Source organism: Streptomyces sp. NPDC097981, from assembly GCF_040302565.1.
Taxonomy (GTDB): domain Bacteria; phylum Actinomycetota; class Actinomycetes; order Streptomycetales; family Streptomycetaceae; genus Streptomyces.
On record NZ_JBEORW010000012.1, the window covers coordinates 1 to 56,464 of the forward strand.

48 protein-coding genes and 1 tRNA gene are annotated in these 56,464 nt (G+C 71.4%); 27 read left to right on the forward strand and 22 right to left on the reverse strand.

Going from position 1 to position 56,464, the window contains the following annotated elements; genetic code table 11:
- Positions 1 to 875 precede the first annotated feature (875 nt).
- Positions 876 to 2,849, reverse strand: a complete 1,974-nt coding sequence (locus ABTY04_RS14015) for a type I restriction-modification system subunit M/S (RefSeq protein WP_352213618.1) — start codon at positions 2,847 to 2,849, stop codon at positions 876 to 878.
- 698 nt (positions 2,850 to 3,547) lie between these two features.
- Here ABTY04_RS14015 and ABTY04_RS14020 point away from each other — a divergent pair.
- Positions 3,548 to 4,390, forward strand: a complete 843-nt coding sequence (locus tag ABTY04_RS14020; protein ID WP_352213619.1) for a PE-PGRS family protein — start codon at positions 3,548 to 3,550, stop codon at positions 4,388 to 4,390.
- Here the strand turns inward: ABTY04_RS14020 and ABTY04_RS14025 are convergent.
- The 4 genes from ABTY04_RS14025 to ABTY04_RS14040 form a co-directional block, all read right to left on the reverse strand.
- Positions 4,320 to 5,594 (reverse strand): hypothetical protein, encoded by a 1,275-nt coding sequence (locus ABTY04_RS14025; RefSeq protein WP_352213620.1) that lies wholly within the window; start codon positions 5,592 to 5,594, stop codon positions 4,320 to 4,322. The genes ABTY04_RS14020 and ABTY04_RS14025 overlap by 71 nt on opposite strands.
- A gap of 437 nt (positions 5,595 to 6,031) precedes the next feature.
- The gene (locus ABTY04_RS14030; RefSeq protein ID WP_352213621.1) at positions 6,032 to 7,432 is read right to left on the reverse strand and encodes a DNA-binding protein; all 1,401 of its coding nucleotides are present in this window, start codon (positions 7,430 to 7,432) and stop codon (positions 6,032 to 6,034) included.
- A 232-nt stretch (positions 7,433 to 7,664) separates the two neighbouring features.
- A tRNA-Pro gene (locus tag ABTY04_RS14035) sits at positions 7,665 to 7,738 on the reverse strand.
- A 151-nt stretch (positions 7,739 to 7,889) separates the two neighbouring features.
- Positions 7,890 to 8,828, reverse strand: coding sequence for a metallophosphoesterase (locus tag ABTY04_RS14040; protein WP_352213622.1), 939 nt, complete (start codon positions 8,826 to 8,828; stop codon positions 7,890 to 7,892).
- A 67-nt stretch (positions 8,829 to 8,895) separates the two neighbouring features.
- Between ABTY04_RS14040 and ABTY04_RS14045 the strand changes: the two genes are divergently transcribed.
- Positions 8,896 to 9,357: a GatB/YqeY domain-containing protein gene (locus ABTY04_RS14045; RefSeq protein ID WP_352213623.1), complete on the forward strand. Its 462-nt coding sequence runs from the start codon at positions 8,896 to 8,898 to the stop codon at positions 9,355 to 9,357.
- A gap of 205 nt (positions 9,358 to 9,562) precedes the next feature.
- On the opposite strand, the gene ABTY04_RS14050 is transcribed toward ABTY04_RS14045, so the two are convergent.
- Positions 9,563 to 10,693: an FAD-dependent oxidoreductase gene (locus ABTY04_RS14050; protein ID WP_352213624.1), complete on the reverse strand. Its 1,131-nt coding sequence runs from the start codon at positions 10,691 to 10,693 to the stop codon at positions 9,563 to 9,565.
- 194 nt (positions 10,694 to 10,887) lie between these two features.
- Positions 10,888 to 13,173, reverse strand: coding sequence for a transglycosylase domain-containing protein (locus ABTY04_RS14055; RefSeq protein ID WP_352213625.1), 2,286 nt, complete (start codon positions 13,171 to 13,173; stop codon positions 10,888 to 10,890).
- 397 nt (positions 13,174 to 13,570) lie between these two features.
- Between ABTY04_RS14055 and ABTY04_RS14060 the strand changes: the two genes are divergently transcribed.
- On the forward strand, positions 13,571 to 13,921 hold the full coding sequence (locus tag ABTY04_RS14060; RefSeq protein ID WP_030228569.1) for a WhiB family transcriptional regulator: 351 nt from the start codon (positions 13,571 to 13,573) through the stop codon (positions 13,919 to 13,921).
- 65 nt (positions 13,922 to 13,986) lie between these two features.
- On the opposite strand, the gene bagB is transcribed toward ABTY04_RS14060, so the two are convergent.
- Together bagB and bagA are read right to left on the reverse strand one after the other, a co-directional pair.
- Positions 13,987 to 15,267: an ATPase BagB gene (gene bagB, locus ABTY04_RS14065; protein WP_352213786.1), complete on the reverse strand. Its 1,281-nt coding sequence runs from the start codon at positions 15,265 to 15,267 to the stop codon at positions 13,987 to 13,989.
- Between the two features lie 41 nt (positions 15,268 to 15,308).
- Positions 15,309 to 16,289, reverse strand: coding sequence for an ATPase BagA (gene bagA / locus ABTY04_RS14070; RefSeq protein WP_352213626.1), 981 nt, complete (start codon positions 16,287 to 16,289; stop codon positions 15,309 to 15,311).
- Between the two features lie 127 nt (positions 16,290 to 16,416).
- On the opposite strand from bagA, the gene sp36 reads away from it, so the two are divergent.
- The 5 genes from sp36 (at position 16,417) to ABTY04_RS14095 (ending at position 19,285) form a co-directional block, all read left to right on the forward strand.
- Positions 16,417 to 16,578 carry a Sp36 family protein gene (gene sp36, locus ABTY04_RS14075; RefSeq protein WP_007264966.1) on the forward strand — a complete coding sequence of 54 codons (162 nt, stop codon included), beginning with the start codon at positions 16,417 to 16,419 and terminating at the stop codon, positions 16,576 to 16,578.
- Positions 16,575 to 17,048, forward strand: a complete 474-nt coding sequence (locus ABTY04_RS14080; RefSeq protein ID WP_352213627.1) for a RidA family protein — start codon at positions 16,575 to 16,577, stop codon at positions 17,046 to 17,048. Before sp36 ends, ABTY04_RS14080 begins: the two co-directional genes overlap by 4 nt.
- A 187-nt stretch (positions 17,049 to 17,235) precedes the next feature.
- A complete protein-coding gene (locus tag ABTY04_RS14085) occupies positions 17,236 to 18,156 on the forward strand; it encodes an NUDIX hydrolase (RefSeq protein WP_502996633.1) in 921 nt (306 codons plus the stop codon).
- Positions 18,153 to 18,998 carry an MBL fold metallo-hydrolase gene (locus tag ABTY04_RS14090; protein ID WP_352213628.1) on the forward strand — a complete coding sequence of 282 codons (846 nt, stop codon included), beginning with the start codon at positions 18,153 to 18,155 and terminating at the stop codon, positions 18,996 to 18,998. Before ABTY04_RS14085 ends, ABTY04_RS14090 begins: the two co-directional genes overlap by 4 nt.
- Complete coding sequence (locus ABTY04_RS14095; protein ID WP_352213629.1) at positions 18,995 to 19,285, forward strand: hypothetical protein; 291 nt, start codon at positions 18,995 to 18,997, stop codon at positions 19,283 to 19,285. Before ABTY04_RS14090 ends, ABTY04_RS14095 begins: the two co-directional genes overlap by 4 nt.
- 18 nt (positions 19,286 to 19,303) lie before the next feature.
- Here ABTY04_RS14095 and ABTY04_RS14100 read toward each other — a convergent pair whose 3' ends face one another.
- From ABTY04_RS14100 to ABTY04_RS14120, 5 genes are all read right to left on the reverse strand, one after another.
- Entirely contained in the window at positions 19,304 to 20,104 is an 801-nt protein-coding gene (locus ABTY04_RS14100; RefSeq protein WP_352213630.1) for a nucleotidyltransferase domain-containing protein, read from the reverse strand.
- Positions 20,105 to 20,289: 185 nt separating this feature from the next.
- Entirely contained in the window at positions 20,290 to 20,964 is a 675-nt protein-coding gene (locus tag ABTY04_RS14105) for a Crp/Fnr family transcriptional regulator (protein WP_003981529.1), read from the reverse strand.
- A 349-nt stretch (positions 20,965 to 21,313) separates the two neighbouring features.
- Entirely contained in the window at positions 21,314 to 21,589 is a 276-nt protein-coding gene (locus tag ABTY04_RS14110) for a hypothetical protein (protein ID WP_352213631.1), read from the reverse strand.
- Between the two features lie 43 nt (positions 21,590 to 21,632).
- Positions 21,633 to 24,017 (reverse strand): ATP-binding protein, encoded by a 2,385-nt coding sequence (locus ABTY04_RS14115; protein ID WP_352213632.1) that lies wholly within the window; start codon positions 24,015 to 24,017, stop codon positions 21,633 to 21,635.
- Positions 24,018 to 24,133: 116 nt separating this feature from the next.
- On the reverse strand, positions 24,134 to 24,868 hold the full coding sequence (locus ABTY04_RS14120; RefSeq protein WP_352213633.1) for a Crp/Fnr family transcriptional regulator: 735 nt from the start codon (positions 24,866 to 24,868) through the stop codon (positions 24,134 to 24,136).
- A gap of 186 nt (positions 24,869 to 25,054) precedes the next feature.
- Here ABTY04_RS14120 and ABTY04_RS14125 point away from each other — a divergent pair, with 186 nt between their 5' ends.
- The 5 genes from ABTY04_RS14125 (at position 25,055) to ABTY04_RS14145 (ending at position 29,252) form a co-directional block, all read left to right on the forward strand.
- On the forward strand, positions 25,055 to 25,804 hold the full coding sequence (locus ABTY04_RS14125; RefSeq protein WP_352213634.1) for a nucleotidyl cyclase domain-containing protein: 750 nt from the start codon (positions 25,055 to 25,057) through the stop codon (positions 25,802 to 25,804).
- A 10-nt stretch (positions 25,805 to 25,814) separates the two neighbouring features.
- Positions 25,815 to 26,258 carry a hypothetical protein gene (locus ABTY04_RS14130; protein ID WP_352213635.1) on the forward strand — a complete coding sequence of 148 codons (444 nt, stop codon included), beginning with the start codon at positions 25,815 to 25,817 and terminating at the stop codon, positions 26,256 to 26,258.
- A 73-nt stretch (positions 26,259 to 26,331) separates the two neighbouring features.
- Positions 26,332 to 27,159: an endonuclease III gene (gene nth / locus ABTY04_RS14135; RefSeq protein ID WP_352213636.1), complete on the forward strand. Its 828-nt coding sequence runs from the start codon at positions 26,332 to 26,334 to the stop codon at positions 27,157 to 27,159.
- Positions 27,160 to 27,274: 115 nt separating this feature from the next.
- Positions 27,275 to 28,036, forward strand: coding sequence for an NUDIX hydrolase (locus tag ABTY04_RS14140; RefSeq protein WP_352213637.1), 762 nt, complete (start codon positions 27,275 to 27,277; stop codon positions 28,034 to 28,036).
- 13 nt (positions 28,037 to 28,049) lie between these two features.
- Positions 28,050 to 29,252 (forward strand): MarP family serine protease, encoded by a 1,203-nt coding sequence (locus ABTY04_RS14145; RefSeq protein WP_352213788.1) that lies wholly within the window; start codon positions 28,050 to 28,052, stop codon positions 29,250 to 29,252.
- 348 nt (positions 29,253 to 29,600) lie between these two features.
- Here the strand turns inward: ABTY04_RS14145 and ABTY04_RS14150 are convergent, their stop codons facing one another.
- The 5 genes from ABTY04_RS14150 to ABTY04_RS14170 form a co-directional block, all read right to left on the reverse strand.
- Complete coding sequence (locus ABTY04_RS14150) at positions 29,601 to 30,560, reverse strand: alpha/beta fold hydrolase (RefSeq protein WP_352213638.1); 960 nt, start codon at positions 30,558 to 30,560, stop codon at positions 29,601 to 29,603.
- Positions 30,557 to 31,015 (reverse strand): phage holin family protein, encoded by a 459-nt coding sequence (locus ABTY04_RS14155; RefSeq protein WP_352213639.1) that lies wholly within the window; start codon positions 31,013 to 31,015, stop codon positions 30,557 to 30,559. Before ABTY04_RS14155 ends, ABTY04_RS14150 begins: the two co-directional genes overlap by 4 nt.
- An 86-nt stretch (positions 31,016 to 31,101) precedes the next feature.
- The gene (nhaA, locus tag ABTY04_RS14160) at positions 31,102 to 32,535 is read right to left on the reverse strand and encodes a Na+/H+ antiporter NhaA (protein WP_352213640.1); all 1,434 of its coding nucleotides are present in this window, start codon (positions 32,533 to 32,535) and stop codon (positions 31,102 to 31,104) included.
- A 219-nt stretch (positions 32,536 to 32,754) separates the two neighbouring features.
- Complete coding sequence (gene acs / locus ABTY04_RS14165; protein WP_352213641.1) at positions 32,755 to 34,752, reverse strand: acetate--CoA ligase; 1,998 nt, start codon at positions 34,750 to 34,752, stop codon at positions 32,755 to 32,757.
- Positions 34,753 to 34,953: 201 nt separating this feature from the next.
- Positions 34,954 to 37,347 carry a SulP family inorganic anion transporter gene (locus tag ABTY04_RS14170; RefSeq protein WP_352213642.1) on the reverse strand — a complete coding sequence of 798 codons (2,394 nt, stop codon included), beginning with the start codon at positions 37,345 to 37,347 and terminating at the stop codon, positions 34,954 to 34,956.
- Positions 37,348 to 37,579: 232 nt separating this feature from the next.
- Between ABTY04_RS14170 and ABTY04_RS14175 the strand changes: the two genes are divergently transcribed.
- Entirely contained in the window at positions 37,580 to 38,941 is a 1,362-nt protein-coding gene (locus tag ABTY04_RS14175; RefSeq protein WP_352213643.1) for a polysaccharide deacetylase family protein, read from the forward strand.
- On the opposite strand, the gene ABTY04_RS14180 is transcribed toward ABTY04_RS14175, so the two are convergent.
- The gene (locus tag ABTY04_RS14180; protein ID WP_352213644.1) at positions 38,847 to 39,938 is read right to left on the reverse strand and encodes an ATP-binding protein; all 1,092 of its coding nucleotides are present in this window, start codon (positions 39,936 to 39,938) and stop codon (positions 38,847 to 38,849) included. The genes ABTY04_RS14175 and ABTY04_RS14180 overlap by 95 nt on opposite strands.
- Before the next feature lie 109 nt (positions 39,939 to 40,047).
- Between ABTY04_RS14180 and ABTY04_RS14185 the strand changes: the two genes are divergently transcribed.
- Positions 40,048 to 40,869, forward strand: a complete 822-nt coding sequence (locus ABTY04_RS14185) for a Fic family protein (RefSeq protein ID WP_352213645.1) — start codon at positions 40,048 to 40,050, stop codon at positions 40,867 to 40,869.
- A gap of 426 nt (positions 40,870 to 41,295) precedes the next feature.
- Here ABTY04_RS14185 and ABTY04_RS14190 read toward each other — a convergent pair whose 3' ends face one another.
- A complete protein-coding gene (locus tag ABTY04_RS14190; protein WP_502996634.1) occupies positions 41,296 to 42,168 on the reverse strand; it encodes an HAD family hydrolase in 873 nt (290 codons plus the stop codon).
- A gap of 504 nt (positions 42,169 to 42,672) precedes the next feature.
- Here ABTY04_RS14190 and ssd point away from each other — a divergent pair.
- The 7 genes from ssd (at position 42,673) to ABTY04_RS14225 (ending at position 47,640) form a co-directional block, all read left to right on the forward strand.
- On the forward strand, positions 42,673 to 43,845 hold the full coding sequence (gene ssd, locus ABTY04_RS14195; protein ID WP_352213790.1) for a septum site-determining protein Ssd: 1,173 nt from the start codon (positions 42,673 to 42,675) through the stop codon (positions 43,843 to 43,845).
- A complete protein-coding gene (locus ABTY04_RS14200) occupies positions 43,842 to 44,990 on the forward strand; it encodes a TadA family conjugal transfer-associated ATPase (RefSeq protein ID WP_352213646.1) in 1,149 nt (382 codons plus the stop codon). Before ssd ends, ABTY04_RS14200 begins: the two co-directional genes overlap by 4 nt.
- The gene (locus ABTY04_RS14205) at positions 44,987 to 45,877 is read left to right on the forward strand and encodes a type II secretion system F family protein (RefSeq protein WP_502996635.1); all 891 of its coding nucleotides are present in this window, start codon (positions 44,987 to 44,989) and stop codon (positions 45,875 to 45,877) included. The genes ABTY04_RS14200 and ABTY04_RS14205 overlap by 4 nt, the downstream gene beginning before the upstream one ends.
- Positions 45,877 to 46,653: a type II secretion system F family protein gene (locus ABTY04_RS14210; RefSeq protein WP_352213647.1), complete on the forward strand. Its 777-nt coding sequence runs from the start codon at positions 45,877 to 45,879 to the stop codon at positions 46,651 to 46,653. The genes ABTY04_RS14205 and ABTY04_RS14210 overlap by 1 nt, the downstream gene beginning before the upstream one ends.
- Before the next feature lie 87 nt (positions 46,654 to 46,740).
- Positions 46,741 to 46,938 carry a DUF4244 domain-containing protein gene (locus ABTY04_RS14215; protein ID WP_352213648.1) on the forward strand — a complete coding sequence of 66 codons (198 nt, stop codon included), beginning with the start codon at positions 46,741 to 46,743 and terminating at the stop codon, positions 46,936 to 46,938.
- 16 nt (positions 46,939 to 46,954) lie between these two features.
- Positions 46,955 to 47,302 (forward strand): TadE family type IV pilus minor pilin, encoded by a 348-nt coding sequence (locus tag ABTY04_RS14220; protein ID WP_502996636.1) that lies wholly within the window; start codon positions 46,955 to 46,957, stop codon positions 47,300 to 47,302.
- Entirely contained in the window at positions 47,299 to 47,640 is a 342-nt protein-coding gene (locus tag ABTY04_RS14225; RefSeq protein ID WP_352213650.1) for an Rv3654c family TadE-like protein, read from the forward strand. Before ABTY04_RS14220 ends, ABTY04_RS14225 begins: the two co-directional genes overlap by 4 nt.
- 60 nt (positions 47,641 to 47,700) lie before the next feature.
- Here ABTY04_RS14225 and ABTY04_RS14230 read toward each other — a convergent pair whose 3' ends face one another.
- The gene (locus ABTY04_RS14230) at positions 47,701 to 50,187 is read right to left on the reverse strand and encodes a DEAD/DEAH box helicase (protein WP_352213651.1); all 2,487 of its coding nucleotides are present in this window, start codon (positions 50,185 to 50,187) and stop codon (positions 47,701 to 47,703) included.
- 81 nt (positions 50,188 to 50,268) lie between these two features.
- Between ABTY04_RS14230 and bldG the strand changes: the two genes are divergently transcribed.
- From bldG to ABTY04_RS14255, 5 genes are all read left to right on the forward strand, one after another.
- Complete coding sequence (gene bldG / locus ABTY04_RS14235) at positions 50,269 to 50,610, forward strand: anti-sigma factor antagonist BldG (protein WP_007264942.1); 342 nt, start codon at positions 50,269 to 50,271, stop codon at positions 50,608 to 50,610.
- Between the two features lie 116 nt (positions 50,611 to 50,726).
- Positions 50,727 to 51,167 (forward strand): ATP-binding protein, encoded by a 441-nt coding sequence (locus ABTY04_RS14240; protein WP_352213652.1) that lies wholly within the window; start codon positions 50,727 to 50,729, stop codon positions 51,165 to 51,167.
- A 371-nt stretch (positions 51,168 to 51,538) separates the two neighbouring features.
- Entirely contained in the window at positions 51,539 to 53,944 is a 2,406-nt protein-coding gene (locus ABTY04_RS14245) for a sodium-translocating pyrophosphatase (protein WP_352213653.1), read from the forward strand.
- Positions 53,945 to 54,140: 196 nt separating this feature from the next.
- Positions 54,141 to 54,704 (forward strand): small secreted protein, encoded by a 564-nt coding sequence (locus tag ABTY04_RS14250; protein ID WP_352213654.1) that lies wholly within the window; start codon positions 54,141 to 54,143, stop codon positions 54,702 to 54,704.
- A 190-nt stretch (positions 54,705 to 54,894) separates the two neighbouring features.
- On the forward strand, positions 54,895 to 56,415 hold the full coding sequence (locus ABTY04_RS14255; RefSeq protein ID WP_352213655.1) for a DUF7059 domain-containing protein: 1,521 nt from the start codon (positions 54,895 to 54,897) through the stop codon (positions 56,413 to 56,415).
- Positions 56,416 to 56,464: the final 49 nt, after the last annotated feature.

Consider the following 56,464-nt stretch of genomic DNA (forward strand, 5'->3'; position numbering starts at 1 on the left):
ACTGATTTCTCGCGTGCACCTTCCTGTCTCGCTAGCCGGACCCGGGTCGTCTGGCAGTACCAACCCGTCCCGGCGTTGTCGGGGCTGCTTACCGCTCGGCTCGGCATCCCCCGAACCGAACTGCCCCCAGCTTCAACCGGATTGCTACGACAACCCGGTGGTGAAGGTCTCTCACCTCACTCGATTCCATGGCGCCTCGTGGCGCACCCATACGATGCGACAAACTCGCCATCGCCTACCAGGCCGCCCTCCACCTCGCCGCCATCCTCATTTGGGCACGACGATGACCACGCTAAAGGCCCAAGGCATCGGCGAAGGCCGAGAACGTGGGCGTGACCAAGCGCCACTCGCACTGGCGGGGGTTCGTCCAGAAGTCGCTGCCCACCACGCGGGGATCGGAGGGATTTGTGCGGTAGTCCAGAGCTAGGGGCCACGTCGTCCCCGGCGTGGCGGTTGACGGCGACGAGGACTGCCTGCTCGACATCCAGCCAGGGCAGTTCGACCGCGGTCTGTTGACTGCTGCCTCGTATCTCGCGGAACAGCGCAGAGGAACGCGGATCGTCCGCGAAGCGGTCCATGGACCGGGATTCCCTCGTCATCTGCTCCGTGTTTGCAAGGAAGTCGAGGGGATCCTCGAACCACGGGATCAGCCTTGCCATCTCCCTGTCCCCGGGATGGCGCCACCGGCTTTGGCAGAGCAGCGACGTCAGCTGAACAGGCAAGATCAGCCCGCGGACCATGGTGTTTTCCATAGCGACCAGCGTGTCACGCTCGCTGTCACTCATCTGGTCAAGCCAGGTTCTTCCTCGCCAACCAGCGGTCTAGAGCACCAAGGAGACACCCCCTAGGGGCAGCCTGGCCCCCATGACCGGGTCTTAGCTCGACAGGATCCCGTTCAGTGCGTCACTGCGCATCTTCTGCGTTAGCGCGAGCTGCTTTCGCAGCAACAGCTCATGTTCGTCCAGTCGCGCCATCGCGTCAGCGATCGTCTGCTGTGTCCCAAGATCAGGCAGCATAACCGGCAACTCACCCAATACGTTGAGAGAGATGGTCTTCATGGTCATGCTCCCGGTGGCGTGGGACTCGAGCCACTTGCGTGCCTCCGGACTGCGGAGGTACGCCGCGAAATAATCGGCGTTGAGCTCGGCGGGGGGCCGAAGCACGAAGCAGCCGGTGCCGCAGACCCAGCCCTGCTGCTCCTCACGGACGACAGCACATCGCCCCAGCTCTCCACGGCGTGCCATCACGACGTCGCCACGGTGGAGGCGAAAGCGTTCCAGACTTTCGGCTTGATGTCCGGTGATATGTCTGATGCTCGCCACACTGAAACCGCTGCCTGTGAGGTCCTTGGGCATCACGACGGGGACGCCCGCATCCACGTAGTCTTCGGCGCGGATGAGGCTTCCTGAAGGGCCCGCGAGGAGCAGACCCGGCATTGAGTCCTCGAACCCGCCGTCTACGGTGCCGCTCACAATGCTCTGGAGCGGTACCCGCGGAGGCTCGATCCCGCTGCGGGTCAACCGCTCGCACCTGCTGAAACTTCGCCGGAGGCCGACGCTGGAACCGGTCGTTGCCTCCTCATGCCGATCCAGCTCATCGAGCATGAGACTCATGTCCGGAGCCGTCGTCGGTCGCTCCCGCTTGACGTCGACGTACAGCCGGGGGTCAAGACTGCCGTCATTCTCGAGGATCTCTTCGTGCGCGACCGAACGAGAGAACCCTGGTTCATCGGGCGTTGCACGAGGAGTCCGCCGCCACGCGTGAAACCGACTGCTGATGCGCTCTGTGTCCTCTGCGGTCAAGGCGCGGGGTTGCCGCGGCACTTGCGTACCGAGCCGACTGGCATCGATGAAGAGGACGGCATTCTCGTCGCCGACCGGCACGTGGCGGGACTTGTCGCGGGCGAGTATCCAGATGTGCACGGGGATGGATGTGTGAGTGAAGAGATTCGGTGGCAACGCGATGATGGCGAGGAGTGCGCCGCCGGCGATCATCCTCCTCCGGATCTCCGCTTCACGACCGTTGGACCAGGCGGCACGCGGCGGCATAATCACCGCCGCGAGGCCGTTCTCGCTCAGCCGGGTCCACGCGAGCTGAAGCCAGGCGAAGTTCGCATTGGATTCGGCGGGCTGGCCGAAAGGCCAGTCGACGATGTGGACGTCCTTGATCCGCTGGTTGAACGGCGGATTGCTCAGCACCCGGTCGACAAGGCCGTTGCCGCGCCGCTGAAACTGTGTCACTGGGTCGGAGACACCTACGACCGGCTGATCCACCCCGTGGATGGCGAGGTTCATCATTGCCAGCCGCGGGTTACTGCGATCCGTGGCGTATGCCTCGAAAGAAGCTCCGTCGACGCGGCCGAGTTCGGCGATTCGCTGCGCTGCGGCCGCGAGAAGACCGCCGGACCCACAGGCCGGATCAAGGATCCGGTCTCCAGGCTGCGGAGACGCGGACTCGATGAGTAGGCGCGCGACCGCACGCGGGGTGTAGAACTCCCCCGCCGAAAGCCTGCTCTCCTGAACGTGGCGCTCGAGGAGCAGTCCGCAAACTTCCGGCAATCCGACATCAGCCAGCGTCGGTCGCTGCGTCAGCGCGGAGAGGAAGGCGGCTGCCCACGGTACGTCGTCTGACGCTTCGTCACCGTCAAGAAGCCCGACATTAAGGTTGTGGATGTCGGGAACAGGGAAGCCCGTATGCCTGCTGGCGCTCCTCATCGCACCGCGCAGGTCCATCAGCGGCGAGATGCCGATTCGTGCCTCCGCAACAGCTCGAGCCCACCGCTTGACGAACTCGTCCTCCGGTTCACCCGCCGACTCAACGAATCCTGCAAGCATCAGGATTGCGAGCATGGACGTAAGGTCGCTGAACGTGTTCCGGCCCCGCTGGAAGGGGGCGTACGCCCGCCAAAGCCGGTCGACTGCGTCCGCGGCGTGGCTCCCCGTCTGCATGGTCTCCACGTGTAGGTCTCCTCGCTCTAGGCCGGCTACTTCAGTTGGCTGATGACATACGCCGATGCGGCAACAAGCATCAGCAGACACAGGCGCAGCGTCGTGCCCGTGCTCTGCATCGCCTTCCCAAGCAGCTCGATGAAAGATTTCACTCTGTGGTTCCCCCTGCCTTCGATCCCGAGTCAATAACTGCGCAGTCTTGCTGCGCAGTTCCTCTGGCTGTGACCTTGTTGCGTCGTGCGGTGCCAGGCCTGAGGCAGAGGTCGAATGAAGAGGAATGTAGCAGCGATCAACGGCGGGCGTGTGTCGGGGAGTTCGTCGTTGCCTAAGGGTGTCGCAGTGCGCAGTGAGGCTGCGCATTCACCTCATGTTGAGATCGCTGTTCATGGGCGTATAGAAGGGGATGTAGCGCTCGGCAGTCGGGGGCGGAGGCGGTTTGAGATGTGGCGCAGGTCACATCCCTTGCTGCCTCAGGGGAGCCGCCTGCGTCGAGCTGGGTTCGGTGATGTCTCTTGCGGATCGCAGGCGGCCGCGTTCAGTGGGCCCCCGGATTTTCCGTTGTGGGACCCACAAAGCCGTCGAGCTGGCTCAATGGATGCATGGAGATCGGCGAGCGCTGGGCCTATCGGACCAAGCCGAAGGATCTGGGCGGCGCGGTGTGCCAAGTGGAGATCGTCAGGGTGGGCGGCTCAAGCAGGTCCCGGAGCGTCCACGTGCGATTCCTGGACGGTGACGCGGCCGGCCTGCAGGAGTGGGTGAGCCCCAGCTATCTGTTGGCCCTCTGGGCTGATATCGACTTCTTCCGGGCGGACGACGCGGCGGAGCTGGCTCTGGCTGAGGCGTCGAGGGCAGTGCGGGGGAGCGCCGAGTTGGAGGCGGCCCGGATGGTCCTGGGCTTCGTCCGGCCCAAAGCTCAGCTGCGGCTGCGTAAGGCGGTGGCCGACGCGGGCGTGCTGGAGCTCGGGCACCTTGACGAGACCGCGCCAATCATCGGCATGGACGCTGCTCAACTGCGCGACGACCCCTTGGTGTACGAGGACCGTAAAGGCTGCTCCCTGGCGGGCTGGCCGATCACAGAGCGGATCGCACGCCAGGTTGCCCAACGGCTGGCCGAGGAGATCCTGCCGGAGGTCGACCGGCGGCAGCAGGCCATGGAAGAGGAGCGTGACCGATCCTCCTGGTACGGGTACCAGCATCGGGACGACCGAAAGCTGGACGCGGAGAAGGAAGCCCTGCGCACGGTGCGGGAGTGGTGCGGACAGGAGAAGGCCGAGCGCCACGACGAACTGGTGGCCCTGAGGGCGGAGGTGCTGCGACTCGGGGAACTGGTCGAGCGGGCCGTGAAGGCGCTCCGCGACCGGGGCCACGGCGTCATCGCCTCCACCATTGAGCGCGACCTGGGCGTCCATATCTCCAGCCTTGGTCCAGACGTTCGTCGCTGAACGCCCGCGAGCGCTCCGGCTCCGGTCGCGGCGCCTCGGGTTGGGCCGCCGCGGGCTTCGACGGCGGCTTCTCCTTCTCGGGACGTTGTGGGTGCCAGCCGTTGAGGAACGGACGCAACTGGTCACCCGTCGGCTCCGCGTGGAAGTTCCGCCCGCGGAGCCCCTCGCGGCTCAGGAGGGGATCGAGCCGGGCTGCTTCTGACCGCCCCCAGGCCGACCACTTCCGAAGGCTCTCTGCCTCGACGGGGTCATCTGCCTGGGCAGCGGACTCGTCCAGCGCATCGCAGAAAGCCCGGATCTCGCCGACGGCCCGCCACTGGTCCAGGGCCGTCCCGAACTGCTCGGCCCGCGCGGCATCCACCGCCTTGATCGAAGCCACGCTGACCGCGGCCTCCCACTTCTCCTGACGCCGCTGCCGCTTCTCCGCCTCGAGCCGCTGGCGCTCGGCTTCCTGCCGCGCCCGCTCCTCCTGCAGCCGAAGCTGCTCCGCTTCGCGTTCCTCCCGCAAGCGGCGCTGTTCCGCCTCGTACTTCATCCTGGCCCGCTCCTGCTCCTGCGCACGTGCCTTCAGCACCCTGAAGACCTCATCGATCTGGCCTTCAAGCGGCCTCTCGTCGGCGTCGGCCCACTCCGTCTTGATGCCGAGGCGCAACTCAAGCTCCCCGGAAGGCTCGGACCGGTGTGCCGGCGTCACCCGCTGCCAGTCGTACGTACGCCGGCCAGGCTGCTTGGGTACGTACCGGACCTGCCTCTGCCGCTCACGGAAGCTGATCTCGTAGGTGATGCCATGGACGGTGAGTAGCGGCCTTGGCTGCTTACGCTTCCTGGAGACCTTGATCTCGCCGTGGAGGGCGAATGCGCGCTCGGCGAACAGCCGGAGCAGGGACAGAACCCGGGGGAGTACCTCCTCGGAGACTTCGAAGGCGCTGTGGTCCTTCTCGACCGCCGCGATCACATCGTCGATGTCGGTCAGCGTCCTACTGCGCGCGAGCCTGATGCGGTTCCATTCCGTGTCGTCCTCGCCGCTCACCCGGAGCAGCCCGAAGGAGATGTCTCCCTTGGCTCGCCCGGTGTACTTCAGGTGGTACCCGGCAGGAGGGCACTGCCTCGCCGCATCGAAGGCCCGCCGGTACCGGGCCCGCTCCGTCTCACCCGGATCCGGGATGCGCAGGAAACGCCCAGCCTGCTGCACCTCCGCGATCAAAGCCGCTCCGATGTCCGCTGGGGAGGCCTGTGGAGCCTTGGGCGCACGCTGAACACGAGGCTTCGGTTCGGCCGGGGCCTGGGACACGGGAGGCTCCGACTCTTGGGCCGCGCTGGCACCCGCTGTCGTCCGAGACCTTCGAGGCGCGGGTTCAGGCCGGTCCGGGTGATGACCGTGTTGGAGGTAGAAGCGCCCGGCATCGGAGATCTCCGCCTGCCACCGCCCGCCCTCCTTCGGCATAGCGATGAGGCCCCGTTCCTTCAGGACATGCGCAGTGCGGGCGAGCTCCGGGGAGTCTGACGTGACGGGTTCGGCGCCCTCCCCGATGCGTGTGAGGAGGGCAAGCTGGCGATCGTTGAGCGGTGTCCAACGGTGCATGTGATCGTCGTATCGTCAGTGCTCCCGTGCGCACAAGCTATGCGGTGGGCTTCCCAAGGTCAGTTGCCGAGGAGGGACTTCAGGGCATCTACGGACAGGCGCAGACCCGGATCGGCTGCACCTGCGTCGAAGCGGACGCCCTCGGCTGCCAGGACGTCGGCGGGTGACTCTGTGCGGGTGGGGTCGGTCCAGCGGAAGCCGGGGCTGACGCGGCCCGCTGCGTTGAGGACCCGCCAGGCGTTGGGGCACTGGCCGCAGGTTGCCAGGTGAGTGCCGACCGGGACGGCGTGGCTGCCGATCACAGTTGCCACGTCCCCGTAGGTCGTCCACCGTCCGGCGGGGACGGCGTTCAGAAGGGTGTGCAGGCCCGTCCAGTCCTTGCTGGTGCCGTTGTGCTGCCTGGACAGGCGTGCGAGATCGATGCCTGCCAGAGCCGCCCACTCGCTAGGGTCGACTGCCTCCGGCACAAGGCTGGTGTCGACATCCCACCAAGTGGTGCCCCGTATCCCGTCGACCTTGCGGCCGGTCACGCTGGTGAACACGTGCTTCGCCAGGCCGGTAGGCGAGTAGATCTTGCCGTCGGCGTCCCAGGTCAGTGGGTTGCAGGTGTTGTTGCTCCACGTAGCGGTGCCACGCTTGCCGTCTTCACGCACCCACTCCTGGATGGCCTGGCGGATGGGCTCCGGTGCGCCGTGCCTCGGGACCAGCCGCAGCCGGGTTCCGTCCGGCAGTAGCCCAGCGTCGACGAGGACGTGCACGGCCTTCTGGGCCTGGGTGCGCTCTTCCAGCTTCTCGACGGCGGCCTTGGCCTCGATCCGGGCCGGGGCGAGAGTGAACTCCTCCACCTCCGGCGTGGGGTAGACCTTGGTGAACCCGGCGACGAGCTGGTCCTTCACCTTCCACAGCCCCACCTGGATCAGGTCGATGTCGAGGTTCATCTCCGACAGCCAGACCACGGTGTGGGTGACCTGCTTGGGGAAGTTGGCGGCGATGATCACCTGCCTGGGGCGCTGGAGGAGTTCCGGGCTCCAGTCCCCGTCCACGTGATCCAGGAGGCGTTGCCGGCACTCGTCGAGTTCGAGGACCTCGCCCCTGCCCTTTCGGAAGTCGCGGTGCGCCTGGGCCAGCGTGTCGAGGTCGAACCGGGACACCAGGGCGGCATAGGTGATCGCCTGGAGGTGTACGTCGCGGTCGGCCGTTCCGCGCTTCAGCTCGACGACCACGAGCCGCCCGGTGGCGTCCAGCCCCAGGACATCCAGCCGGTCCCGCGCCGGCACCCCGTCCGTGTCGGCCCACCGGTCGAACTCGGAGGTGATCACGAGCACCGACTCGCCGAGGACCTGAGGGTGGGTGATCACCCACTCCTGCAGGTGCTGTCGTTCGAGGAGGCCTTCCGCGGCCAACGCGGTCGGTGCGACCGGCGTGGCCGAGCCCCCGTCGACGGTGAAGAGATGATCCACGCTGTCCCCCTGCCCCAGTCCATCAGCCGCGCGCTCCGACGCCGGCCGTCCTGAGCCTACGTGCGGGTCGCGCCCCGGGTCAGTTCCTTGCGGTAGATCACGGAGGGCTTGGGAGCCAGCCGGGAGCCGGGTTCCGAGGTCAGCTCCCCGATGGCTCCCAAGACAGGGGCAAACGCCAAACAGGGGCCTGATTCGATTTCTCGAATCAGGCCCCTGACCTGGTCTTACTCTGTCGGGGTGGCGGGATTTGAACCCACGACCTCTTCGTCCCGAACGAAGCGCGCTGCCAAGCTGCGCTACACCCCGATCGCCGCCTTGCAGCGTTTGCTGTCCTGGCGACATCGATTACTTTAGCGGACCCTCGGCCGGAGACGAAATCCGGTTTTCGCGAGAGGTGCGCCGGGGGACGGCCCGCCGCCTCCCGCACGGCATGATCACGATGCCGGGCCGGGCCTCGCTAGGCCTTCGGGGTCAGTGTCAGGAGCGTCGCCTCCGGGGGGCAGGCGAAGCGGACCGGCGTGTAGCGGTTCGTGCCGCAGCCCGCCGAGACGTGGAGGTAGGCGCGCCGGCCGTCCGCCTCGTGCGTGGAGAGCCCCTTCACCCGCTTCGTGTCCAGGTCGCAGTTGGTGACGAGCGCCCCGTAGAAGGGGATGCACAGCTGCCCGCCGTGCGTGTGCCCGGCCAGGATCAGCGGGTACCGGTCGGCGGTGAAGGATTCGAGGACGCGCAGGTACGGGGCGTGCACGACGGCCATCGAGAAGTCCGCGTCCGGCTCCGGACCGCCCGCGACCCGCTCGTAGCGGTCCCGCTTGATGTGCGGGTCGTCGAGGCCGGTGAAGGCCAGCTCCGCGCCGGGCAGTTTCAGGCGGCCGCGCGTGTTGGTGAGGTTGACCCAGCCCGCCGCGTCGAAGGCGTCCCGGATCTCCTCCCACGGGTTGTGCACGGCGCCGACGACCGGCTTGTTGCCGTTCAGGCCGTGCCGCCCCTGGACCTTCTCGATCAGGTAGCGGCCGGGGTTGCGCAGCCGCGGCCCGTAGTAGTCGTTCGACCCGAACACGTACACCCCGGGGAAGGACATCAGGGGGCCCAGCGAGTCCAGCAGCTCCGGGACGCCCTCGGTGTCGGAGAGGTTGTCGCCCGTGTTCACGACGAAGTCCGGGCGCAGACCGGCCAGGGACTGGAGCCAGGCGCGCTTCTTGTGCTGGCCTCCGACCATGTGGATGTCGGAGACCTGCAGTACGCGCAGCGGGCGCATCCCCGCGGGCAGGACCGGCACGGTGATCCGGCGCAGGCGGAACGACCGCGCCTCGAAACCGGCCGCATAGGCCACACCAGCGGCCCCCACCGCCGCGATTGAAGCGGTGACCTTCAGGGGTACTCCGTAACGCGCACGCATGGCCCCATCGTCTCAGACGCGGAAAACCGGCGAGCGCCACCGCCGCTTCACCTGGCAGACTCAGGTCATGACCACGCTCAAGGCCAAGCTCCAGGAAGACCTCACCACCGCCATCAAGGCGCGCGACGAGCTGCACTCGTCCACGCTGCGCCTGACCCTCGCCGCCATCACCAAGGAGGAGGTCGCGGGCAAGGAAGCCCGCGTGCTCTCCGACGACGAGGTCCTCAAGGTGATCGCCAAGGAGGCGAAGAAGCGCCGCGAGGCCGCGGAGGCCTTCACCCAGGGCGGTCGTCCCGAGCAGGCGGCGCGCGAGACGGCGGAGGGCGAGTTCCTCGACACCTACCTGCCCAAGCAGCTCGGCGACGACGAGCTCGACGCGATCGTGGCGCAGGCCGTCGAGGAGGCGCAGGCCGCGGGAGCCGAGGGGCCGCGGGCCATGGGTGCCGTCATGAAGATCGTGGGCCCGAAGGTGGCCGGTCTGGCGGAGGGCGGCCGTGTCGCCGCCGCCGTCAAGAAGCGCCTCGCCTAAGGCCGTCCGGCCGATCATGTGACCGCCTCGTGCCCGGTCGTTGTTCCGGGTATGGGGCGGGGCGAGTGATGCCCAGTGCGAACGGCTGCGGCCGTTCCTGCCGGCCGGCAACGCGCCGGCCCGCCGCCGGTTCCCGCGGCACATGGGGACCGTGCCTGAGCGGCAGCCCTCGTCTTCCGGCTCCGCACGTGATCGGCCGGCAAGCCTAGTGACCCTGCTCGGTGATCATCTTGAGCATGGCCTGGGCTGTGTTGTTCTCGGAGTCGATGCCCTGGACCTCGGCGCCGTCAAAAGTGATCGGCTCGGCGCTGCGGGCGAACACGGCCTGTTCGTACTCGGTGAGCGCGGCCTCGATGTCGTCGGGATGCGCAGCGAGCGCCCTGCCGAGTTCGGCGCCGTCGAGCATGGCCAGGTTGGCGCCTTCGCCGTTCGGGGCTGCGAGGTGGGCGGCGTCACCGAGCAGGGTCACTCCCGGCACCCGGTCCCACCGGTGCTCGGCCGGCAGAGCGTAGTGGGGGCGCAGAACAGGCGTGACATCGGCGTCCGTGATCAGCGCGGTGAGCTCCGGCGCCCAGCCGTCGAATTCCCGCGCGATCCGCGCGGCCGCGGCGGAGGCATCGGTGAAATCGATGGCGGCAAACCAGTCCCGTGGCCTGGACAGTGCCACGTAGGCGTGCAGCGTGTCACCGCTCTCCCGGTGAGCGAAGATCTCCTTGCCCGGCGAGGGCGCGATCATCGACCCGCCGCCGACCACTTTCGAGGCGCCGGTGTGCCGGGTGTCGGCGTCGAACAGGTAGGTCTCGACGAACGACGTGCCGACGTACTCGGGTGTGGCGTCGGAGAGCAGTGGCCGGACCCGCGACCATGCGCCGTCCGCGCCGACCAGCACGCTCGTGACGACGGTGCCGCCGTCGGCGAACGTCACCTCATGGTGCCCCTCGCCGAGGGCACGGGCGCCGCTGACCTTGTGCCCCCACCGGACGGTGCCGGCCGGGAGCGAGTCGAGCAGGATCCGTCGCAGCTCCCCGCGCCGCACCTCGGGGCGTCCGCCCGTGCCGTCGTCGGCCGTCTCGTGCAGGACGGTGCCGTCCTGCACGACGAGCCGCATCGTCTGGCGGCCTTCGATGACGATGGCGTGGAACTCGTCCATCAGGCCGGCCGCCTTGAGGGCGAGCTGCCCGTTGTAGTCGTGGATGTCGAGCATCCCGCCCTGCGTGCGTGCCGTCGGGGAGGACTCGGCCTCGTAGACCGTGACCGGGATTCCGTGGACGTGCAGGACGCGGGCCAGCGTGAGTCCGCCGAGTCCGGCGCCGATGATCGTGACGGGGGTGCGCATGGTGGCTCCTCGGGGTCAGGGCCGCCCGGTGAACTCCGGCGGCCGTTGCCGGAAAGGTGCCAGGACCCGCCTACAAGCCGCCGACACCGGACCGGCCGTCCCCGATGGATGACCGACACCGGCCCGGAAGGGCGTTGACCGGACGCAACGAGAGGGCCCGGTCGCCTGCGACCGGGCCCTCTCGTCATGCGTGCCTACGGGCCCGCGGGGCCGCCGATCCCTCCCGGTTCCAGGGTGATGCCCGGGAACGGGTTGGTCGGGGTGCTGCCGCCCGTCGCGCCGCCCAGGGCGCCCGCCGTCTGGCCGCCGGGGCGGCCGCCGGGCTTGCCCTCGCCGCCCGGCTTGCCGGGCTTCCCCGGCTTGTTCGGGCTGGGGATCGTGGGGGTGGGCCGGCCGCCGCCGGTCGGCGGGCCCCCGCCCTCCGGAAGGCTGATCGTGGAGAAGCTCGGCGCCTCCCGGCCCGACAGCGCGCCCGAGACCGCCTGCTTCCAGATCGGGCCGGGCAGCCCGCCGCCGTAGACCTTGTCGTAGTACTGGCCGCCGATGGTGATGTTCTCCATCGACACCTGCTTGGAGCCGCCCGAGCCGACCCAGGTCGCGCCGGACATGTTCGGGGTGTACCCGACGAACCAGGCGTTGTAGCGGCTGTCGGTGGTACCGGTCTTGCCCGCGTTCTGCCGGTCGGTCAGACCCGCCGCGGTACCGGTACCGGAGTCGACGACGCCGAGGAGCAGCGTGTTGACGGTGTCGGCGGTCTTCTCCGCCATCACCCGGTCGCACTGCGACTTCGGCACCGCCAGCGCCTTGCCGTGCGAGTCGGTGATGGACTCCAGGGCGACGGGGGTGCAGTACACGCCGCGGTTGGCGAAGGTCGCGTACGCGTTCGCCATGGTCAGCGGGGACATGCCCTCGGTGCCGAGCGCGATCGCCGGGACCTCGGGCAGCTTCGTGCCGTCGGCCGGGATCACGCCGAGCTTGGTGGTCATCTCGGTCACGGGGCAGATCCCCGTCTCGGCGATCATCTCCACGAAGTACGTGTTGACCGACTTGGCCATCGCGTCCTTCAGGTTGTACGCGCCGAACTCGGACTCCGACTCGTTCGGCACCCGCGCGTGCTCGGTGTTCTGCCAGGGCTTGTCGCCGCAGGTCGGGATGTTGCTCGGGTACTCCATCTCCTGCGGGGTGTTGTACACCTTCGTCGCCGGAAGGCCGCGCTCCAGGGCCGCGGCCGCGACGAACGGCTTGAAGGTCGAACCCGTCGGGAAGCCGAAGTTCGACCCGCCCATCCGCTTGTCCACGGAGAAGTTGATCTGGGTCTCGTTCTTGCCGAAGCCGTACGGCTTGGACTGGCCCATGGCGAGCACGCGGCCGGTGCCCGGCTGTACGAGGGTGACGGCCGTGGCGACCTTGTCGTCCTGGTTGACGTGGTCCTTGATCGAGTCGTTGACGGACTCCTGCGACTGCGGGTCCAGCGTCGTGCGCACGGTCAGGCCGCCCTGGTTCCAGAGCTTGGCCCGCTCCTCGCGGGTCTTGCCGAACACCGGGTCGGTCAGGAAGGTGTTGCGCACGTAGTCGCAGAAGAAGCCCGCGCCCTTGACCGCGGTGATGCAGCCGTTCTTCGGCCGGGTCACCTTCAGGGTCACCGGCTTCTTCTTCGCCTCGTCCGCCTCGGCCTGCGAGACGTCCTTCATGTCGACCATGCGCTGGAGGACGACGTTGCGGCGCTTCATCGCCTCCTGCGCGTCGTTCACCGGGTCGAAGCGGCTCGGCGACTGCACGACGCCGGCCAGCAGTGCCGACTCGTCGAGGGTCAGGTCCTTGGCCGGCTTGCTGAAGTAGCGCTGAGCGGCGGATTCGATTCCGTACGACTGCTGGCCGAAGTACGTGATGTTGAGGTAGTTCTCGAGGATCTTCTTCTTCCCGAGCTCCTCCTCGACCTGGATCGAGTACTTCAGCTCGCGGATCTTGCGGCCCAGGCTCTTCTCCTGGGCCTCGCGCACCTTGGTCTCGTCGTCGCCGGCCTCTTCGACGAACACGTTCTTCACGTACTGCTGCGTCAGCGTCGACGCGCCCTGCGCGGCGCCGCCTTCCTGGGCGTTGCGGTTGACCGCGCGCAGGATGCCCTTCAAGTCGACCGCGCCGTGCTCGTAGAAACGCGAGTCCTCGATCGCGACGATCGCCTTCTGCATGTACGGGGAGATCGCCGTGAGGGGGACCACCTGCCGGTCTCGTGAATAGACCGTAGCGATCAAGCCACCCTCGGCGTCCAGAATCGTTGTGCGCTGGCTCAGCGGCGGTGTCTTGAGATTGGCCGGGATCTCGTCGAATCCCTCGACCGTGCCCTTGGCGGCGAGCCCCAGGGCGCCTGCGCCCGGGATCGCGATGCCGGCCAGTACAACTCCGGAGAGAACGGACACCCCGAGGAACTTGGCGGCCTGCTGCGGCCCCGTCAGCCCGGCGCCCGAGCGCTTCTTTCCCATGGAGGGCAGCCTACGTTCTCATTCACCGGACGCGCGCGAATGCCTTGGCCTAAGCTGTCCCCAACTGTCACAGCAGTGCGGTGCGACATCAACCCCTCGGCTTGATTTTCACCCTTCCCGAATGGGGTGGACTTATGTCCGAATCTCGCCCCCCGCCCTGACGGTCGCCTGTCCGTGCTCCGCCGATTCCAACCGAATCGCCGGAATGGTCCGACATGTCTCCGGATCACTCCGTCGGGTGATCTGCCGCTTACCCATAGTCCGTTCGGACCATTCAAGATTGGGCCCGTCGGGGGTGTTGCACTGTGCTCGCCTTCCGTAACGTCCTCAACTGGCAGCGGTGAATATGCCGCTACCGCCGTGGGGGAGCCTCGATTCGGGAGAGGACGGCGCCGGGATGGGCTGGGTTACCGACTGGAGTGCGCAGGCAGCCTGCCGCACTACCGATCCGGATGAACTGTTCGTTCAAGGAGCGGCACAGAACAGGGCCAAGGCGGTGTGCACCGGATGTCCGGTGCGGACCGAGTGCCTGGCCGACGCGCTCGACAATCGTGTCGAGTTCGGAGTATGGGGCGGAATGACCGAGCGGGAGCGTCGCGCATTGCTGCGCCGGCGTCCCACCGTCACCTCGTGGCGACGGCTGCTCGAAACCGCCCGCACGGAGTACGAACGCAGTACGGGCATCCTCACCGTGGATGTCGATGCGGAGATCGACGTGTCGTACGAGACGTACGCGGCAGCCGGGTAGACACACTCGCGCGGTGCCACGTGCGGACGCCTCCGCACACCCGGAGACGTCCGTCGTGCGAACGCCTACGCTCCGGCCGGAACCCCGGCCGCGAGTCGCTCTCCGATGGCCCGCAGCCCGGCGAGGTCGTGCACATCGCCGGGCAGGGCGGCCACCTCGGCCACCGCCACCTCGGGGTGCAGCGAGGTGAAGCGATCGCGTGTGCGCTGTTCGCGCGCGATCACCTGCATGCGTTCGGCGTGCAGGCGCAGCAGTCCTGCCGTGATCTCGTCCACATCGGCATCGATATCGGTAGAGGTGCGGGTGTCGGGGTTGGCATGGGCATCGGGCGAACCGGTCTCGGGACTGTCCGTGGCGCCGGCGGATTCCGCGGCCGAGTCACGAAGTCCAGCTTTCCCGGACTCCTGATCGACAATGCCGCCTTCTTCAAGATTCTCTGCGGCGGCCAACGCCCGTTCTGCGGACAGCTGGTCGGCGCCGCTGCCGTGCACCCGGTTCAGTACGAGACCGGCCAGCGGCATCTTCTCCGCGGCCAGCCGCTCCACGAAGTACGCCGCCTCCCGCAGGGCGTCCGGTTCGGGTGCCGCGACCACCAGGAACGCCGTACCGGGAGCCTGAAGCAGCCGGAACGTCGCGTCCGCGCGGGTGCGGAAGCCACCGAACATCGTGTCCATCGCCGCCACGAAGGTCTGTACGTCCTTGAGCAGCGAGGCGCCCATCAGCTTGCTGAGCGTGCCGGTCATCAGGGACATGCCGACGTTGAGGAACTTCATCCCCGCCCGGCCGCCCACCTTCGCCGGAGCCATCAGCACGCGAATGAACTTCCCGTCCAGGAAGGACCCCAGCCGCTTCGGCGCGTCGAGGAAGTCCAGCGCGGACCGGCTCGGCGGGGTGTCCACGACGATCAGGTCCCAGTCGTCCCGCGCCCGCAGCTGGCCCAGCTTCTCCATCGCCATGTACTCCTGTGTGCCCGCGAAGCCGGCCGACAGGGACTGGTAGAAGGGGTTCGCGAGGATGGCCTCCGCCCGCTCGGCGTCCGCGTGACCCTCGACGATCTCGTCGAACGTCCGCTTCATGTCGAGCATCATGGCGTGCAGTTCGCCGCCGTCGACCCCCTTCACCTTGCGCGGGGTGTTGTCCAGCGAGTCGATCCCCATCGACTGGGCGAGCCGCCGCGCCGGGTCGATGGTCAGCACGACCACCTTCCGCCCGCGCTCCGCCGCCCGTACGCCCAGGGCCGCGGCGGTCGTCGTCTTGCCGACCCCGCCCGCGCCGCAGCAGACGATGATCCGCGTCGTGTGATCGTCGAGCAGCCGGTCCACGGCCAATCGCGGGGGAGTGTCCATGCCGATGCCCACGTTCACGTCGGTGCTCCTGGTGGCCCCGCTCATTCCTCGCCCGCCTGCTTCCGCAGCTCCGAGGCCAGCTCGTACAGCCCGGCCAGATCCATCCCCGAGCCGAGCAGGGGGAGTTCGTACGTCGCCACGTCCAACTGCTCCAGTACGGTGCGCTGCGCGCGCTCCAGCTCCACGCGGCTCGCGTGCTCGGCGGCCTGTGCGAGCAGCGGGTCCACCAGCCGCTCCGCGAGCCCGCCTCGGCGCGCGCCGCCCAGGCCCGCCCGGGACAGGGCCTTGGCCACGCCGGCCCGGTGCTCGCCGGCGGCGGCGCTCAGGGCGTCCTCGTCCAAGTGGTGCGGCCGCACCATGTTGACGACGACCCGCCCCACGGGCAGTCCGGCCTCTTCGAGTTCGGCGATCCCGTCGGCGGTCTCCTGGACGGGCATCTCCTCCAGGAGCGTGACCAGGTGGACGGCCGTCTCCGGGGACTTGAGGACCTTCATGACGGCCTGCGCCTGGTTGTGGATCGGCCCGAACCGGGCCAGCCCCGCCACCTCGTCGTTGACGTTCAGGAAGCGGGTGATCCGCCCGGTGGGCGGCGCATCCATGATCACGTGGTCGTAGACGTAGCGGCCGGCCTTGTCCTTGCGCCGGACCGCCTCGCACGCCTTGCCGGTCAGCAGCACGTCCCGCAGCCCGGGCGCGATGGTCGTCGCGAAGTCGATGGCGCCGAGCTTCTTGAGGGCGCGCCCGGCGGAGCCGAGCTTGTAGAACATCTGGAGGTAGTCCAGCAGGGCCCGCTCGGCATCGATGGCCAGCGCGAACACCTCACCACCGCCCGAGGCGACGGCGATCTTCCGCTCCTCGTACGGGAGCGCCTCCGCCCCGAAGAGCTGCGCGATCCCCTGCCTGCCCTCGACCTCGACCAGAAGAGTCCGTCCGCCCTCGCGCGCGAGGGCGAGCGCGAGTGCCGCGGCGACCGTGGTCTTTCCGGTTCCGCCCTTGCCGCTGACCACCTGGAGCCTGCTCACAGCCTCTGAGCCTAACCACTCGCCTCTCAAGCCGCGCATGAGGCTCTCCCCCGCCGCCGGCGGCAGGTACCCCCACCGGCCTCCGGCCGGGGCGAGGCACGGCGCAACAGGCGTTACGCTCGCCCCCATGACCAAGAAGTTCGAATACGCGACGGTCCCGCTGCTGGTCCACGCCACCAAGCAGATCCTGGACACCTGGGGCGAGGACGGCTGGGAGCTCGTCCAGGTCGTGCCCGGCCCGAACAACCCCGAGCAGCTCGTGGCCTACCTCAAGCGGGAGAAGGCATGAGCGGCGCTGTCGAGGCGAAGCTGGCCGAGCTCGGCCTGACCCTGCCCGAGGTCGTCCCGCCGCTGGCCACGTACCAGCCGGCCGTGCGGTCGGGCGCTTACGTGTTCACCGCGGGCCAGCTCCCGATGGTCAAGGGCAGCCTGCCGGTCACCGGCAAGGTCGGCGCCGAGGTCTCGGCGGAGCAGGCCAAGCAGCTGGCCGCGACCTGCGCGCTGAACGCCCTGGCCGCGGTGAAGTCCGTGATCGGCGACCTCGACAAGATCGCGCGGGTCGTGAAGGTCGTCGGCTTCGTGGCGTCGGCCCCGGACTTCACGGGCCAGCCGGGCGTGCTGAACGGTGCGAGCGAGCTGCTGGGCGAGGTGCTCGGCGAAAAGGGCGTGCACGCCCGCAGCGCGGTCGGCGTGGCGGTGCTCCCGCTGGACGCCCCGGTCGAGGTCGAGATCCAGGTCGAGGTCCTCCCCGAGGCCTGACCGGCACCGGTACCTCTTCCCCGCCTCTTCCCCGTCAGCCCCTGCCGCTCCCCGGCGGGGGCTGACGCGTCCACGCGCTCGCCCCCCCCGTTCGCCTCCGGTTTCCCCCTGTCCCCGGCCGTGCCCCGCCGCGCATCCGGCCGGGTGGGGCCTCGAACATCGGGCCGGATGGCCGTAGCATCCCGCCATGCCGAACGGTGAGCAGGGACAGCAGCAGACACACGGAACGCACGGCTCCACCCCCGCCGGCGGGCAGTGGTACCCGCCCGAGTGGCCCGACCGGATCCGCGCGCTCATGGACGGTTCCCTCACCCCGGTGGAACCCAGACGCGCCGCCACCGTCATGCTGCTCCGCGACACCCCCGCCGGCCCCGCCGTGCACATGCTGCGCCGCAAGGCCTCCATGGCCTTCGCGGGCGGCGCGTACGCCTACCCCGGCGGCGGGGTCGACCCCCGCGACGGGGACCACCTCGTCGGCTGGGCCGGCCCGAGCCGCGAGGACTGGGCCGGCCGCCTCGCCACCGACCCCCGCACCGCCCAGGCGATCGTCTGCGGCGCCGTCCGCGAGACCTTCGAGGAGGCGGGCGTCCTGCTCGCCGGCGAGACCCCCGGCACCGTCGTCGGGGACACCACCGGCGACGACTGGGAGGCCGACCGTGCGGCCCTCGTCGCCCGCGAGCTGTCCTTCGCCGAGTTCCTCGACCGTCGCGGCCTGCGGCTGCGCTCCGACCTGCTCGGCGCCTGGGCCCGCTGGATCACCCCGGAGTTCGAGCCCCGCCGCTACGACACCTGGTTCTTCGTCGCCGCCCTACCGGAGGGCCAGCGCACCCGCAACGCCTCCACCGAGGCCGACCGGACCGTCTGGATCCGCCCCGCGGACGCCGCCGCCGGCTACGACAGGGGCGAGCTGCTGATGATGCCGCCCACCATCTCCACGCTGCGCTCCCTGGAGCCGTACGGGAGTGCCGGCGACGCCCTCACCGCGGCCGCCGCCCAGGACCTGACGCCCGTACTGGCCGAGGCCTCGCTGGAGAACGGCGAAGTGGTGCTCAGCTGGCCGGGCCACGACGAGTTCACCAAGCACGTCCGCCTCGGAGGCACCCCGTGACGAACGCCGCCGCCCTGCCCGGACAGCCCCGCGGAATCGTCTCCTCAGGGCGCGCCACCGCCCGCGCGGTCAACATCCTGGCCCCCAACGCCTCCGCGATGACCCTGGACGGCACCAACACCTGGCTCGTCTCGGAGCCCGGCTCCGCGGAAGCCGTCGTCATCGATCCCGGCCCCCTGGACGAGACCCATCTGCGCGCGGTCGTGGAGGCCGCCGAGCAGGCGGGCAAGCGGATCGCGCTGACCCTCCTGACCCACGGCCATCCCGACCACGCCGAGGGCGCCGGCCGGTTCGCCGAGCTCACGGGTACCAAGGTCCGCGCCCTGGACCCCGCCCTGCGCCTCGGGGACGAGGGGCTCGGCGCCGGCGACGTGATCCGGACCGGCGGCCTGGAGCTGCGCGTGGTGCCGACCCCCGGCCACACCGCCGACTCGCTCTGCTTCCACCTGCCCGCCGACCGCGCCGTCCTGACCGGCGACACGATCCTCGGCCGCGGCACCACCGTTGTGGCCCACCCCGACGGCCGCCTCGGCGACTACCTGGACTCCCTGCGCCGGCTGCGCTCGCTGACCGTCGACGACGGCGTGCACACGGTGCTCCCGGGTCACGGCCCGGTCCTCGACGACGCACAGGGAGCGGTGGAGTTCTACCTGGCCCACCGGGCGCACCGCCTCGCCCAGGTCGAGACGGCCGTCGAGAACGGCTACGCCACCCCCGCGGAGGTCGTCGCCCATGTCTACGCGGACGTGGACCGCTCGCTGTGGCCGGCCGCGGAGTGGTCCGTACGGGCGCAGCTGGAGTACCTTCAAGATCACGGACTGATCCCGGGGGGACCCGAATGAACACGCTTTTCCTGCTGCTCGCGCTCCTTGGCACGGCCGCTTGGATCACCTCGACGGCGACCCTGCGGATGAAGGCCCTGGAGCGGCGCTCGGAGCGCCTGGAGCGGCGGCTGGGCCTGTTGCTGGACCACTTCGGCATCGAGGAGCCCGAGCCGGCCGGGCTGGACGAGGTACGGGCGCTGGCGCGCGACGGGCGCACCGTCGACGCCATCCGCGTCTACCGGCGGGTCACCGGGGCGGGCCTGGCCGAGGCGAAGCAGGCGGTCGAGGCCCTGACCGACGTCTAGCCGTGCGGGTGTGACGTGTCAGCGGGGCGACTTGGTCCCGTGCCGGGCCGTGTACTCGTCCGCGAGCCACGGCCCGAGGTCGTCCAGGTACGCGTGCAGCACGGCCGGGTCCCCGTCCGGATCGAGCGCCACCGCGGCCGCGGCGCGCATCTGCGCCGCGCGCTCCGGGTAGTACCGCCCGAAGATCTCCGCGGACTCGGCGAGATCGCTGGTCCAGCCGCCCCACCGGGGCATCACGAGCGTGAACCCGGTGCGCACCAGGTGCCGCGAGAAGTGCCGGCTGAGCCTGCGGTACTCGGCGGGGGTCGAAGAGGCCTGCATCCTGGCCCGCCACCGGGGGAGCAGGGAGGCCAGGTCGCCGTTGGTCTCCCGGGCGAGCAGGCTGTCCGGACGGTAGCGGGGGAGGTGCTCGGCCAGGTCCGCGCCGAGCAGCGGGGTGCACAGGCAGGCGAGGAACCAGCCCAGATCGAAACGTTCCTGCTCGCTCAGCAGCCGGTCCTTGCCGTAGAGCAGGACGCCGACGCCGTCGATCTCGGGGAAGTCCTCGTCGAACCCGCGCGCCAGCACCTCGGCGGTGTCCCGGTCCTCGTCGGAGGGCTCGTGGTGGAGGGCGAGCAGCAGGTCGAGGTCGGAGCGCCCCGGGCGCGCCGTTCCGCGCGGCACGGATCCGTACAGGTACGCGCTGTGCAGCCGCTGCCCGTACGCCTCGCCGGTCCGCTCGCGCGCGGCGGCGACGAGCGGCGCGAAGGCGTCCTGCACCAGGCCGAGCGACCCCTCGCGCCGGAAGTACCCGGACGCGTCCATCCCCCTGTGCTCCATGGCCCCATTATCCCGGCCGCCGCATCCGGCCCCGCCGGCGTTTGAGGCGCGGGGCGCGGGGTGCGGGGCGGAGCCCCGAGAGTCCGGCGAAGCCGGGGACGCTTGCGCAGCGGTGCCGCAGGCGAAACGCACGGAGGGGCCCCGCCCGGTAGGGCGGAACCCCTCCACGCACAGCGAAACCGCGGTCAGCGGGACCGCTTCGCCAGGCGTTCCACGTCCAGCAGGATGACCGCGCGGGCCTCCAGGCGCAGCCAGCCGCGGCCCGCGAAGTCCGCGAGGGCCTTGTTGACCGTCTCGCGGGAGGCGCCGACCAGCTGGGCCAGCTCTTCCTGGGTCAGGTCGTGGACGACGTGGATGCCTTCCTCGGACTGCACGCCGAAGCGGCGCGACAGGTCCAGGAGGGCGCGGGCGACACGGCCCGGGACATCGGAGAAGACCAGGTCGGACATCTGGTCGTTGGTCTTGCGCAGGCGCCGTGCCACCGCGCGCAGCAGCGCGGTCGCGACCTCGGGCCGGGCGTTGAGCCAGGGCTGGAGGTCGCCGTGGCCGAGGCCGAGCAGCTTGACCTCGGTCAGGGCGGTGGCGGTGGCGGTGCGCGGGCCCGGGTCGAAGAGCGACAGCTCGCCGATCAGCTCGCCGGGGCCGAGGACGGCCAGCATGTTCTCGCGGCCGTCGGGGGAGGTGCGGTGGAGCTTCACCTTGCCCTCGGTCACGACATACAGCCGGTCGCCGGGGTCGCCCTCGTGGAACAGGGCGTCACCGCGTGCGAGGGTCACCTCGCCCATGGAGGCGCGGAGCTCCGCGGCCTGCTCGTCATCGAGCGCCGCGAAGAGCGGGGCGCGCCGCAGAACGTCGTCCACGAGTCTCTCTCCTACTGTCGACCAGCTCAGGGAACCGTGCTCCCCATTTTGCCGGACGGCTCAAACAGTGCGATCAATCACAAGGATGCCGGACGTACGGGCGTGCTGTGCGGCGAGAGGCCAATCGGATCGGTGTTACCTGAGGTCCGGGCGGGTTTCAGCACCCGGCCTCGGGCCGTCCGGGTGTCCAACAGGCCGGTGAGAGCACAGGCCAAGGGGTTCGGGGGAGTGACACGCCCAGTCGATTCAGCTGTGGGCGAACATGCCCCCGAGAAGGCTACCAAGAAGCTCTCACAGCCCCCGCCCCGACCGCCGGGCAAAGCTTCGGCCAAGAAAGAACCCGAGGGGGTCAGTCCTCCTCGGACGCGGAAGGGCCGTCGTGGTGGATGTGGATGTCGCCCTCCATGACCGTGAACAGGTTGCTGTGCCCGTCCGCCGTGTTGGTCTGGCTCGCGGCGGGCTCGGGGGAGCCGTCGGCCGGGGGCGCGTCGGCCGTGGTGTCGGTGGACGGGGCGGCGGGCTGCTGCGGGCCGGTCTCGACGGTGTTCTCGTGGCCGACCACGACGGGGCCGGTCGCATCGCCGCCGATGCTGACCGTGAACCGGTCGCCTGATGTGGATGCCATGTTCGGGACTCCTTCGCAGAGCTGGATTCGGGGGGCGGGGCCGCTACTTCGAGGACAAGCGGGTCCACGTGAACAATCCGCAGTTGAAGCAGGTCAGGTTGAGGTCCGATGGCGCCGTCTCCGAGACGCGTGCCGTTGATCCGTCGGGAGAGACGGAGACGGTGATGAGGCCGGTGCCGAGGCGGGAGCACGGGCCCTTGTCCTTGTCGTACATCGGCCACGGAGCGCTGTACGTACCGGCGCTGCCGGTGAATTCGACGCTCCCGCCGCAGCCGTCCGGCGCCGTGTACGTGCCGGAGCCGGATGCGGCGATCCTGACGGCTCCCCCTTCCGTGTTCCACACCCCGGCGAGGTCGGTGCCGCCGGCGGAGGTGTCCTCCGGGTCGAAGGAGCCACTGCCGATGGCGGCGGCGAGGACGACGGCGATCACCGCGAGGACCAGGGTGACGACGGCCTTGGCCGTGAGGACCGTGGTGCCGACGGCGACCGCCGTACCGGTGGCACCGGCGGCACCCGCCCCGGTCGCGGCGGCTGCGCCGGCGCCGGCGGTGCCGATCGAACCGGCGGCGGCGTGGCCCGCGGCGTGCGGCACCAGCGACACCGCGCCGTGCCCGGCCGGCGCGTGGGAGAGGCTCGTCATGTGGGCTGCCGCGGACGGGGTCGTGGTGGTGTGCGCGGCCGTGGTGGCATGGCCGGCGGCCGTGTGCGCGGCCGTGGCACCACCGTCGTGGATGGGGGGCGCCGCCGCGCTGTGTGCGCTGCCCGCGCTGTGTGCGGCCGTGGCGCCGCCGTCGTGGACGGGGGGCGCCGCCGCGCTGTGTGCGCTGCCCGCGCCGTGCGCGGCCGTGGCACCGCCGTCGTGCACCGGGGGCGCCGCAGGGGCGGGCGGTGCGGGTGGTGTGGGGGTCATCGGAGGGGCGTACTGATGGGCGTGCAGGGCGGCGTTGACCCCCTGCCCGTCGCCGAGCTGCCGCCACAGCACCAATGCCTCGGCCAGGAGCACCCCGGCCATCACACGGCGGCCCGTCAACAGGTTCCGGATGCCCTCCTCGTGCGTGAAGTAGGCCTCGGCGCGCCGGTCCCCCGCGCTCCGTGCGGCGGTCCAGCCGCGGCCGAGCAGCCGGGCCCAGGCGCCGAACCGCAGCGAGCGCGCCAGGGCCGGCGACGCGGACCGCGCGACCCGGACCGCGAGATCCGGGCGCCCGGCCAGCTCGGCCAGCGCGGCGGCCCGCTCCAGGGCCGGACCGTGCTCGGCGACCTGAACGGGCATCGTGGTCGGCCGCGTCGCCCAGCGGGCGAAGTACCGGCATATCTGGTCGACGGAGAAAGGCTCGGGAAGCCGCTGATGCAGCGCGGGTGCGGTGTCGGGAGCGCAGCGGTACCCGTGCTCCTCGGCCAGCAGCAGCCCCAGGCGGACCAGGCGGTCGCAGGTCCCGGCCGCGTCGGCCACCTCCGTGATCGCGCCGATGTGCACCGGGTCCAGCTCGACGCCGCCCAGCGTCGCCAGGAGGTGCACCACGCTGGTCGCCTCCGCGTCGAGTCGGCCGAGCAGCAGCGGGACCAGATCGGCGACCTCGCCGGGCCGGGGCAGCCTCGCCTCGCCCGCGGAGCCGGGCCGGGCCAGCGAGGCCGCGCGCAGCAGCTGGAGCGGCCGCCCCTCCGCGGCTTCCCACAGGGAGGTGGCGGCGGCGGTCTCGCCCTCGTCCAGCGGGCGGCGAAGCTCCCGGGCGAAGAGCTCGATGGCCGCCGCGACGTCCAGTCCCCGCATCTCCAGTGCCGTGCCGTCGTCGCCCAGCAGGGACCTGCTGTGGCTCGCGAAGACGAAGACGGCGTCCTGCGCGATGTCCGCGAGCGCCAGCAGTTGTTCGCGGCCCAGATCGGCGTTGTCGATGTAGACGGTCACCCGCACGCCGGCCATGAGCCGGCGCAGCTCCGTGTCCGAAGGGGCGTACCCCGGGCTGTCGTAGCAGGCTTCGAAGATCTCCTGCGCGAGGTCGCCCACCTCGCGGTGGGCCGCGTTCAGGTACAACACTCCGTCCGGGCCCGGTGCGAGACGCCGTACCGCATGCCGCAGGACCAGGCTGGTGCCGATGCCGGGCGGACCGTACAGCTGCACCAGTCCGCCGGCGCCGATGGCGTCGGCCAGAGCCGTGACCACAGGTCCCCGGCCGACCGGTTCCTGCTGCACCCGGGGCAGCAGTTCGACCCGCGGCCGGCGCTCCGGACGGGGCCGTTCCCGCTCCACCAGCAGGGTCACGGTCGAGCCGTGCTGGGCGTCGACCACGAGGTTGTGGTTGCCCGCCACCACGGGCCCGCGGGGGCTGCCTCCGATGTCGATCCGATGGACGGCTCCCGCGCCCTCGCCGGAGGTGTCCTGCTCACGGCCGCCCGTCGTCGCGGCCGCTCCGTCCGCCTCATCCATGGCCATACCGCTTTCCCCGTCGTAGGAATCGCCGCTGCCCGGGCGCTCCGGCCCGCATGTGGCCGACGCTAGCGACGTCGCGGTGCAGGGAAACCGTCGTACGACTGTTTGCGGGCTCCCGGCTAGGAGAAGGCGATGTCCCTCAGCAGGGCGAGGTCCTGGACCCGGATGGTGCGGTAGCCCGTGGAGACCACGCCCCTGGTGCGGAGCCCGCGCAGGGCTTTGTGGACGGTGGGCTCGGCCGCGCCGGACAGGGTGGCGAGCTCGGGCTGGGTGATCGGCCAGCGGATCACGGCTCCCCTGCCTGCGGGTTCTCCGTAGGTCACCGCGATCTGGTGGAGCACTCGGGCCAGCCGGGTCGGCACGTCGCAGCCGGTGAAGTCGATGCGGTGGGAGTTGGCGACGCGCAGCTTCGTCACGATGGACTCGCTGACGGCCTGCGCGGTGTGGGGATCCCGCCGCGTGCAGTCGAGGAAGTCGCCGCGGGTGACCGCTCGGGCGGCGACGGGTCCGCAGGTGGTGACCGTTGCCGATCGGGGCCGGCCGTCCATGGCGGCGAGTTCGCCGACCAGGTCCCCGCCCATCCGGACGGCCAGCAGGGCCTCTCGGTTGTCATGGGTGCGGCCTGTCACCTTGACCACCCCGTCGAGCAGGATCAGGACGAAGTCGGTCTGCTCGGCTTCCCGCATGAGCACGCGGTCGGCCGGGTAACGCGTGAGGGCCCCCAGCGCGAGCAGCCGGTCGCGTGAGGCCGGCGGTAAGCCGCCCAGCAGGCTCGACGGCGGCCAGACCTGCTCTCCGCGCTGCTGCCACTGCCCGCGTGTGCTGCGGCCCGTACCCCTGTCGACCGTGGTCATTGCCCCGCTCCCCGCATCGCCCGAACGCACGGCGTTCCGTCACCGGGACAAGTATGGGTCGCAGCAGCGTCGTAGGCGATGTGCATGCCAACTCTGGTTCCCGGCGATCGCGTGGGATCTCGTACTGCGACGGGATGTCCGCCGCGCGCCCGGGGAACAGTGGAGTTCGTTCCCGAGGAGGACCGAGTGGATCGAGAGTGGGCATACCGGGCCGTGCTGGCCGTCGACATCGAGCGCTCCGCAGGCCGTGGCAACCTCGCGCTCCTGGCGATCCGCGAGGTGCTGTCCACGGCCCTCCGGGCGTCGTTCGAGCAGAGCGGGATCGCCTGGGAGTCCTGCCTGCGCGAAGACCTGGGCGACGGGCTGCGGGTCGTCCCGCCGGCCGGTGTGCGCAAGACCAGGCTCGTCCACCCGCTGGTGCACGAGCTCGCGGCCCGGCTCCGCGCCCACAACCGGACCGCCGGTCCGGCCACGCGGATCCGCGTCAGGATCGCCCTGCACGCCGGCGACGTCCACCTCGGCCGGGACGGCGAGGTCTGCGGCCGTCCGCTCGAAGTCCTCGCGCGGCTCCTGGACGCGGCCCCGGCCCGGTCCGCCCTGGCGCGGGCACCGCAGACCACGCCGGCGGTGCTCCTCCTGTCGCAGCACTTCTACGAGGAGACGGTGCCGCACGGTCATCCCGGAATCGAGCCGGACGATTTCCGCAAGGTCACCTTCACGGCGAAGGAGTACACCGCGGATGCCTGGCTCCATGTGCCCGGGCAGCCGGTGGTGGTGCCGCAGACGCCCGAAGCCGAAGCCGGCGCCGAGGCGGCCGCCGCGGACGGCCCACGGACGCCCGGCCGCTTGAAGATGGTCAACAAAGCGTCGGGACACGGCACCGTCAACGCGCTCCAGAGCGGTGTCCAGCACATCAACATCACCCGTGAGCCGTGAGGGGGCACGCATGGACGACGAGCTGACCGCGCTGGCGGAAGCAGCCGCCGCGGTGCTGGTCTCGGCGATGGCCACGGACCTGTGGCAGGGCGCCAGGAGCAGCGTCCTCGGCCTCTTCCGCAGGGCCGGCCGGAGGCGGCGCGTCGCGGTCGAGGGCCTGCTGGACCGCAATGCCGCACTCGTACGGGAATCCGCCGACCCCGATGAGGCCCGGCGGGCGCTGCTCGGATCCTGGGCCCTGGAACTGGCGGCGATGCTGCGCGAGGATCCCTCGTGCCTGGAGCCCCTCACCCGGCTGGTGGCAGGTGCCGACGGCGCCCCTTCGCACGACCGCCGTCCACGGGCCGGCGAGCAGACGAACACCGCACATGACTCCGGAACCGTCTTCGCCGTCCAGTACGGAGATCAGCGGGTCTACCGGTCCGCTGAAGCGGAGGACCCCGCCGGGCGTTGAAGGCCCGGCACCGCTCCCGGCCGGGCGCGGTGAATCCCCCCGGCCGGACGGACATCCGGCGTAGCCTTCGGTCATGGCAGAGAGCAAGGTCAGCAAGGACGGGGCGGCTGTGCGAGGCAAGCCCCCCGAGTCGCGCCTCGCGATGGTGCGCCGGGCCCGGCGCATCAACCGCGAGCTGGCCGAGATCTACCCGTACGCCCATCCCGAGCTCGACTTCCGGAATCCCTTCGAGCTGCTGGTCGCCACGGTCCTCTCCGCCCAGACCACCGACCTGCGCGTGAACCAGACGACCCCGGCCCTGTTCGCCGCCTACCCGACCCCCGAGGACATGGCCGCGGCGGTGCCCGAGGAACTGGAGGAGATCATCCGGCCGACCGGGTTCTTCCGGGCGAAGGCGCGGTCCCTGCTCGGCCTCTCCCAGGCCCTGCGGGACGACTTCGACGGCGAGGTCCCGGGCCGGATCGAGGATCTGGTCAAGCTGCCCGGCGTCGGCCGGAAGACGGCCAACGTGGTGCTCGGCAATGCGTTCGGCGTCCCGGGCATCACCGTGGACACCCACTTCGGCCGGCTGGTGCGCCGATGGAAGTGGACCGAGCAGGAGGACCCGGAGAAGGTCGAGGCGGAGATCTGCGCGATCTTCCCGAAGAGCGAGTGGACGATGCTCTCGCACCGCGTCGTCTTCCACGGCCGCCGGATCTGCCACGCCCGCAGGCCCGCCTGTGGCGCCTGCCCGATCGCCCCGCTGTGCCCCGCGTACGGGGAGGGCGAGACGGACCCGGAGAAGGCGAAGAAGCTGCTCAAGTACGAGAAGGGCGGCCGGCCCGGCCAGCGGCTGAGCCCGCCGCCGGACTACCCGGGCCTGCCGGCCGAGCCGCTGGCCGACGGCCAGGCGGTCTCCTGAGCACGGCCGCGGGCCGCCGCACGGCGGCCCGCGGAGGAACGAATCCGGCCCGGGGCTGCGTTGTCCCCGTACAGGACGGCAACGGTGTCGGCGACGGCAGGGAGCAGGGGTGCCTATGACGCGCGGAGCGCGGGACGAGAGCGGCGTGGCCCAGGCGGACGCGCCGCCGCAGCAGGGCAAGACGCGGGGCAACCCGTACGCGGACCAGGACGGTCCGCGCGTGAGCCGCCAGGGGCTGCCGCAGTGGCTCGATCCCGTCGTGGAGGCCGCGCGGACGGTCCGGCCGACCCAGCTGAGCCGCTTCCTGCCGCCCGAGGACGGCCGCGGCCGCCAGTCCGCCGTGCTGATCCTCTTCGGCGAGGGCCCCAGCGGCCCGGAACTGCTGCTGATGGAGCGCGCCGGGAGCCTGCGCTCGCACCCCGGCCAGCCCTCGTTCCCGGGCGGCGCCCTCGACCCGGAGGACGGCGATCCGCACACCACCGGCCCGCTGCGCGCCGCCCTGCGCGAGGCCGAGGAGGAGACCGGGCTCGACCCGGCCGGCGTCCAGCTCTTCGGCGTGCTGCCCCGCCTCTACATCCCGGTCAGCGAGTTCGTCGTGACCCCGGTGCTCGGCTGGTGGCGCGATCCCAGCCCGGTCGGCGCCGTGGACCCGGCCGAGACCGCCCGCGTCTTCACGGTTCCCGTGTCGGATCTCACGGACCCCGATCATCGCGTCATGGCCCTCCACCCAAGCGGCCATCTGGGCCCCGCTTTCACCGTCGAATCGGCTCTGGTCTGGGGTTTTACCGCCGGGGTGATCGACCGGCTGCTGCATTTCGCGGGATGGGAGCGCCCCTGGGACCGATCGAGGCAGGTCCCGCTCGACTGGCGCGCATGAGACGGTGACCCTCGTGAACGTGCTGGACATCCTGTTGCTGGTCGCCGCCGTGTGGTTCGCGATCGTCGGCTACCGCCAGGGGTTCGTCGTCGGCATCCTGTCGGTGATCGGCTTCCTCGGCGGTGGCCTCGTCGCCGTGTCCCTGCTCCCGCTGCTCTGGGACCGGGTGACCGACAACGGCACCCAGGTCTCCACCACAGTCGTCGTGATCGCCGTCGTCGTGATCATCGTCTGTGCCTCGATCGGGCAGGCCCTCACCACCCATCTGGGCAACCGGCTGCGTCGCCACATCACGTGGTCACCGGCCCGCGTGGTCGACGCGACCGGCGGAGCGCTGGTCAACGTCGTCGCGATGCTGCTGGTGGCGTGGCTGATCGGCTCGGCGCTCGCCGGGACGTCACTTCCCACGCTGGGCAGGGAGGTCCGCAACTCCAAGGTGCTGCTCGGCGTCTCGCGGGTGCTCCCCGCCCAGGCCAACACCTGGTTCTCGGACTTCAGCTCCACTCTCGCGCGCAGCGGCTTCCCGCAGGTCTTCAGCCCGTTCTCCAACGAGCCGATCACCGAGGTGAAGGCGCCCGACCCGGCGCTCGCCCGCAGCCCCGTCACCGCGGCGGCCAAGCGTTCGATCGTGAAGGTCGTCGGTACCGCGCCGAGCTGCAGCAAGGTCCTGGAGGGCACCGGCTTCGTCTTCGCACCCGGCAAGGTGATGACCAACGCGCACGTCGTCGGCGGGGTCGGCGAGCCGACCGTGCAGATCGGCGGCGAGGGCAAGCTCTACGACGGCAAGGTCGTGCTCTACGACTGGGAGCGCGACATCGCCATCCTGGACGTGCCCAAGCTGAAGGCGCCCGCGCTGGAGTTCACCGAGAAGGACGCGGTGAGCAGCAGCGACGCGATCGTCGCCGGCTTCCCGGAGAACGGCGCGTACGACGTCCGCGCGGCACGCGTCCGCGGCCGGATCAACGCCAACGGCCCGGACATCTACCACCGCGGCACCGTCCGCCGCGACGTCTACTCCCTGTACGCGACCGTCCGCCAGGGCAACTCCGGCGGCCCGCTGCTGACGCCCGACGGGAAGGTGTACGGGGTCGTCTTCGCGAAGTCGCTCGACGACCCGAACACCGGTTACGTGCTGACGGCGGACGAGGTCCGCGACGACATCCGGATCGGGAAGGTCGCCGACCGGCGGGTCGACAGCCAGGGCTGCGCCCTCTGATCCGTACGGAGCGGGGCGCGGCTTCGGCTACGTCCGTGGGTGCCGCAGGCGCGCCGAGACCCAGCGGGCCCGGCGGCGCAGGATGCGCGGAATCCCGAGGCGGGGGTCGTGGCCGTCCCGGCCCGTCCTCCCGTGCAGGCCCGGCGTCGCTGCCGGGCGGCGTTCGCGTGCGGTGTCACCGTAGTCGTGCGTCCAGCCCATACAACGAGCTGTGCCCGGGCCCCAAGGTCGGTAACCCCGTCCGGGGCGGCCAATTGGCCTATGCGCCGGGCAATTGAATACCCGTAAGACTGTCGCACTGGCTGTCGTACGGCCGGTGCTGACGGCTGGTCAGGCGCTTCCGTCTGCTCAGCGGTCCGGCTCGGGGTCCTTGAGCCAGTTCACCAGCTCGGTCGAGAAGGCGGCGGGATCCTCCTCGTGCGGGAAGTGCCCGAGGCCGTCGAACAGCCGCCACCGGTACGGGGCTTCGACGTACTCGCCGGAGCCGGCGGCGCTCCGGGTCCGCATCACCGGGTCGAGCGAGCCGTGCAGGTGCAGCGTCGGCACGCGCACGGGCCGCTTCATCCTGCGGTTGAACTGGAGCCCGTCGGGCCGGGCCATCGAGCGCATCATCCAGCGGTACGGCTCGATCGAGCAGTGCGCGGTCGACGGGATGCACATCGCCCGCCGGTACACGTCGAGGTCCGCCTCCTCGGGGGGCACGGGCCCGGACCAGTCCCGGATCAGCTCCGCCACGAGCGCCCCGTCGTCGGCGACGAGCTGCCGCTCGGGGATGAACGGCCGCTGGAAGCCCCAGATGTGCGAACTCGCCCGGGTCTGGCCGAAGTCGGACAGCATCGCCGAGCGCCAGCGCCGCGGGTGCGGCATCGAGGAGACCACGAGTCGGCGCACCAGCTTGGGGCGCATGACCGCTGCGGTCCAGGCGAGGTAGCCGCCCAGGTCGTGTCCCACGAGGGCGGCGTCCGGCTCGCCGAGGGACCGTACGACCCCGGTGATGTCGAGCGCCAGGTTGGCGGGGTCGTAGCCGCGCGGGGTGCGGTCGCTGCCGCCCACGCCGCGCAGGTCCATCGCGACCGCCCGGTACCCGGCGTCGGCGAGCGCGGTCAGCTGATGCCGCCACGTCCACCAGAACTGCGGGAAGCCGTGCAACAGCAGTACCAGCGGCCCGTCACCGAGCTCGGCGACGTGGAACCGGGCCCCGTTGGCCGCGACGTCCCGGTGCGTCACCGCCCTCCCGCCGGGCACGTCGATCCTGACCGCCGTCGCGGCGGTGGGCGGAGTGCTGGAGTCCGGCAAGGGCGCTGTCATGAGGACGAGCGTGCCACACCCACGGCCTGGTCACTCACCGACCGCGGGTGCGGCTTGACGGTCCCGACGACCGCCGCGGTCTGCTTGACCGATGCGATGGTCATCTCCGGCGGCTTGACCTTCTTGAACTTCGACACGGCGATCAGCGCCAGCAGGCCCGCGAGCAGCAGGAACGCCACGCCGACGATGAGGAAGGACCAGGCGAGCCCGAGCCCGAGGTTGTGGATCCCGTACGCCGCGGCGAAGCTCAGCACCGGCAGGGAGAACAGTGCGAACACGCCTGCGATCGAGATGGCGGTGCCGCCGATGGCCGCACGCCTGACGTCCTGGCGGATCTCCGCCTTGGCGAGGGCGATCTCGTCGTGCACCAGGGCGGACATCTCGGCGGTGGCCGAGGCGACCAGCTGGCCGAGTGTGCGCTCGGCTCCTTGCGCCCCTTGGTCCACTGCGCTCATCGCTCTCTCCCTCTGTCATCTGCCGTCGTCTGCTGTCGGCGCCGCGGGCGGCGGCTGTCCTGCGCCCGCCACGGCGTCAGTTCAGATCATGCCGGACGGTCGCCCTCGGCGCTGGACCCGGCTGCCGCTTTGAGCGCGGCGGCCGCTGCGGTCTCGGCCCTGCGGCGGTGCTCGGCGGCCTTCTCCTCGTAGATCTTCGCCATCCGCAGGTGGTACTCCGGGTTGTCCTGCTCGTAGACGTCCGGGATGCCGTCGAGGTCCTCGTCGCGCTCCTCGTCCTCGGTGAGCGCCCTGTACGTGCGGTTGCGGAGCTTGAGCATGGCGCTCGCGACGACTGCGGCGACGAGGGAGCCGATCAGGACGGCGGCCTTGACCTCGGCGGTGAGGGTCTCGTCGCCGGCGAAGGCGAGTTCGCCGATGAGGAGCGAGACGGTGAAGCCGATCCCGGCGAGGGAGGCCACCGCGAGCACGTCCGGCCAGGCCAGGTCCCCGCCCAGCTCGGCTCTGGTGAAACGGGCGGCCAGCCAGGTGCCGCCGAAGATGCCCACGGCCTTGCCGACGACCAGGCCGAGGATGACGCCGAGGGTCTCGGGCCGGGTGAAGACCTGGGCGATCGCCTTGTCGGAGAGGGAGACCCCGGCGGACAGCAGCGCGAAGAGCGGGACGGCGAGGCCGGCCGAGACCGGCCGGACCAGGTGCTCGATGTGCTCGCCGGGGGACGTGTCCTCGCCCTCCTTGCGGGAGCAGCGGAGCATCAGGCCCATGGCGACGCCGGCGATGGTGGCGTGGACTCCGCTGTTGTACATCAGGCCCCAGATGACCAGGGCGAGCGGGACGTAGACGTACCAGCCGCGGACGCCCCAGCGGAGCAGGAACCAGAACAGGACGAGGCCGGCGGCCGCGCCACCGAGGGCCGGGAAGTCGATCTCGCTGGTGAAGAACACCGCGATGATCAGGATGGCGAAGAGGTCGTCGACGACGGCGAGGGTCAGCAGGAAGGCGCGCAGGGCGGACGGCAGCGAGGTGCCGATGACCGCGAGGACGGCGAGGGCGAACGCGATGTCGGTGGCGGTCGGGACCGCCCAGCCGTTCATCGAGCCGCCGCCGACGGTGTTGACCAGTACGTAGACCAGCGCCGGAGCGGCCATGCCGCAGACGGCGGCGATCACCGGGAGGGCGGCCGCCTTGGGGTCGCGCAGGTCGCCCGCGACGAGCTCGCGCTTGAGCTCGATGCCCGCGACGAAGAAGAAGATGGCCAGGAGGCCGTCGGCCGCCCAGTGCTGGAGCGAGAGGTCCAGGCCGAGGGAGGCGGGGCCGATGTGGAACTCGCTGACGTCGGCATAGCTGTCCGACAGGGCAGGAATGTTCGCCCATAGCAGGGCGGCGATCGCGGCCGCGAGGAGGATCACTCCGCCGACGGTTTCGGCGCGCAGGGCGTCGGCCACGAAGCGCCGCTCGGGCAGGGAGAGCCTGCCGAGGAACTTGCGGCTGTGGCGGTCGGTGGGGCGGGGCGCGGCCACGGCGGGACACCTCCGGGTGGTTGGACGGCATGGCGGAGCTCGTTGCCGACCAGACTTCCCGGCGCACCCTGGGGACTTGCTTTCTTGACGTTTCTCGTACTTTACAGGGCCGCGCAAGGACGAATCCGGCGATCTTCACTTTATGTGCGAAAGGGGCATCCGGCGCGATGCGTCGAATGCCCCTTCGCCTGTCCCCGGCCCGTGCGGCCGGGCCCGTGCTCAGTCCTCGCTGGACGCGCTCGGCAGCTTGCTCTGGATGAGGTCCATGACCGAGGAGTCGGCCAGCGTCGTGACGTCGCCGACCGCGCGGTCCTCGGCGACATCGCGCAGCAGACGCCGCATGATCTTGCCCGAGCGGGTCTTCGGCAGCTCCTGCACGGGGACGATCCGCTTCGGCTTGGCGATCGGGCCCAGCGTGGCACCCACGTGGTTGCGGAGCTCGCCGACCAGGGTGTCGGTCTCGGAGGCGCTGCCGCGCAGGATCACGAAGGCCACGATGGCCTGGCCGGTGGTCTCGTCCTTGGCGCCGACCACGGCCGCCTCGGCGACCGACGGGTGCGAGACGAGCGCCGACTCCACCTCGGTGGTCGAGATGTTGTGGCCCGACACCAGCATCACGTCATCCACCCGGCCGAGCAGCCAGATGTCGCCGTCCTCGTCCTTCTTGGCGCCGTCGCCCGCGAAGTACTTGCCCTCGAAGCGGGACCAGTAGGTGTCGATGAACCGCTGGTCGTCGCCCCAGATGGTGCGCAGCATCGACGGCCACGGCTCGGTGAGGACCAGGTAGCCGCCACCGCCGTCCGGGACCTCGTGGCCCTCGTCGTCCACGACCGTGGCGCCGATCCCGGGCAGCGCGCGCTGCGCCGAGCCCGGCTTGGCCTCGGTGACGCCGGGCAGCGGGGAGATCATCATGGCGCCGGTCTCGGTCTGCCACCAGGTGTCCACGATCGGGCAGCGGTCGCCGCCGATGTGCTTGCGGTACCAGACCCACGCCTCGGGGTTGATCGGCTCGCCGACCGAGCCCAGCACGCGCAGGCTCGACAGGTCGAACTTCGCGGGGATGTCGTCGCCCCACTTCATGAACGTACGGATCGCCGTGGGCGCGGTGTAGAGGATGGTGACACCGTACTTCTGCACGACCTCCCAGAACCGGCCCTGGTGGGGGGTGTCCGGGGTGCCCTCGTACATCACCTGGGTGGCACCGTTGGCGAGCGGCCCGTAGACGATGTACGAGTGCCCGGTCACCCAGCCGATGTCGGCGGTGCACCAGAAGACGTCGCTCTCCGGCTTGAGGTCGAAGACGGCGTGGTGGGTGTACGCGGCCTGGGTGAGGTAGCCGCCGGAGGTGTGCAGGATGCCCTTGGGCTTACCCGTGGTCCCGGAGGTGTACAGGATGAACAGCGGGTGCTCGGCGTCGAAGGCCTGCGGAGTGTGCTCGGCGGACTGGCGTCCGACGACCTCGTGCCACCAGAGGTCGCGGCCCTCGGTGAAGGCGGTGTCCTGGCCGGTGCGCTGCACGACGAGCACGTGCTCGACCTGCGGGCACTTGGCGACGGCCTCGTCGATGGCGGGCTTGAGGGCGCTGGGGTTGCCGCGGCGGTAGCCGCCGTCGGCGGTGATGACCAGCTTGGCGTCGGCGTCCTGGATGCGGGAGGCCACGGCGTCGGCGGAGAAGCCGCCGAACACCACCGAGTGCGCGGCGCCGACGCGGGCGCACGCGAGCATCGCGACGACCGCCTCGGGGATCATCGGCAGGTAGACCGCGACCCGGTCGCCGGCCTGGACGCCCAGCTCGGTCAGGGCGTTGGCGGCCTTGGAGACCTCGTCCTTGAGCTCGGCGTAGGTGATCGCGCGGCTGTCGCCGGGCTCGCCCTCGAAGTGGATGGCGACGCGGTCGCCGTTGCCGGCCTCGACGTGCCGGTCCACGCAGTTGTACGCGACGTTCAGCTTGCCGTCCGCGAACCACTTGGCGAAGGGCGGGTTGGTCCAGTCGAGCGTCTCGGTCGGCTCGACGTCCCAGGTCAGGCGGCGGGCCTGAGTGGCCCAGAAGCCCAGCCGGTCCGCCTCGGCCTCGGAGTACGCAGCCTCTTTCACATTGGCGGCGGCGGCCAGATCGGCAGGCGGTGCGAACCGCCGCTCCTCCTTGAGCAGATTGGCCAGGCTTTCATTGCTCACGACATCTCCCTTTCCCAGGGTGTCCGTTGTGTCCCCGGGCATAGCTCATCAGTCAGCGGCCCCGGTGACAAGGGGTAGCCGAAAATTGGTTTAGACCTATATCGCGGCCGGGCCCACGCACAGAGTGGCCCCTTCCCGCTGCAGGGTGCGGGAAGGGGCCACTCCGTGGCACGGATACCGGAGGGTATCGGTTCGGTCCAGTCCTTGATCCGGATCGGCCGGTGACGGCGATTCGGTCATCATTCAGACATGTTGTCCGACGCTGTCGAACACGCGGCAGTCGAAGAAGTCGTCGCCTTCGGACAGCAGATAGGCCTGGGCCTCGCCCACGTGGAAGTACATCCCGTGCAGCTCCAGGGTGCCCTCCGCGAGCCGCCGGGCCACCGACTCGTGCGCCCGCAGGTGCTCCAGCTGCTGCACCACGTTGGTCAGGCACAGCTGCTCCACGGCATCCGCCGGGAGCCGGCCCGCGATCCGGGCCCAGCGGTGGTGGCGGCTGGCCATCCGCTCCAGGCTGGGCAGCCCGTGCCGCAGCCACCGGCGCAGCGGGGTCATCGGGGCCCCGGGCGTGGAGTTCAGCAGGGCCTGCATGGCTCCGCAGCCCGAATGCCCGCACACCGTGATGCTGTCCACCTTGAGCACGTCGACCGCGTACTCGATGGCCGCCGCGACCGAGTCGTCCGCGGCCTCGGCGCCCGGCAGGGGGACCAGGTTGCCGACATTGCGGACCGTGAACAGGTCGCCGGGGCCGCTGGCCGTGATCATGCTGGTCACCAGGCGTGAGTCCGCACAGGTCAGGAAGAGCTGGGAGGGCCGCTGCCCTTCGCGGGCCAGCCGGGCCAGTTCCTCGCGGACGTGCGGCGCGGTGTCCCGCTGGAAGGCGCTGATCCCGCTGGCCAGTTGCCCGGCGCCGCGGCGGCGCGGGGCCGGCGTCTCCACCGCCTCCATCGCGTCGGGGGCCGTGGCCGCGCCGGGGATCGTGCCGCCGGCCGCCGGCCGGTGGTCGCAGTGGTTCATCCACGGGGTCCAGGGGCGGCAGCAGTGGTGTCCGCCGCGCTGGGCTCCCCGCGGGGACCGCTCGGCGCGGGCCGCCCCGCCCGTCCGGGTGGTGGAGCGGCCGGTGACCTCCAGGGAGCCCCCGTGCACCAGATGGGAGTCCTGCCAGTCCTGGAGTGTCTCGTACGCCGCGTGGTCCATGAACGAGCCGTCCAGTTCCACCACCACGCGCCCGCCGGGCGGGATCTGGTTCAGCACCCGGCTCAGCCGCGGCACCGCGAGGAAGGTCAGCTGCCCGCGTGCCCACACCCGGTGGACCCCGCCCTGCACCTCCACCGTGATCCGGGTCCGGGCCAGCCGGTGCAGGGCGATCGCCACGGCCACCGCGATGCCGATGGCGACCCCCTCCAGCACCCCGCCGAGCACCACCGCTGCGATCGTCGTCACGTAGACCGTGATCTCGCGGTGCCGGGTGACGGTACGCAGATGGGTCGCGTTCACCATCCGCACGCCCAGCGCCATCACCAGGGCGGCCAGCGCGGCGAGCGGGATCAGGTCGAGGACCGGGACGAGCAGCGCGGCCGCGAGCAGTACCCACAGCCCGTGCAGCATGACCGACTGCCGGCTGACGGCCCCGGCCTTGACGTTGGCCACGCTGCGGACGGCCCCGCCCGCGACGGGCAGCCCGCCCAGCGCCCCGGAGAGGATGTTCGCGGCGCCCTGTCCGCGCAGTTCCCGGTCGAGGTCGGCGCGCGGCGGGCGGTTGCCCGTACGCCGCTGGGAGGCGATCAGCTTGTCGGTGGCGACCGCGGACAGCAGGGACTCCACACTGCCGACCAGGGTGACCGTCAGGACGGCCGCGACGATGCCGAGGACGGGTCCCTCGGGCAGCTCGGGCAGCGCGTGGCTGCGCCAGGACGGCAGGTCCACCCGGGGCAGGGTGAGTCCGGTCAGCGTGGCGAACACCGTGGCCGTGGCGACGGCGGCCAGTGCCGCCGGCACCTTGCGCAGAGCGAGGCCCACCCGGCCGGGCAGCCGCTGCCAGCCGAGCAGGACGGCCAGTGTCAGGGCGCTCACGCCGACGGCGGCCGGCTGCAGATGGGCCAATTGGCCCGGCAGTCCCCGGACGTTGGCGACGGCAGAGCTCTGCGGGGTGCCGCCGAGGACGATGTGCAGCTGGGCCAGCGCGATCGTGACGCCGACGCCCGCGAGCATGCCGTGCACGATGGCCGGGCTGACCACGAGCGCGGACCGGGCGGTGCGCAGTGCGGCGAGACCGAGCTGGCAGCAGCCGGCGAGCACGGTGATCGCGCAGGTGGTGCGCCACCCGTAGTGCTGGATCAACTCGGCGGTGACGACGGTGAGTCCGGTCGCGGGTCCGCTCACCTGCAGGGGGGTGCCGCCCAGGCGCCCGGCCACGATTCCGCCGACGGCCGCGGCCACCAGGCCCGCCTGGAGCGGGGCGCCGGTGGCCAGCGCGATGCCGAGGGAGAGCGGCAGGGCGATCAGGAAGACGGTCAGGGAGGCGGAGAGGTCGGCGTGGAGATCGGCGCGGCGGCTCTTGCGGGGCGCGCCGCCGGTCGTGCTGCCGGGCTTGCCGTCGAGCTCTGCGGCGGGGTGCGTGGGGGAGGTGGCTGTCACAGGTCCCGTCTCCTCTGCGGAGGGGTGAAGCGGCGGGAGTCTCAACACTCAGTAAATGAAAGGTAATGGAGAGTAAAGGGACGCGGTAGGAAATGGGGGCAAATGGCCTAGAAATTAGCACTCAAGGGTTATTAATCATTTTGTACGGCTTGTCACATCATCTTCACGGTGGACTGCATGGGACGTTGCGGCGTGGAGGACCCGCGATGGAACTGTGAGGAGAGGTGGACGGATGATCGCCGCTACGAAGAAGATCGCCGGCGGCCTGGTAGCCACGGCGCTGGCGCTGGGCGCCGCCGGGTGCAGCGCTTCGGAACCCGCCAAGCCCCCCTCTCCCGGGGGTCCGAACGGGAAGAAGGGTGCGGCGGCCCCGGAGGCCGCCCCCGGCAGTGTGAAGCAGCTCATCGGCGACGGCTCGACCGCGTACACCGGCCGCCAGCCGAACGTGGAGAAGCCGCAGAAGCTGAAGCCCGGTGAGAAGCCGCCGCAGTTCGTGGTGTTCTCCTGGGACGGGGCCGGCGAGGACAGCCAGAAGCTCTTCTCGCACTTCCGCGAGGTCGGCAAGGAGTACAACGCCCGGATGACGTACTTCCTCAGCGGCGTGTACATGCTCCCCGAGGAGAAACGTTCCCTCTACACGGCCCCGCAGCACGAGTCCGGCCGTTCCGACATCGGCTTCGGTGACCTCCAGGGCATCAAGGACACGGCCACCCAGGTCCGCGAGGCCTGGATGGAAGGCAACGAGATCGGCACCCACTTCAACGGCCACTTCTGCGGCCCGGACGGCGGCGTCGGCACCTGGTCCGTGCCGGAGTGGAAGAGCGAGATCAACCAGGCCAAGGCCTTCGTCAAGAGCTGGAAGACGAACACACCGGACCTGAAGGACCTGGAGCCGCTCCCGTTCGACTACGAGAAGGAGCTCATCGGCGCCCGCACCCCCTGCCTCGAAGGCCAGAAGAACTTCATGCTGGCGGCCAAGGACATGGGCTTCCGCTACGACTCCAGCGGCATCAGCAAGCAGGTCTGGCCGAAGAAGACCGACGGCCTCTGGGACGTCCCGCTCCAGCTGGTGCCCATGCCGGGCCGCGCCTTCGAGACCCTGAGCATGGACTACAACTACATGGTCAACCAGTCCGGGACGACCACGCAGGGCGACCCCGCGCAGCACGCGTACTGGGGCGAGCAGATGCGCGACGGCCTCCAGCAGGCCTTCGACCGGACCTACCAGGGCAACCGCGCGCCGCTGATCATCGGCAACCACTTCGAGTCCTGGAACGGCGGCACCTACATGAAGGCCGTCGAGGAGTCCATCAAGTCGATGTGCACGCAGAAGGAGGTCCGCTGCGTGCCGTTCCGCGAGCTGGTCGACTGGCTGGACGCCCAGGACCCGAAGACCCTGGAGTGGATGCGCGGCCTCGACGTCGGCGAGGCGCCCAAGGAGGGCTGGACGAAGTTCCTGACCGCGGGGCCGTCGGCGGAGCCGGCCGCCCCTGCCGAGGTCAAGCGGGCTGCGGGGCCGGCTGCGAGGCCGGCTGCGGAGCCGACCCCGGAGCCGGATGCGGAGCCGGCTGAGGAGGGTTGGGGCGAGGACTGACGAGGTCCGGGACCGCCGGCCCGCCGCCGGTGGCCTCCCGCAGTACGAAGCCGGGGTCGACCTGGGCAGCCAGGTCGGCTCCGGTCTTGGCGTTGCCCCAGCTCTCCGCGTTCCGCAGGTGGAAGTGGACCATCTGCTCGGTGTACCGCTCCCAGTCGCGGTGGGCGTACGAGTCGTCGGCCGTGTCCTGGAGGGCCTGCAGCGCGAGCCGGTTGGTCGCTTCGAGCAGCTCGAACGCCGCCGGACGGCCCTTCTCCATCGCCCGCACCCAGTCGGAATGCCCGAAGGTGACGAGGAGGTCCTCCTCCGCGACCTCGTCCCGGAGGAACGCGATGTCGTCCGGGCCCTGCACCTTGTTGCCGACGACCTTGAGCGTGACGCCGAAGTCCCGGGCGTACTCCTTGTACTGGCGGTAGACGGAGACGCCCTTGCGGGTGGGTTCGGCGACCAGGAAGGTCACGTCGAAGCGGGTGAACATGCCCGAGGCGAAGGAGTCGGAGCCGGCGGTCATGTCGACCACGACGTACTCGTCCGGCCCGTCGACGAGGTGGTTGAGGCAGAGCTCGACCGCCCCGACCTTGGAGTGGTAGCAGGCGACCCCGAGGTCCGACTCGGTGAACGGCCCGGTGGCCATCAGCCGTACGGGCTCCCCGTCGAGCAGCAGCGTGCGCGCGCAGGCCTCGTACACAGGGTTGTCCTCGGTGACCCGCAGCAGGCGCGATCCGGCGCCGGGCGGGGTGGTCTTGATCATCGTGTCGGCCGAGGCGATGCGCGGATTGGAGCCCCGCAGGTACTCCTTGATCAAGGGCAGGTGCGCGCCCAGGGCGGGCAGCGCGGCGGCCTCCTCTTCGGCGAGTCCGAGGGCGGCGCCCAGGTGCTGGTTGATGTCGGCGTCCACCGCGACGACAGGGGCTTCATTGGCTGCGAGGTGGCGGATGAAGAGGGAGGACAGGGTCGTCTTGCCGCTGCCGCCCTTCCCCACGAAAGCGATCTTCATGTTCACCAAGAGTAGTCGCATGGTTGCTTTGTGTGGCGCCCGTAAGTGAAGAAGACCACTCCAAGGAGGGGTCGGTCCCACGGGCGTCCAGTGCGTAGGCTCCCTACTTATGAGTAGCGCTTCTGACCCGCTGGCCGCCCTGGGTTCGCTCCCGGGCGTAGCCGAATCCGTGGATTCCGTACGCAAGGCCGTGGACCGCGTCTACGGCCACCGCGTGATGCGCCGGCGCAGCGGGGAGATCACTTCGGAGGCCGCGCTGCGCGGGGCCCGCGCCAGCGCTGCGCTGTCCGGGGCGGACTGGGCGCTGGAGGAGGTGCGCCGCCGGACCGACTTCGGAGCGGAGGCGCAGGCGCGCACGGTGGGCGCCGCGCTGCGCCTGACGGCAGAGGCCGGACAGCTGCTGAGCATCTGGCGCCAGTCGCCGCTGCGGGTCCTGGCGCGCCTGCACCTGGTGGCGTCGGGGTCGACGGCCGAGGGCGACGTGGTGGGCCGCCCGCGCCTCGCGGGCGAGCCGGTGGACGAGCCCCTGATCGCCCTCCCGCTCCCGGACGCGGAGGAGGTGGCGGGCCGGCTGGACGGCCTGTCCCGGCTGATCATCGCGGGCGGTTCGGCCCCGGCGCTGGTCACGTCGGCGGTGGTGCACGGCGAACTGCTGGCGTTGCGTCCGTTCGGCTCGTACAACGGGCTGGTGGCGCGGGCGGCGGAGCGGATCGTGCTGATCAACAGCGGTCTGGACCCGAAGGCGATCTGCCCGGCGGAGGTCGGCCACGCAGAACAGGGGCGGGACGCGTACCTGGCGGCCTTCGAGGGCTACGTCTCCGGCACCGCGGAGGGGATGGCGGCCTGGATCGCGCACTGCGGCCGCGCGATCGAGCTCGGCGTCCGCGAGTCGACGGCGGTCTGCGAGGCCCTGCAGCGCGGCGCGGCCTGACCTGCCCGGACACAGGGTTGCGGCGACACCGTCTTGCTCTGGTGTCGCCGCTGGCACTTACGCCCAGGTACCAAGCGTCCTCGATAGTTGCCCATCAGGTCGGGAGCTTTGCCCGTCACCTGGTGTGGCTGGCCCGTAATCGACGGGTCGACGTCGCGTGGGTGCTCGGCGTTCATGCTTCGGTCCGTGGGCCTTACTGCGTTTTAAAGATGATCCTCTCGGATGTTCTTTGGTCTCGCGGGCCGTTGACTCCTTTGTACTCCGCTTCGGTGACAAGCGGAACCCCTACCCACTTTTTTTACTTTCCGGGACACCCCGGGTGAACCGGACACGCCGCATCCCTGCAGCTCAGAGGGCCTGCGCCAGTCGCCCGGCCACCTCGCCGGCCCCCTGCGTCCGGCGGCCGGCGGCGGCGCCGCAAACCGGTCAGGCGGAGGCTGCGGCCAGAGCGCTGGCCCGGCGGCGGCTGGCGTACCAAACCAGCCCCGCAGTGGCCGCTGCCGCCCCCACCGCCGCGGCGGCAACCAGCGCCGGCCGCGCCGGCATCGACAGCCCGGGCAGCCGCTGCTTCAGCCGCACCGGCCGGTTGAACACCAGCACCGGCCACTCCCGCGCCACCGCCTCCTTGCGCAGCGCCCGGTCGGGGTTGACGGCGTGCGGGTGCCCGACCGCCTCCAGCATCGGGATGTCCGTCACCGAGTCGCTGTACGCGTAGCAGCGGGAGAGGTCGTACCCCTCGGACTCCGCGAGCTCCCGCACGGCCTCGGCCTTGGTGGGCCCGTACGCGTAGTACTCGATCTCGCCGGTGAAACAGCCGTCCTCGCCGATGACCATGCGCGTGGCGACGACCCGGTCCGCGCCGAGCATCTCGCCGATCGGCTCGACGACTTCCGCGCCGGACGTCGACACGATCACCACGTCGCGGCCCGCGGTGTGGTGGGCCTCGATCAGGGAGGCGGCCTCGTCGTAGATCAGCGGGTCGATGAGGTCGTGCAGGGTTTCGGCGACGATCTCCCGCACCTGCTGGACGTTCCACCCCTTGCAGAGGGAGGACAGGTACTCACGCATCCGCTCCATCTGATCGTGGTCGGCGCCGCCGACCAGGTAGATGAACTGGGTGTAGGCAGTGCGCAGCACGGCTCGGCGGTTGATGAGGCCGCCGTGGTAGAAGGACTTGCTGAACGTCAGAGTGCTTGACTTCGCAATGACCGTCTTGTCCAGGTCGAAGAAGGCTGCGGTGCGGGGCGACGAGTGCGGCAAGGGCTGGATTTCCACGCCCCGAGCATATGCGCCCACCATTCGGCGTAAGGTGTGGCGCGTGGGTTTGCCTGAGAAGGCTCTCGGGTACACCATGGAAGTCACGGATCGTTCGCGACCGTGCTAACCCGGTCTGGCTCCTCCCCCCCCGAGTCGGACCGTGGGGACGACCCCCGCTCTCCCCCCCGGCGGGGGTCGTCGCATGTCCGGACGCGGTTCGCGTCCCTGCCTTCGGCCCCAAGTGACCATTCCCGCGGCCCTCCTTCCTCGGTGGGCCCTGCGTGGCGAAGGCCCTCACCCCTCCAGACCCGTAACGGTGCGTAGTTGTTCCGCCGCGCTGTGGAACTCACCTGTCGGGGTGATGGAGTTATTCACAGGGCTTCTGTTGTCCACAGTTTTCGGGCAAGATCCACTTCTTTTTCCGGATCGCTGCACGGTGATTCCGGCCGCGAAGTCCGCGGTGCCGGGATTTGCAGTGAGAAGGGGGCGGAGATCGTGGCTGGATCGAAGTCGTGTGAACTGCCGGAGCGTGTGGAAGCGGGCGGAATCCGGCCATTGGGTGCTCCGGGCGGGGCCGTGCCCGGTGGCGGGCGCCCGCTGATCATCACCGAGGATCCGCTGCTGCTCGACGATCTGCTGCGGCTGTGCGCGGCCGCGGGCGCCGAACCGCATGTGCACCATGCGGTGCCCGAGCAAAGCGGAGGCGGTGGCGTCGCAAGCGGCGGGAGGGCCGAAAGTGGTTCCGGCGACGCTGCGGAGGAGCGCGGGGGCATCGGATGGGAGTCCGCGCCGCTGGTGCTCGTCGGGGACGATGCCGCCCGCCGGGTGCGCGGTGCACCGCGACGGGGCGGGGTGCTGCTGGTCGGCAGGGAGCTCGACGATCCCCTCGTGTGGCAGCGGGCGGTGGAGATCGGCGCCGAGGAGGTGCTCCGGCTCCCCGACGCCGAGAGCCTGCTCGTCGACCGCATCGCCGATGTGGTGGAGGGCGCCGGGAAACCCGCCCTCGCCGTCGGGGTGATCGGCGGCAGCGGCGGGGCCGGAGCCTCCACCCTCGCGTGCGCACTCGCCCTCCGGGCCGCGCGCGCCGGGGAGCGGACCATCCTCGTCGACGGGGACCCGCTCGGCGGCGGCATGGATGTGCTGCTCGGCGGTGAGGGCGCCGAAGGCCTGCGCTGGCCCGACTTCGCGGGCTCGCGGGGCCGGGTGGGTGCCGGGGCGCTGGAGGAGTCCCTGCCGGAACTCCATGCGCTCCGCGTGCTCAGCTGGGACCGCGGGGACCGGGTGGTGGTGCCGCCCGTGGCGATGCGCTCGGTGCTGGCCGCCGCGCGCCGCCGGGGCGGGGTCGTGGTGGTCGACCTGCCCCGGCGGGTGGACGAAGCCGTGGCCGAGGCGCTGGCGCAGCTGGATCTGGTCCTGATGGTGGTCCCGGGAGAGCTGCGGGCGGTGGCCGCCGCGGGGCGGGTCGCGGCCGGGGTGCGGATGGTGGCCCGGGACGTCCGCGTGGTCGTACGGGGCCGCGGTCCGGGCGGGCTCGACGCCGAGGCGGTGGCCGGGCTGCTGGGGGTGCCGCTGGCCGGAGAGGTGCCGGTCGAGGTGGGGCTCCCGGGGCGGGTTGCCGAGGGGGAACCGCCGGGTGGTCAGGGGCGGGGTGCACTGGCCCGGTTCTGTGACGGCTTCTGGCGGCGGGCGCTGGGCCCCGCCCAGGGGGTGGCGGCATGAGCGCCGTGCTCCTGGACGCGGTGCGGCAGCGGCTCGCCGAGAGCGGGGCGGAGCCGACCCCGGCCCGGGTGGCGGCGGCCCTGCGGGCGCAGGGCCGGCTGCTCGGCGATGCGGAAGTGCTGGGCGTGGCTGCCGAGTTGCGCTCCGAACTGGTGGGCGCCGGTCCGCTGGAAACCCTGCTCGCCGACCCGGAGGTCACCGATGTCCTGGTGGCCGCGCCGGACCGGGTGTGGGTGGACCGCGGCGGCGGGCTGGAGCTGACGGGGGTGACCTTCGCCGACGCCGATGCCGTGCGCAGGCTCGCCCAGCGGCTGGCCGCCGTCGCGGGCCGGCGCCTGGACGACGCCCGGCCCTGGGTGGACGCCCGGATGCCCGACGGCACCCGCCTGCACGCCGTGCTGCCGCCGGTGGCGGTCGGCTCGGCCTGTCTGTCGCTGCGGGTGGTGCGGCCGAGGGCGTTCACGCTGGACGAGCTGGTCGAGGCCGGAACGCTGCCGCCCGGCGGCCAGCGGCTGCTGCGGGACATGGTGGACGCCCGGCTGTCGTTCCTCGTCTCCGGCGGGACCGGCACCGGCAAGACCACCCTGCTCAGCGCCCTGCTGGGGCTGGTCGGCCCCGGTGAGCGGATCGTCCTGGCCGAGGATTCGGCCGAGCTGCGCCCCGATCATCCGCATGTGGTGCGGCTGGAGACCCGGCCGGCCAACCAGGAGGGGGCGGGCCTGGTTACCCTGGCGGATCTGGTCCGGCAGGCGCTGCGGATGCGTCCGGACCGGCTGGTCGTCGGCGAGGTCCGGGGAGCCGAAGTGGCCCATCTCCTGGCGGCTTTGAACACGGGCCACGAAGGAGGCTGCGGCACGGTCCACGCGAATGCCGCCGCGCACGTGCCGGCCCGGCTGGAGGCCCTCGGGACGGCCGCCGGTCTGGACCGGGCCGCCCTGCACAGCCAGTTGGCGGCCGCGCTGACCCTGGTGGTCCATCTGGTCCGGGACCGGGCCGGGCGGCGCCGGGTGGCCGAGGTGCACGTGCTGGAGCGGGACGCCGCCGGGCTGGTGGTCACCGTACCGGCACTGCGCTGGTCCGCCCGGGGCTTCACACGGGAGAGCGGCTGGGAGCGGCTGCGTCCGCTGCTGCGGGGTGCGCGGTGAACGGCGTGGCCGCGGCGGCGGTGCCGCTGCCGCTGTTAGCTGGGGTGCTGTGCGCGGGGTTGGCCGCCTGGGCGCTGGCAGGGGGAGACCGGGTGACCCGGCGGGCCCGGGTGGTGCTGGCCGGGGGCGGGCCCGTGGTCTCCCCCGGTCCGCTGCGCCGGGAGCGGCTGGTGATCGCGGTACGGGTACGGGCCCTGCGGTGGCGGGAGTGGTCCTGCCTGAGTGCCGGGCTCGTCGTCGCCCTGCTGGGCGGGTCGGTGATTCCGCTGGTGGTGGGCGCGGCGGCGGTGCCGCTGGTGCGGCGCTGGCTTCGGATCCGGCAGCGGGAGCGGGCACGCAGTGCACGCGCCGCCGAGGTGATCGCGCTGTGCGGGGCAGCGGTGGGCGAGCTGCGGGCGGGGGCCCAGCCGGGGCAGGCGCTGGCTGCGGCGATGCGGCGGACGGCAGCGGGCCCGGGCGGGCCGGGTGCCGCGGAGGCGGCGGTGCTGGCCGCGGCGGCGTTCGGCGGGGACGTGCCCGCGGCGCTGTGGCAGGCGTCGCGGGAGCCCGGAGCCGAAGGGCTGGCCGGGATGGCCGCCTGCTGGCGGATCTCGGTGGACGGGGGCGCGGGTCTCGCGGCCGGACTGGACCGGCTGGAGGGCGCGTTGCGGGCCGAGCGGGACCGGCAGGAGTCGCTGCGGGCCCAGTTGGCGGGGGCCAGATCGACGACGGCGGTGCTGGCCCTGCTGCCGCTGGTCGGCCTGCTGATCGGCACCGGGCTCGGCGCGGACCCGCTCCGCGTGCTGCTGCACACCCCGGTCGGGTGGGGCTGCCTGCTGGCGGGCGGGGTGCTGGAGGCGCTGGGACTGCTGTGGTGCCGGCGGATCGTGCGGGCGGGGGAGCGGTGATGGGCGGTCTCGTGATCCACAGGCTGGGGATGGCGCTGTGCCTCGCGGCGGCGGTGCTGTGCACCGTTTCGGTGGTGGCGGCGCAGGTCCGGGCGCGGGCGGCCCGGCGCAGGATCGCCGCGTTGCTTTCGGCGCGGCCGGAGCGGCGGGCGCCGGTGTTCGGGTCCGGGATACGGGCGGCGGTGACCGTGTGGGCCGGCCCGGCCGGGGCGCTGCTGGCGGCCTGGGTGCTGGTCGGCGGGGTTCCGGGGGTGCTGGCCGGCTGCGGGGCGGCGTTCGGGGTGTGGCGCTGGCTGCGGCGGGCGCGGCCGCCAGCCGGGGTGGATCCGCAGGAGGTGGAGCGCCAGCTCCCGTCCGCAGCCGATCTGTTGGCCGCTTGCCTGGCGGCCGGTGCGGCGCCGGTGGAGGCCGCGGAGGTGGTGGGCGAGTCGCTGGGCGGCCCGGTGGGCGAGCGGCTGGCGCTGGCCGGGGCGGAGCTGCGGCTCGGCGGCGAACCGGGGGCCGCGTGGGGGAGGTTGGCGGAGATACCGGGTGCGCGGGCGCTCGCGGAATGCCTGGAGCGGGCCGCCCGGACGGGGGCTCCGGCCGCGGAGCCGGTCTCCCGCCTGGCGACGGCCCTCCGGGAGGAACGGGCCCGGCGGGCCGGAGCCCGGGCGCAGCGCGCGGCGGTGCTCGTCACCGCTCCGGTGGGGCTGTGTTTCCTCCCGGCCTTTCTCGCAGTCGGAGTGGCCCCGGTGGTGATCGGAATGGCCTCCGGTCTCCTCTCGGCCACCTGAAGTCACTTCATGAACTCCGATCTCAAGTGCCGTCCCTGAAATCACAACTGAGAGCACGTCAAGAACAGAAATCAACGGGAGGTTGTCATGAGGATCATCTGGTGCCGTGTGCGGTCGGCGCTGAACGGCCGTGCGAACGATGCGGGCATGTCCACTTCGGAGTACGCCATGGGCACGATCGCGGCGTGTGCATTCGCGGCCGTTCTGTACAAGGTGGTGACGAGTGACGTGGTCGCCACGGCGCTTCAGTCGACCATCGGGAAGGCGCTCGATGTGCCGTTCTGAGGAAAAACGACGGCGAATGGGTGACCGGGGATATGTGACGGCGGAGGCCGCCCTGGTGATCCCCGCGCTGGTGCTGTTCGCCGCCCTGCTCGTGTGGGCGCTGATGGCGGCGGCCGCGCAGATCCGGTGTGTGGACGCGGCCCGGGCCGGGGCCCGGGCGGCGGCCCGGTCGGAGCCGCGGGACCGGGCGGTGGCGGCGGCCCGGGCGGCCGCCCCGCCCGGGGCGGAGGTGGGGCTGGAGCGGGAGGGGGATCTGTGGCGGGTCCGGGTGGCGGCGCCGGCGCCGGGTCCCGGCGGGCTGCCGGTGCGGCTCGGGGCGCAGGCGGTGGCTCTGGCCGAGGACAGTGTGGGGCCGCCGCCATGAGCCGGGACCGGGGTTCGGCGACGGTGTGGGCGGCTCTGGTGGCGACCGCGCTGGGGGCGGTGTTCGGCGGTGTGCTGCTGCTCGGCCAGGCCGTCGTGGCCCGCCACCGCGCGGCGGCGGTTGCCGACCTGGCGGCCCTCGCGGCGGCGGCGACCTGGACCCACGGCCCGGAGGCCGCCTGCGCCGCGGCCCGCCGGGTCGCCGGAGCCCAGGGCGCGGCCGTGACCGCCTGCGCCGTCCGTGGGGAGGTGGCCGAGGTGGCGGCCCGCCCCGTGACGGGCCCCTTCGACCCGGTGATCAGCGCCCGAGCGGGACCGCCCGTGCCCGCCACGGGCTGACGGACGGTCCGCGTACGGGCCGTGCCGGCCGGGGGCACAGGCCGGCCGGGGGCCGGTCCGCTACGCGGGGGAGCCGACAGCGCCGACAGTGCCGTCGGGCGGCGGGGACTGGGCCAGGAGGCGGGTGAGCAGTCGGATCGCGCCGCGTTTGTGGAGGGGGTCGTTGCCGTTGCCGCACTTGGGCGACTGGATGCAGGAGGGGCAGCCGGCCTCGCACTCGCAGGCGGCGATCGCGTCGCGGGTGGCCGTCAGCCAGGCGCGGGCGGTGTGGAAGGCGCGCTCGGCGAAGCCCGCGCCGCCCGGGTGGCCGTCGTAGACGAACACGGTCGGGAGGAGGGTGTCGGGATGCAGTGGGACGGAGACCCCGCCGATGTCCCAGCGGTCGCAGGTGGCGAAGAGCGGGAGCAGGCCGATGGAGGCGTGCTCGGCGGCGTGCAGGGCGCCGCCGAGGATCTCCGGGTTGATCCGGGCCTCGTCGAGCTGGTCCTCGGTCACGGTCCACCACACGGCCCGGGTGCGCAGGGTGCGGGGCGGCAGGTCCAGCTTGGCCTCGCCGAGCACCTCGCCGGTGATCAGTTTGCGGCGCAGGTACGACACGACCTGGTTGGTCACCTCCACCGAGCCGAAGCAGAGCCGGGCCGGGCCCCAGGGGATCTCGGTCTCGGTCTCCAGCACGGAGATGGAGGTGGTGTCGCGGGCGGTGGTCGAGAAGGGCGGGCTGGACTCCTCCACCAGCGCGACCGAATCCTCCAGGTCCAGCCGCTTCACCAGGTAGGTGCGGCCCTGGTGGAGGTGGACGGCCCCGTCGTGGACGGCGGTGTGGGCGGCCGACTCGTCGACGGTGCCGAGCAGGCGGCCGGTGGCGGCCTCCACGATCTGGACCGGGCGGCCGCCCTCACCGCGGATGTCGGTCAGGTCCGAGGCCCGCTCCCGGCGGGTCCAGTGCCAGGCCGTCGCCCGGCGGCGCAGCAGCCTGGCCGCCTCCAGCTGCGGGATCAGCCCCGGGGCCGCCGGGCCGAACAGGGCGAGGTCCGCCTCCGTCAGCGGGAGCTCGGCGGCGGCCGCGCACAGGTGCGGGGCCAGGACGTACGGGTTGTCCGGGTCGAGGACCGTGGCTTCCACCGGTTGGCGGAACAGGGCCTCCGGATGGTGGACCAGGTAGGTGTCCAGGGGGTCGTCCCGGGCGATCAGCACGGCCAGGGCGCCCTGGCCCGAGCGCCCGGCCCGGCCCGCCTGCTGCCACAGGGAGGCCCGGGTGCCCGGGTAGCCGGTGATCAGGACGGCGTCCAGGCCGGAGACGTCCACGCCCAGCTCCAGGGCGGTGGTGGCGGCCAGGCCGAGCAGCTCGCCGGAGTGCAGGGCCCGCTCCAGGGCCCGGCGCTCCTCGGGCAGGTAGCCGCCCCGGTAGGCCGCGACCCGCCGGGGCAGGGAGCGGTCCACCTCGGCGAGCCGCTCCTGGGCGATGACCGAGATCAGCTCCGCGCCGCGCCGGGAGCGGACGAAGGCGACCGTACGGACCCCCTGGACGACCAGGTCGGTCAGCAGGTCCGCGGTCTCCGCCGTGGCGGTGCGGCGCACCGGGGCGCCCTTCTCGCCCCGCAGATCGGTCAGTGGCGGCTCCCACAGGGCGAAGACCACCTCGCCGCGCGGGGAGGCGTCGTCGGCGACCTCGGTGACCGGGATCCCGGTCAGCCGGGACGCGGCGGCCGCCGGGTCGCTCGCGGTGGCGGAGGCCAGCAGGAAGACCGGGTCGGCGCCGTAGCGGGCGCACAGCCGCCGCAGGCGGCGCAGCACCTGGGCCACGTGGGAGCCGAATACGCCCCGGTAGGTGTGGCACTCGTCGATGACCACGTAGCGCAGCGCGCGCAGGAAGGAGGACCAGCGGGGGTGGGTGGGCAGGATCCCCCGGTGCAGCATGTCGGGGTTGGTGAGGACGTAGTTCGCGTACTGGCGCACCCATTCGCGTTCCTCAACCGGCGTGTCGCCGTCGTAGACCGCGGGCCGGACCGCGTTGTCCAGGGGTGCGGCGAGGGACCGTACGGCACGCCGCTGGTCGGCCGCCAGGGCCTTGGTCGGGGCCAGGTAGAGGGCGGTCGCACCCCGGCCGTTCGGGGCTTCCGCGCCGTCCGCGAGGGCGGAGAGCACGGGCGCGAGGTAGGCCAGCGACTTGCCCGAGGCGGTGCCGGTGGCGACGACCACCGACTCGCCGTCCAGGGCGTGCTCGGCGGCCGCGGCCTGGTGTTCCCACGGGTGTTCGATGCCCGCGGCCCGGATGGCGGCTACGACATCCGTTCGGATGCGGTCGGGCCAGATTGCATGACGGCCCTCCCGAGGGGGCAAGTGCTCCGTATGGGTGATGCGCGCAGCTCGAGAAGGCCCCCGTGAGAGCCGGTCCAGGACCGTGCCGGGAGTGGGTCGTGAGTCCTCGGGTGCCGTGGGCCGACCGGGACGGTGAGTATTGGCCATTGGAACCGAGTGTGTCACCGGCGTGCGGGACAATGGTCGGAAGGCGTCGTGCGCGCCTGCCGGTAAGTGATTGAATGCCATTGCGGCAGCCAATCCCTCCTCCGCCTTCGGGTGGGGAGGCCCCCGGGGGGCGCCGCTCGATAGCAAGGTGCTGGAGGATCCGTGGACCTGTCCCTGTCGACTCGCACTGTCGGCGACCGCACGGTCGTGGAGGTCGGTGGCGAGATTGATGTGTATACCGCGCCCAAGCTGCGCGAGCAGTTGGTCGAGTTGGTGAACGACGGCAGCTACCACTTGGTTGTCGACATGGAGCGAGTGGACTTCCTCGACTCCACCGGGCTTGGTGTGCTCGTGGGAGGTCTCAAGCGCGTCCGTGCGCACGAGGGCTCGCTGCGTCTGGTGTGCAACCAGGAGCGCATCCTGAAGATCTTCCGCATCACCGGTCTGACCAAGGTGTTCCCGATCCATACGTCGGTGGAAGACGCCGTCCAGGCCACCGACTGACGGCTTCACCCCCTCGGCGCCGCAAGGCGCCGAGGGGGAGCCGAAGAGGAGCCGGGGCGCGGGCCGAGGCGGTCCGGGCCCCTGTAAGGCACGCCCGTAGTCCGAGGGGGACGCGCATGGCCACCGTTGAACTGCGCTTCAGCGCCCAGCCCGAACACGTCCGGACGGCCCGCCTGGTCGCGGCCGCCGTGGCGCGGCGGGCCGGCGTGGACGAAGCCGTGCTCGACGAGGTCCGCCTCGCCGTGGGCGAGGCCTGCTCGCGCGCCGTCGGTCTGCATCTCAGCAACGGGCTGACCGCACCCGTCCGGGTGGTCCTGACCGAGGAGGAGAAACTGTTCTCCATCGAGGTCGGCGACGAGGTGCCCGGACCGGCCGGCGGCCCGGAGGGCGCCGTGCCCGGGCTCGACGCCGCCCTGGACCCGGACGCCGACACCGAGGACGAGATGGGTCTCGCGGTGATCAGCGGGCTCGTCGACGACGTCGAGGTGATGAGCGGGGAGGCGGGCGGGACCATCCGGATGAGCTGGCCCGTGTCCGGCGCGCCCGAACTTCCGTAGTCCCGGTCCGGCGGGTCCATCAGACCCATCCGGTCCATCCGGTCCATGCGGTCCGTTCCGGTCTGTCAGATCGGTCCCGCCCGTTCCGGCCCCGTCCGTTCCGGTGCATTCCGGTGCGGTCCGAAGAATCTTCCGATCTTATTCAAGGCCCTGCCGAGCAGGGCCTTTTTTCATACTCCACGGCAATTCCTAGATCGATGATCAGGCGTCAATGCCTTTGTCCCATTACCCCTTTCGGGGGGTAATGGGGCGACGCGATCTATTGCTGAGGAGCAAGAGCAGGCCAATTCCGTTTCCTGCGCACTGTTTTGATCGGGAAGAGCTCCCTACAATCCGTCCACATCTTGAGCTCATCACGTCAAGGAGGACGAATGACGGGGCTCTTCACCCCCAACGCGCCGGTCGGCAACTCCGATCTGGCAGCCGCAGTACTCACCGATGACAATCGGCTCATCGTGATGGTGATCGCGGCCGTGGCACTTGCCGCACTCGTCGTCGCGCAGATCCTGGTCCGCCAGGTCCTCGGCGCCGACGAGGGAACCGACAGCATGAAGAGAATCGCAGCGGCCGTCCAGGAAGGCGCCAACGCCTACCTCGGCCGGCAGCTGCGCACCCTCGGGATCTTCGCCGTCGTCGTGTTCTTCCTGCTCTTCCTGCTTCCCGCCGACGACTGGACCCAGCGGGCGGGCCGTTCCGCCTTCTTCCTCGTGGGCGCCCTCTTCTCGGCGGCCACCGGCTACATCGGCATGCGGCTCGCGGTCCGCGCCAACGTCCGCGTCGCCGCCGCCGCACGCGAGGCCACCCCCGGTAAGGGCGAGCCCGCCAAGGACATCACCGACGTCGCGCACAAGGCCATGCGGATCGCCTTCCGCACCGGCGGCGTCGTCGGCATGTTCACCGTCGGCCTGGGCCTGCTCGGCGCTTCCTGCGTCGTCCTGGTCTACGCCGCCGACGCCCCCAAGGTCCTGGAGGGCTTCGGCCTCGGCGCCGCCCTGATCGCGATGTTCATGCGCGTGGGCGGCGGCATCTTCACCAAGGCCGCCGACGTCGGCGCCGACCTGGTCGGAAAGGTCGAGCAGGGCATTCCGGAGGACGACCCGCGCAATGCCGCGACCATCGCCGACAACGTGGGCGACAACGTCGGCGACTGCGCCGGTATGGCGGCCGACCTCTTCGAGTCGTACGCCGTCACCCTCGTGGCCGCGCTCATCCTCGGCAAGGCCGCCTTCGGCGACCTGGGCCTCGCCTTCCCGCTGATCGTCCCCGCGATCGGCGTCGTCACCGCCATGATCGGCATCTTCGCGGTCTCCCCGCGCCGTTCGGACCGCAGCGGAATGACCGCCATCAACCGCGGCTTCTTCATCTCCGCCGTGATCTCGCTGGCGCTGGTAGCCGTCGCCGTCTTCGCCTACCTGCCGGGCAGCTACAAGGAGCTCCTCGGCGTCGAGAACGCCACCATCAGCAACCACTCCGGCGACCCGCGCATCCTGGCCCTCGTCGCCGTGGCCATCGGCATCGTGCTCGCGGCCCTGATCCAGCAGCTGACCGGCTACTTCACCGAGACCAACCGCCGTCCCGTCCGGGACATCGGCAAGTCCTCCCTGACCGGCGCGGCCACCGTCGTCCTCGCCGGCATCTCCGTCGGCCTGGAGTCCGCCGTCTACACGGCGCTGCTCATCGGCCTCGGCGTGTACGGGGCGTTCCTGCTCGGCGGCACGTCGATCATGCTGGCGCTCTTCGCGGTGGCCCTGGCCGGCACCGGCCTGCTCACCACCGTCGGCGTCATCGTCGCCATGGACACCTTCGGGCCCGTCTCCGACAACGCCCAGGGCATCGCCGAGATGTCCGGCGACGTCGAGGGCGCCGGTGCGCAGGTGCTGACCGACCTGGACGCCGTCGGCAACACCACCAAGGCCATCACCAAGGGCATCGCGATCGCCACGGCCGTGCTCGCCGCGGCCGCGCTGTTCGGCTCGTACAACGACGCCATCGTGGGCGCGGTCAAGCAGGTCGGTGCCAAGGCCGGGGAGATGAACCTCAGCCTGGACATCGCGCAGCCCAACAACCTGGTCGGCCTGATCCTGGGCGCGGCGGTCGTGTTCCTGTTCTCCGGCCTCGCCATCAACGCCGTCTCCCGCTCCGCGGGCGCCGTCGTCTACGAGGTGCGCCGCCAGTTCCGCGAGCACCCCGGGATCATGGACTACAGCGAGAAGCCCGAGTACGGGCGCGTCGTGGACATCTGCACCAAGGACGCCCTGCGCGAGCTCGCCACGCCCGGCCTGCTCGCCGTCCTCACCCCGATCGCCGTCGGATTCTCCCTCGGCGTCGGCGCACTCGGCTCGTTCCTCGCGGGCGCCATCGGCACCGGCACACTGATGGCGGTCTTCCTCGCCAACTCCGGTGGTGCGTGGGACAACGCGAAGAAGCTCGTCGAGGACGGCCACCACGGCGGCAAGGGCAGCGAGGCCCACGCCGCGACCGTCATCGGCGACACGGTCGGCGACCCGTTCAAGGACACCGCGGGGCCCGCGATCAACCCGCTGCTCAAGGTCATGAACCTGGTGGCGCTGCTGATCGCCCCGGCGGTCGTGCAGTTCAGCTACGGCGCCGACACCAGCGCGACCGTGCGCGCGATCGTCGCCCTCCTCGCCATCGCCGTCATCATCGGCGCGGTGTACCTCTCCAAGCGCCGCGGCATCGCCGTCGGCGACGAGGGCGAGGGCGGGGAGGCCGCCGAGCGGGGGGCCCAGCAGGCCGATCCCGCGGTGGTTTCCTGACCCGACGGGTGACCGGAGGTGTGACCCCCGGGCGGCCCGGGGAGGCACCGAACGGCCGGCCCGGACCGCGGGTCGGGAGCTGCGCCCGAACGGCGGACAGACGGTGCGGACTGACGCGCCGTCTGTCCGCCGTTCTGCGTGCCCGGATGGCGGACGTGTATCTTCCGGGCCGAGAGCCTTCGAAGGGACCAATCCGGTGAACAAGAAGTTTGCGGCCGCGGTGTCCGGCGGTGCGGTACTGATGCTCGTGCTGTCCGGATGCGGCGGCGACGACGGGGACACGAAGGCCGACGCCTGGGCCAAGAAGGTCTGCGACAAGTGGCAGCCCGAGCTGAAGAAGATCGAGGCGGCCAACGCCGAGATCAAGCGCGTGGCGACCGAGAGCAGCAAGCCCGAAGAGGTGCAGACGACCGACTCGGCGGCGTTCGGGACGATGTCCGAGTCCTACAAGGCGATGGGGACCGCCGTGCAGCAGGCGGGAGTTCCGCCGGTCAAGGACGGCCAGACGACCCAGGAGACGGCGGTCAAGGGCTTCGAGTCGACGGCGAAGGGCTACGCCGACCTGAAGGCGAAGATGGAAGGCCTGGACGCGAAGGACCAGACGAAGTTCGCCGCGGGCATCAAGGAGGTGGCCGGCGGACTCCAGGCGGCCAGCCAGGGCGGCAAGGACGCGCTGGCCACGCTCAAGACGGGCGGCCTGGACCAGGCGATCAACGGTCAGAAGGGCTGCCAGGTCGCGGCGCCGTCGCCGGCGAAGTGACGTAGCCGGCGGACTCGGTTGCCGGCCGCCCCGGTTGCCGGCTGCGCGGTTGCGGCCGCCTCGGTGGCCGGCGGCGCAGCGGTACGCGGAGCGGGGTGCTCCGGGTCCGGGAACCCGGCAGCCCCGCTGCGTCCCGGCCCACCGGCCGCGCGGCGCACGCATCGGCGGCGGCAGCCGACACAATGGACCGGTGAGTACCACCAGCCTCCCCTCGCCCGACCGCGCCGCCGAGCTCCGCACGGCCCTGCTCGCCGCCGGCTTCACCGCCGACGGCCTGCTCGACCTGCTCGGCGCCCCCGCCTACGCCGCGCTGGCCCGCAGCGAGACGGTCCCCGCCCTGCGCGCCACCCGCGGGCGCGGCGACGGCCCGCTCGCGAGCCTGGTGCGGCTGTTCCTGCTCCAGCAGCCCGAGCCGTACGTGAATGCCGCGCAGGCGCTGCCCGTCGAAGCCGCGCTGGCCGACGGCTGGCTCCGCCGGGAGGAGGCCGCCGACGGCGAGGACACGGTGCACGCCACCGTCGACGTGCGCCCGTACGGCGGTCCCGACGGCGAGGACTGGTTCATCGTCTCCGACCTGGGCTGCGCCGTCGGCGGGGCGGGCGGGATCGGCAGCCGCGAGGAGGGCGTGGTCCTCGGCGTCGGCGGGGCCTCCACCACCCTGGCCGGGATCACCGTCCGCACCCCGGTCGCCTCGGCCCTCGATCTCGGCACCGGTTCCGGCATCCAGGCCCTGCACGCCGCGCAGCACGCCACCCGGGTCACCGCCACCGACGTCAACCCCCGGGCCCTGGAATTCACCCGGCTGACCCTGGCGCTGTCCGGCGCCCAGGAGGCCGAGCTGCTCCTCGGGTCGCTGTTCGCGCCGGTCGGCGAGGCCACGTACGACCTGATCGTGTCGAATCCGCCGTTCGTGATCTCTCCCGGCGCCCGGCTGACGTACCGCGACGGCGGGATGAGCGGCGACGACCTGTGCCGGACCCTCGTCCAGGAGGCCGGCGCGCACCTCAACCCGGGCGGGTACGCGCAGTTCCTCGGCAACTGGCAGCACGTGGAGGGCGAGGACTGGCACGACCGGGTCCGCGCCTGGGTGCCGCGCGGCTGCGATGCGTGGATCGTGCAGCGTGACGTGCAGGACGTCACGCAGTACGCGGAGCTGTGGCTGCGTGACGCGGGCGACCACCGCGCCGACCCGGCGGAGTACGCGCGCCGGTACGAGGACTGGCTGGACGCGTTCGAGGCGAGCAAGACCAAGGCCGTCGGCTTCGGCTGGATCACGCTGCGCCGCAGCGACGCGGCGGAGCGGTCGATCGTGGTCGAGGAGTGGCCGCACTCGGTGGAGCAGCCGCTCGGCGACGCCGTGGTGGCCCACTTCGCCCGGCAGGACTACCTGCGGGACCACGACGACGCGGCGCTGCTGGAGGCCCGCTTCGTCCTGGCGGCGGAGGTCGTCCAGGAGCAGGTCGGCGCGCCCGGCGCGGAGGACCCGGAGCACGTGGTGCTGCGGCAGAACCGCGGGATGCGGCGTGCGACCAAGGTCGACACGGTCGGGGCGGGCTTCGCCGGAGTGTGCGACGGCTCACTCACGGCGGGCCGGATCCTGGACGCGATCGCGCACCTGGTGCAGGAGGATCCCGTCCTCCTGCGGGACCGGACTCCCGAGGCCATCCGGATGCTGGTCGAGCAGGGATTCCTGGAGCCGGCCGACGGCTGAGCGGCCCTCCGGCGGCGCCGCGGCGGCCCGGTCCGCGGCGGCCGGGCCG

Bases quoted from the DNA above. Each gene is read 5' to 3' on its own strand.
- ABTY04_RS14245 (WP_352213653.1), top strand. From the start codon at position 51,539: ATGACGGGGCTCTTCACCCCCAACGCGCCGGTCGGCAACTCCGATCTG.
- ABTY04_RS14110 (WP_352213631.1), bottom strand. From the start codon at position 21,589: ATGGCATCCACATCAGGCGACCGGTTCACGGTCAGCATCGGCGGCGAT.
- ABTY04_RS14120 (WP_352213633.1), bottom strand. From the start codon at position 24,868: ATGACCACGGTCGACAGGGGTACGGGCCGCAGCACACGCGGGCAGTGG.
- ABTY04_RS14190 (WP_502996634.1), bottom strand. From the start codon at position 42,168: ATGGTGGGCGCATATGCTCGGGGCGTGGAAATCCAGCCCTTGCCGCAC.
- ABTY04_RS14060 (WP_030228569.1), top strand. From the start codon at position 13,571: ATGGGCTGGGTTACCGACTGGAGTGCGCAGGCAGCCTGCCGCACTACC.
- ABTY04_RS14095 (WP_352213629.1), top strand. From the start codon at position 18,995: ATGAACACGCTTTTCCTGCTGCTCGCGCTCCTTGGCACGGCCGCTTGG.
- ABTY04_RS14240 (WP_352213652.1), top strand. From the start codon at position 50,727: ATGGCCACCGTTGAACTGCGCTTCAGCGCCCAGCCCGAACACGTCCGG.
- ABTY04_RS14130 (WP_352213635.1), top strand. From the start codon at position 25,815: ATGGACGACGAGCTGACCGCGCTGGCGGAAGCAGCCGCCGCGGTGCTG.
- ABTY04_RS14230 (WP_352213651.1), bottom strand. From the start codon at position 50,187: ATGGCATTCAATCACTTACCGGCAGGCGCGCACGACGCCTTCCGACCA.
- ABTY04_RS14055 (WP_352213625.1), bottom strand. From the start codon at position 13,173: ATGGGAAAGAAGCGCTCGGGCGCCGGGCTGACGGGGCCGCAGCAGGCC.
- ABTY04_RS14115 (WP_352213632.1), bottom strand. From the start codon at position 24,017: ATGGCCATGGATGAGGCGGACGGAGCGGCCGCGACGACGGGCGGCCGT.
- bagB (WP_352213786.1), bottom strand. From the start codon at position 15,267: ATGGACACTCCCCCGCGATTGGCCGTGGACCGGCTGCTCGACGATCAC.
- ABTY04_RS14180 (WP_352213644.1), bottom strand. From the start codon at position 39,938: ATGAAGATCGCTTTCGTGGGGAAGGGCGGCAGCGGCAAGACGACCCTG.
- ABTY04_RS14215 (WP_352213648.1), top strand. From the start codon at position 46,741: ATGAGGATCATCTGGTGCCGTGTGCGGTCGGCGCTGAACGGCCGTGCG.
- ABTY04_RS14150 (WP_352213638.1), bottom strand. From the start codon at position 30,560: ATGACAGCGCCCTTGCCGGACTCCAGCACTCCGCCCACCGCCGCGACG.
- ABTY04_RS14220 (WP_502996636.1), top strand. From the start codon at position 46,955: ATGGGTGACCGGGGATATGTGACGGCGGAGGCCGCCCTGGTGATCCCC.
- ABTY04_RS14225 (WP_352213650.1), top strand. From the start codon at position 47,299: ATGAGCCGGGACCGGGGTTCGGCGACGGTGTGGGCGGCTCTGGTGGCG.
- ABTY04_RS14085 (WP_502996633.1), top strand. From the start codon at position 17,236: ATGCCGAACGGTGAGCAGGGACAGCAGCAGACACACGGAACGCACGGC.
- ABTY04_RS14015 (WP_352213618.1), bottom strand. From the start codon at position 2,849: ATGCTCGCAATCCTGATGCTTGCAGGATTCGTTGAGTCGGCGGGTGAA.
- ABTY04_RS14080 (WP_352213627.1), top strand. From the start codon at position 16,575: ATGAGCGGCGCTGTCGAGGCGAAGCTGGCCGAGCTCGGCCTGACCCTG.
- sp36 (WP_007264966.1), top strand. From the start codon at position 16,417: ATGACCAAGAAGTTCGAATACGCGACGGTCCCGCTGCTGGTCCACGCC.
- ABTY04_RS14185 (WP_352213645.1), top strand. From the start codon at position 40,048: ATGAGTAGCGCTTCTGACCCGCTGGCCGCCCTGGGTTCGCTCCCGGGC.
- ABTY04_RS14045 (WP_352213623.1), top strand. From the start codon at position 8,896: ATGACCACGCTCAAGGCCAAGCTCCAGGAAGACCTCACCACCGCCATC.
- acs (WP_352213641.1), bottom strand. From the start codon at position 34,752: ATGCCCGGGGACACAACGGACACCCTGGGAAAGGGAGATGTCGTGAGC.
- nth (WP_352213636.1), top strand. From the start codon at position 26,332: ATGGCAGAGAGCAAGGTCAGCAAGGACGGGGCGGCTGTGCGAGGCAAG.
- ABTY04_RS14100 (WP_352213630.1), bottom strand. From the start codon at position 20,104: ATGGAGCACAGGGGGATGGACGCGTCCGGGTACTTCCGGCGCGAGGGG.
- ABTY04_RS14200 (WP_352213646.1), top strand. From the start codon at position 43,842: ATGAGCGCCGTGCTCCTGGACGCGGTGCGGCAGCGGCTCGCCGAGAGC.
- ABTY04_RS14210 (WP_352213647.1), top strand. From the start codon at position 45,877: ATGGGCGGTCTCGTGATCCACAGGCTGGGGATGGCGCTGTGCCTCGCG.
- ABTY04_RS14140 (WP_352213637.1), top strand. From the start codon at position 27,275: ATGACGCGCGGAGCGCGGGACGAGAGCGGCGTGGCCCAGGCGGACGCG.
- ABTY04_RS14050 (WP_352213624.1), bottom strand. From the start codon at position 10,693: ATGCGCACCCCCGTCACGATCATCGGCGCCGGACTCGGCGGACTCACG.
- ABTY04_RS14155 (WP_352213639.1), bottom strand. From the start codon at position 31,015: ATGAGCGCAGTGGACCAAGGGGCGCAAGGAGCCGAGCGCACACTCGGC.
- ABTY04_RS14175 (WP_352213643.1), top strand. From the start codon at position 37,580: ATGATCGCCGCTACGAAGAAGATCGCCGGCGGCCTGGTAGCCACGGCG.
- ABTY04_RS14040 (WP_352213622.1), bottom strand. From the start codon at position 8,828: ATGCGTGCGCGTTACGGAGTACCCCTGAAGGTCACCGCTTCAATCGCG.
- ABTY04_RS14020 (WP_352213619.1), top strand. From the start codon at position 3,548: ATGGAGATCGGCGAGCGCTGGGCCTATCGGACCAAGCCGAAGGATCTG.